Source organism: Streptomyces diversicolor, from assembly GCF_057537855.1.
This window is the reverse complement of sequence record NZ_BAAJXA010000040.1, coordinates 1-54743: the sequence shown is the minus strand read 5'-3', so window position 1 is coordinate 54743 and position 54743 is coordinate 1. Positions and strand designations below refer to the sequence as shown.

Genomic DNA, 54743 nt, shown 5'->3' with positions numbered 1-54743 from the left:
CCCGCGCCGGCCACCCGTACTCCATCACCGCGGCCGGCGGTGACATGGTCGGCGCCTCTCCGCTGATCTCCGGCCTGTTCCACGACGAGCCGACCATCGAGGCGCTCAACGGCCTGGACCTGGACGTCACCGCCGTGGGCAACCACGAGTTCGACGAGGGCGCCAAGGAACTGGCGCGGCTGCAGAACGGCGGCTGCCACCCGACGGACGGCTGCTACGACAAGAAGAAGAAGTTCACCGGCGCCGACTTTCCGTACCTCGCGGCCAACGTGCTGAACGAGAAGACGGACAAGCCGATCCTGAAGCCGTACTGGGTCTGGAAGAAGAAGGACGTCAAGGTCGGCTTCATCGGCGTCACCCTGGAGAACACCCCGGGCATCGTCTCCGCCGAGGGCGTCAAGGGCCTCAAGTTCAAGGACGAGGTCGAGACGATCAACAAGTACGCCAAGGAACTGCAGCGCCAGGGCGTCCAGTCGATCGTGGCCCTGATCCACGAGGGCGGCTTCCCGGCCTCGTCGAGCTACAACTACGACTGCGACTCCTCGGGCGCAGGCGCCGGCATCTCCGGCCCGATCGTGGACATCGCGAAGAACGTCACCCCGGCGGTCGACGCGCTGGTGACGGGCCACACCCACAACGCGTACGTCTGCACCATCGACGACCCGTCGGGCAAGCCGCGCATGGTCACCTCGGCCGCCTCCTTCGGCCGCCTCTACACGGACACCACGCTGACCTACGACCGGGTGACCGGTGACATCGCCCGTACGGCGGTGAAGTCGGCGAACCGCGTGGTCACGCGCACCGTGCCCAAGGCGCCGGACATGACGCGGCTGATCTCCAAGTGGAACACGCTGGCCGCGCCCATCGGCAACCGTCCGGTCGGCTACATCTCCGGCGACATCGCCAACACCGGTACCGAGTCCCCGATGGGCGACCTGATCGCGGACGCGCAGCTCGCCTACGGCCGGGAGCTGGACCCGAAGACCTCCCTGGCGCTGATGAACCCGGGCGGCGTGCGGGCCGGCCTGACGTACGCGGCCTCGGGCGCCGAGGGCGACGGCGTCGTCACCTATGCCGAGGGCTTCACCGTCCAGCCGTTCGCCAACACGGTGAACCTCCAGGACCTCACCGGCGCGCAGCTGATCCAGGTGCTGAAGGAGCAGGTGAGCGGCGCCAACGCCGCCGCGCCGAAGATCCTCCAGCCGTCGGCCGGGCTGACCTACACGCTGGACCTGACGAAGTCCGGCGCGGACCGCGTGGTCACCGACTCGATCCGGCTGAACGGCGCCGCGATCGACCCGGCCGCCACCTACCGGGTCGCCTCCAACAGCTTCCTCGCGGGCGGCGGCGACGGCTTCACCACGCTGGGCCAGGGCACCAACCCCCTGGTCGGCACGGACGACCTGACCGCCCTGGCGAACTACCTGACGGCCAACTCGTCGGCCGGCAACCCGATCGCGCCCCCCGCGGCGAACCGGATCACCATCGTGCGGTGATCCGCACAGCGGCCGCTTCCCGGCCCGGGCCCGGTACGTACTCCGGTACGTACCGGGCTCTTCTCGTTCCATAAAACCTGTGTGAGCCGCCGAATGGTTCCGCATTGCGTCTGAAAATTCATCTCAGTCTCAATTAACTCAGGTCTCACCGGAATTGGCATTCTTTGGCGCTCGACTCCCGTAATGTTTTCCATGTCGAAAGCGAAAGGCGCGGACGACATACGAAACAAGGAGAAGACATGAGCTTCCACAAGGTGACCCCCGCCAAGAAGACCCGCAAGCCCGCCCCGGCCGCGAAGAAGCCGGCGCCGAAGAAGCCCACCCCGAGGCGGCGTCCGGTCGGCGGCGAGCGCTGACCGAGAATTCACCCACGTAAATCACAGGGAATTCCCGGGAAGAGGGGAAAGGCCCGCCGCGAGGCGGGGTCATCGGGTCGAGCACACGCGCGCCGATGACCCCGCCTCGGCCGTGTCCGCAGCCGCTTCCCTGGTGCCATGCCCCCTGATGTGTAAGGGAGTTGACCATGAGAGAAGCCCGCCGGGCGTTTTGCCGCTTCTGGCCGCTGACCCGCGGTGACCGCAGCCGGCTGGCGCTGATCGTGGCCTGCGTGGTGATCTCCGCGCTCACCGAGACCGCCGCCGTCCTGCTCTTCGCCGACCTCACCGACCATGCCCTGCAGGCCGGTTCGCTGTCCGCGTTCTGGGGCCCGGCCGCCGCCTGGCTGGGCGTCGCCGCCCTCGGCGCGCTGGTCGGCTACCTCGGCAACTCGCTCGCCACCTGGACCGCCGACCGGTTCGTGCGACGGCTGCGCGCGCACGCCTTCCGGCATGTGCAGCGCCTGCCCCCGGACTTCTTCCAGCGGCACCGCCAGGGCGACCTGGTCGAGCGGCTCACCGGTGATGTCGAGGCCATCGAGCAACTGGTCGTCTCCGGAGTGATCGGCTCGATCGGGGCCGCCTTCTCCGCCGTCTTCTACACCGCCGCCGCGTTCTGGCTGCGCTGGGACCTGGCGCTGGCCACGTTCCTGCTCGCGCCCCTCTTCCTGCTCGCCGCCCGCCGCTTCGCCGGCCGCGTCAAGAAGGCGTCCCGGGACGAGCGGGCCGCCGACGGCGCGATCACCTCGGTGGTGACCGAGGCGCTGGGCAACATCGTGCTCACCCAGGCATACAACCGCCGCCGCGACGAGGAGGCACGGCTCGACGCCGAGGCCCGCGCCTGGCAGCGGGCCTGCGTGCGCGGGGCGCGGCTGAGCGAGCTGTACGAGCAGTTCGTCGAGGTCGTCGAGACGGTGTGCGTGCTCACGGTGATCGGGCTCGGTGTGTGGGAGATCTCCGCTGGGCGTATGACGCTGGGCCAACTGCTGGCCTTCGCCGCCTTCCTCGGCTACCTCTACCCGCCCGTGCGCGCCCTCGGCCGGCTCGGCCTCACCGTCACCGAGGCCGTGGCCGGCGCCGAACGCATCGGCGAGATCCTGGACGCCGAGCCCGCCGTCACCGACCCGGCCCGGCCGGTCACCGCCTGGCCGGTGCGCGGCCGGATCGACTTCGAAGGCGTCCGCTTCCGCTACCCGGACGCGCCCCGCACCGCCCTGCGGGACATCACGTTCGGCGCGGGCCCCGGAGAACTGGTCGTCGTCACCGGTGAGAGCGGCGCCGGCAAGTCGACCCTGACCGCGCTGCTGACCCGCTTCTACGACCCCTCGGCCGGCACGATCCGGCTGGACGGCGTGCCGCTGACCGACGTACCCCTCGACTTCCTGCGCGAGAACATCGCCCTGCTGCCGCAGCGGACGCCGGTCCTGAGCGGCACCGTCCGCGAGAACATCGCGTGCGGCCGGCCCGGCGCGAGCGACGCGGAGATCGAGCGGGCGGCCCGCGCCGCGGCGGCGCACGACTTCGTCGCGGCACTGCCCGACGGCTACGACACCCGTATCGCCCCCGGCACGGCCGCCCTGTCCGGCGGCCAGCTGCGGCGCCTGGCCATCGCCCGCGCGATGCTCCGGGCCGCCCCGGTCCTCGTGCTGGACGAGCCGACGGCCGGCCTGGACGCGGTGGCCGCCCGTCAGGTGGTGCGGCCCCTGCGCCGGCTGATGGCCGGCCGGACCACGATCATGATCACCCATGACCTGACGCTGGCCCCGGACGCCGACCGCATCCTCGTCGTGGACCGCGGCCGACTGGTGGAAACGGGCACCCACACCGAACTGCTCGCCCACGGCGGCGCGTACGCCCGACTGGCCGCCCCCCTGCCGAAGACGGTCCCCCCGCCCTCGACGCCCCACCCGGACGACACGCTGACCCTCCGGGGGTAGGCCGCGGCGCGGTTGTGGTCCCGGCTTGCGCCGCACGTTGTGGACGAGCCGCGGTCCGAAGGCGGTTCTACTGTCCCTGGCGCCCGGCCCGGATGACACGCTGACCCTCCGGGGGTAGGCCGCGGCGCGGGTGTGGTCCCGGCCTGCGCCGCACGTTGTGGGCGAGCCGCGGCTCGCCGCGGTTCTCCTGCGGGCGCCGCGGGCCCATGACGCGCACGTTCGGGGTGTCCGCCGCGGTCCTCTGCTGGAAGCAAGCCCGCACCACCGGCGGGTCGGCCCGCCGCGGGACACGGCGGCGGTCGGGTCACGGTGCCGGCGTCAGGTCCGGTGGGGCGGTCGGGGCGCCGGGCAGGCGGACCGTGGCCACCGTGCCGCCGCCCGCCGCGGGGGCCAGGGACACCTCGCCGCCCGACTGCTGGACCGTGCGGGCCACGATCGACAGGCCGAGGCCCGAACCCGGCAGTGCCCGCGCGCTCGGAGAGCGCCAGAACCGGTCGAAGACATGCGGTAGTTCCTCGACGGCGATGCCGGGACCGTGGTCCCGGACGGTGAGGACGCCCTTGGCCAGGGCCACGTCCACCGTGCCGCCGTCGGGGCTGAACTTCACCGCGTTGTCGAGGACGTTGACGATCGCCCGCTCCAGCGCGGATGGTTCGCCGCGGACGTACCACGGCGCCAGGTCGGCCGTGATCGTCAGCTCGGGGCCGCGCAGCCGGGCGCGGCGCAGCGCCGTCTCCACCGTGTCGTGGAACGCGATCACCTGGACCCGTTCGCCGCGCTGGCTCTCCGAACGGGACAGTTCCTGGAGGTCACCGATCAGCGACGCCAGCTCCGTCATCTGCGCCTTCACCGACGCCAGCAGCGCCTTGCGGTCGGCCGGTGGCAGGGGCCGGCCGGTCTCCTCGCTGCGGGTGAGCAGTTCCACGTTCGTGCGCAGCGAGGTGAGCGGCGTCCGCAGTTCATGACCGGCGTCCGCGATCAGCTGCTGCTGCAACTCGCGCGAGCTGGCCAGCGCGGACGTCATCGAGTTGAACGACCGGGACAGTCGGGCGATCTCGTCCTCGCTGTCGTCCACCACCGGGATGCGGATGGTCAGGTCCTCGGTGCGGGCGACGTGTTCCACCGCCTCGGTGAGCTTGTCGACCGGGCGCAGCCCGGCCCGGGCCACGGCGAGACCGGCGGCGCCGGCCCCGACGACCCCTATCCCGGAGACCAGCAGCAGCACCAGGGCCAGGTCCTTGAGCGTGTTCTCGGTGCCCTTGAGGGGGACGGCTGCCATGAGGGCCGCGTTGCTCTGGGAGATCGGGCTGCTGATGGTGAGGGGCGCGGTGAACACGCGTACGCGGTTGCCTTCCGCGTCGGTGCCGTTGTGGAAGACGCCCTTGGTGCCGTCGACGTCCGCGTTCTTGATCACGTCCTCGTCGGTCGGGGTGACCTTGATCCGCCCGATCGAGCTCTGGAAGAGACAGGGGGTGCCGTCCGAGGTGACCACCTGGGAGTACCCGAAGCCGTTGACGGCGATCGGGGTCTGTGTGCAGTTGGTGAGCGCGGTCCGGATGTTGTCGAGGTCCTGGGGGCGGCCCCTGACCATGGCCAACGCGGACTTCTGCAGGTCGTTGTCGAGCTGTTCGTACAGTTTCCCCTGCACGATGAACCAGCAGGTCACCGAGACCGCCGCGACCGCGAACGCCACCGCGGCCGCCACCAGCAGCGACAGGCGCGAGCGGATCGGCAGGGCCCGGAACCGGCGTACCAGCCGTGTCACTCGGCGCCGCCCTGGCGCAGCACGTATCCCACGCCGCGGACTGTGTGGACGAGCCGCGGCTCGCCGCCCGCCTCGGTCTTGCGGCGCAGGTACATGACGTAGACGTCCAGCGAGTTCGACGACGGCTCGAAGTCGAAGCCCCAGACCGCCTTCAGGATCTGCTCACGGGTGAGCACCTGGCGCGGATGGGCCATGAACATCTCCAGCAGCGTGAACTCGGTGCGGGTCAGTTCCACCTGCCGGGTGCCGCGGGTGACCTCGCGGGTCGCGAGGTTCATCCGCAGGTCGCCGAAGGTGAGGGCTTCGTCGTCCGGGGTGGCGCCGGCCATGGCCAACGAGGCGGCGTACGAGCTGCGCCGCAGCAGCGCGCGGATGCGGGCGAACAGCTCGTCCAGTTCGAACGGCTTGACCAGGTAGTCGTCGGCCCCGGCGTCCAGGCCGGTGACCCTGTCGCCGACGGTGTCGCGGGCCGTGAGCATCAGGATCGGTGTGGTCTCGCCCGCACCGCGGATGCGGCGGGCGGCCGTCAGGCCGTCCATGCGGGGCATCTGGATGTCCAGGACGACCAGGTCGGGCCGGTACGCGGCCGACTTCTCCAGCGCGTCGGCGCCGTCGACGGCGACCTCGGTGTCGTACCCCTCGAAGGCCAGGCTGCGCTGGAGCGCTTCGCGTACGGCGGGCTCGTCGTCGACGATCAGGATGCGCTGCGGTTCACGGTCGCCTTCGGCGGAGCTCATCGTCGGGGTTTCCTCGGGGGTGGGATGGGGGCCTGGGACGCCATTCAGCCTCGCATGTTTCCGACCGAACAGGTAAGCACGAGCCACCGACGCCGACGCCGGTGCCGCGGACCAGCGCCGGCAGGGAGGCCGCGGTGGGTGGGGGTGCCGGGGCCGGTGGCTCGGGTGACGGAGTCGGGGTTGTCCGGGTGAGGGTCTGGATCGGGGAGGCCGCCGTGGGCGGGGGTGTCCGGGCCGGTGGCTTGGGTGACGGAGTCGGGGTTGTGCGGGTGGGGGTCGGGACCGGGTTTCCGGCTGTGGGTGGAGCGCCGGGCTCGGGTCTCGGGCGCCGCGTCGCGGGCCCGGGACACCGGGCACCGGCCGCGCGGCCTCCGCCGCGGTGGCCTCGGTCGTGGGAGCCGTCGCCTCCAGCCGTACGGACTCGCCCCTGGGCGCGCCCGCCGAACCGGTCGGGACAAGCTCGGCCGGTCCGGGCTCAGGCACGGGCTCAGGCGTGGACGGCGGTCAGGCGCTTCAGGGGGACCTTGTGGCGGTGCGGGCGGGCGGCGGGCAGGCGCAGCCCCATCAGTTCGGGGGTGGCGACCTCCGTGGCCCGGGCCGGCGGCCGGGGCGCGTGGAGTTCGTACGCCACCTCAAGGGCCAGGGCGGTGCAGACCGGGGCGAGTCCTGCCATCGGGTGCGAAATCTGCTCGATCGTGTTGATCATGACGTGCTCCCTAGCTCTTCGTGCTGCCGAGCCCTTCGTGCTCCGGGCCCGTCGTGTTCTCGCGTGTGCGCTGCGCTCTCCGCCCCGCCCGCTCAGCCGGTGGCGCCGGCCCGCAGCTTGGCCAGGTCGGACTTGACGGTGTTGATGGGGATCGCGAAGCCGAGGCCGACGCTGCCCGCGTCCGAGGACGACGAGGAGTCGGTGGCCGAGTACATCGCGGAGTTGATGCCGATGATGTTGCCGCCCGCGTCGATCAGGGCACCGCCGGAGTTGCCGGGGTTGAGGGACGCGTCGGTCTGGATGGCCTTGTACGTGGTGGTGGAGGAGCCCGTGTCGCCGTTGAACTCCTGGCCGCCGAACTGGAACGGCCACCGGCCGTCGCCCCGGCCCTGCCCCTGGCTCTCGTCCGTGGAGACGGTCACGTCGCGGTTCAGGGCGGAGACGATGCCGCTGGTGACGGTGCCGGTCAGCCCCTCGGGGGAGCCGATCGCCACGACCGTGTCGCCGACCTGCACCCCGGAGGAGTCGCCGAGGGAGGCGGCCTTCAGACCGGAGGCGCCGCGCAGCTTGATCAGGGCGAGGTCCTTGGAGCTGTCGGTGCCCACGACGTCCGCCGTGTACTCCTTGCCCTCGCTGGTCCGCACCTTGATCGACGAGGCGCCGGAGACGACGTGGTTGTTGGTGATGATCTCGCCGTCGGAGGTGATGACCACGCCGGAGCCGGTGGACGAGCCGCCCGCGAGCGTCGCGTTGACCTCGACCACGCTCGGGCTGACCGCGGCGGCGATGGCGGCGACATCGCCCTTCTTGCTGGACGGCACCACCTGGGTGGCGGTGCTGCTGACCGGGGCGGAGTCCTTGCCGGTCAGCTCCTGGAAGGCGTACGCCGTGCCGCCGCCCACCGCAGCGGCGACGATCGCCACGGCGGCCAGCAACCCTATCGGCCCCCGGGCGCGCTTCTTGTGCGGGGAGTGCGCGGACTGCGGGGAGTGCGCGGACTGCGGCGCCTGCGGCGCACCGCCGTCGCCGCCCGGCGCGGTCGCGAGGAGAGCGGTTCCGCCGTCGTGCCCGCCGGCCCCGCCCCGACCGGCGTCGGCGGCGAGCGGCGCGGTGGCCGCGGCGGCCCCGCCGCCCGGCCACACGGTGGTGCCCGGCTCGACGGAGACCGGTTCCGCCGGCCGGTGGGCGGGCGGGGGCGGCCATTCCGGGTTCACGGGGGAGGAGGCGTGCTGCTGGGGGTACGCGCCCTGGTGGGCGTCACCCTGGGGGTTCTCGTACGCGCCGCTGCTGCGGAGGCTCTCGGTCATGCCATAGAGCTTTGCCCGCCACCATGAGAGGTTCCTGAGCGCTCCCTGAGAAGCCCGGCAGAACCTCGTTTGCCCGATATAAAGACGGTTCTCGCAGCGGGGCGGCGCCTCTCAGAAAGCCCTCATGGACGCCTGAGAAACCTCATACACAGCCGCAGGAGTGGCGCAGTACCAGTCGGGACGGGAAGGTCTTCAGCCGCTCCCGGCGTGAGCCGGCCACGCGGAGGCCGTCATCGAGGACGAGGTCCACGGCGGCCCGTGCCATAGCGGACCGGTCCGAGGCGACCGTGGTCAGCGGCGGGTCGGCCAGGGCCGCCTCCTTGATGTCGTCGAAGCCGGCCACGGCCAGCTCGCCCGGCACGTCGAGCCGCAGCTCCCGCGCGGCCCGCAGCACGCCGATCGCCTGGTCGTCGGTGGAGCAGAAGATCGCGGGCGGCCGGTCGGGGCCGGAAAGGATCTCCAGGGCGACCCGGTAGGCGTCATAGCGGTTGTACGGGGCTTCGAAGAGGCGGCCCTCGGTGGGGATGCCGGCCTCGTCCAGGGCGCGCCGCCAGCCCTCGACGTGGTCGGAGACCGGGTCGCCCACGGCAGGTGTGTCGGCCGTGCCGCCCACGCAGGCGACGTACTCGTACCCGTGCTCCAGCAGGTGGCGCACCGCGAGCTGGGCGCCGCCGAGGTCGTCGGTGACGACGGCGACGTCGTCGATGGCCTCGGGCCGTTCGTGCAGCAGCACCACCCGGGCGTCCCATGCCTCGATCTCGGCCGCGGCGAGGTCGTTGAGCGCGTGGGAGACGAGGATCAGACCGGAGACCCGCATCCCGAGGAAGGCCCGCAGATAGTGGACCTCGCGCTCGCCGATGTAGTCGGAATTGCCGACGAGCACCATTTTCCCGCGCTCGGAGGCGGCCTGCTCGACCGCGTGGGCCATCTCCCCGAAGAAGGGCTGGCGTGCGTCCGGCACGATCAGTCCTATGAGGTCGGTGCGCCGCGAGGCCATGGCCTGGGCCACCCGGTCGGGCCGGTACCCCAGTTCCTTGATCGCCGCGAGGACACGCTCGCGCGTGGCCGGGGCCACCGGCCGGGGTCCGTTGTTGATGACGTAGCTGACCACGGCGGTGGAAGTGCCCGCCAGCCGCGCCACGTCATCCCGAGTCACCTTGGCCACGCGCGGAGTCTACGCGGAGAGATCCGCGCTGGGCAGGGCTTATCGCGGCTTGCCTGTGCGCGAGCAACGCCCCACCCGTGCCGTGACTACGCCTCGGCCTTGACCTCGCTGCCGTCGAGCACGGCCGATGCGTCCGCATCCTCCGGCTTTGGCCGGGCCGCCTTGGCCTTCGCCTCGTCCGCGGCGCGGTCGCCCTTCTCAGGAGTAACGAATCGATAACCGACGTTCCGTACGGTTCCGATCAGCGACTCGTGCTCCGGACCAAGCTTGGCGCGCAGCCGTCGTACGTGCACGTCGACGGTCCGTGTGCCCCCGAAGTAGTCGTAGCCCCACACCTCCTGGAGCAGCTGGGCGCGGGTGAAGACGCGGCCCGGGTGCTGTGCGAGGTATTTCAGAAGCTCGAACTCCTTGAAGGTCAGGTCGAGGACCCGGCCCTTGAGCTTGGCGGAGTAGGTCGCCTCGTCGACCGACAGGTCGCCGTTGCGGATCTCCATCGGGGAGTCGTCGTTGACGATCTGCTGGCGGCCCATGGCCAGCCGGAGGCGTGCCTCCACCTCGGCGGGGCCGGCGGTGTCCAGGAGCACGTCGTCGATGCCCCAGTCGGCGGTGACGGCGGCGAGGCCGCCCTCGGTGACGACGAGGACGAGCGGACAGCCGGGGCCGGTGGAGCGCAGCAGCTGGCACAGGCTGCGCACCTGGGGGAGGTCGCGGCGGCCGTCGATCAGGATGACGTCGGCGCCCGGGGTGTCGACGAGGGCGGGTCCCTCCGCCGGGGCCACCCGCACGTTGTGCAGCAGCAGTCCGAGGGCGGGAAGCACCTCCGTCGACGGCTGGAGGGCGTTGGTCAGGAGCAGCAGAGAACTCATGTGTCTGGTTCCTCCTCGGTCCCTGCGAGGACGTGTGCGGCGGGAACTGCTCTGCGATCCCGAAGGCCCCGTACACCTGCGGTTTCCCGCTTCGTATACAACGCTTCCGAAAGCACAAAAGGACCCGGGGGCTACGCTGCCCGAGTCCTCTGCCCAGCAGAATAGCCGACATGAGCAACGGTCCGGCAGGTCATGTGGCACGCTCCATCATTCATCAGGGCTCCGGGACGGGCAGACGGGCACCTTTGCGGACGTTTCTGTGTACGGCCGACGGGGTTTTCCTCGATTCCGTATACGACCCGGGCGCGGTCGTATACGGCGCCTCCGCGCCACCCTCCCGTGACCTGGTGTTCGTCGTCGCCCACGGCTTCACCGGGGACGTGGACCGGCCGCATGTGCGCCGGGTCGCGGCGGCCCTCGCCCGCAGGGGCGCGGTCGTCACCTTCTCGTTCCGCGGCCACGGGGCGTCCGGCGGGCGTTCCACGGTCGGCGACCGGGAGGTGCTGGACCTGGCCGCCGCGGTGGAGTGGGCCCGCGCGCTCGGGCACGCGCGCGTGGTCACCGTGGGCTTCTCCATGGGCGGCTCTGTGGTGCTGCGGCACGCGGCGCTGCACCCGGGTGCCGACGCCGTGGTCGCGGTGAGCGCCCCGGCCCGCTGGTACTACCGGGGCACCGCGCCGATGCGCCGGGTGCACTGGCTGGTGACGCGCCCCGAGGGCCGACTGGTCGGCCGCTACGGGTTCCGCACCCGCATCCACCACCGCGACTGGGACCCGGTCCCGCTGTCCCCGGTGGAGGCGGTGCCGCGGATCGCGCCGACCCCGCTGCTGATCGTGCACGGCGACCGGGACGGCTACTTCCCGCTCGACCACCCCCGGATGCTGGCCGCCGCCTCCGGTGACCACGGGGAACTGTGGCTGGAACCCGGCATGGGTCACGCCGAGCACGCGGCCGACGAGGCCCTGCTGGCCCGGATCGGGGACTGGGCGGCCGTCCGGGCGGGCTAGCCTGGCGTGTTGAGACTACGTACTGATGTACACACGGACTTGAGGACGAGATGGCAAAGGTCACGGTGCGCTACTGGGCCGCCGCGAAGGCCGCGGCCGGGGTCGCCGAGGAGGCCCATGACGCGGCGACCCTCGCCGAGGCGCTGGCCGCGGTGCGCGCGCGGCATCCCGGCGAACTGCCGCGCGTGCTGCGGCGATGCTCGTTCCTGGTCGACGGCGACCCGGTGGGGACCCGTGAGCATGAGACGGTACGGCTGGCCGAGGGCGGCACGGTCGAGGTGCTCCCGCCATTCGCAGGAGGGTGAGCGATGACCCAGCAGCCGTATGACGGCGGTCCGTACGAGGGGTACGACCCCTACCGGCAGCAGCAGCCCCACCAGACCGGACACCAGGCCGGGCACCAGGCCGGGCAACAGGCCCCGCAGGCGTGGCCCGCCCACCAGGGCTACGACCAGTCCGGGTACGGGCAGTCCGGTCACAACCAGTCCGGCCAGTCCGGGTACGGGCAGTCCGGCCAGCCGGGGTACGGGCAGCCAGGTCATGACCAGTCCGGTCATCACCAGTCCGGTTATGACCAGTCCGGGTACGACCCGCAGCTCACCCAGCAGTGGCAGGGGCAGACCTGGGAGACCCAGGTGCACGCGCCGCTGCCGTCGGCCGAGGAGGCCGCGCCGACCGCGTACCTGCCGGCGCACGGCTACGCCGCCCAGGCCCCCGCGACCGCCCCCGCCGCGCCCCCTGCGCCCCACATGCCCCATGCGCCCCACGAGCCGCACGGGGCGTCCATGGCGCAGCAGGCGCCCGCTCAGGCCCCTCAGGCCCCGTCCGCCGTCCCGCGTACGGCAGGGCCCGCGTACGGCCCCGCCACCCTCGCCGGGAACGCCCGCGTCACCGACGCCCAGCGGGCCCGCCTGGAGGGCCGCTCCCCGATCATCGACCCGGGAATGCAGCCCGCGGCGCTCACCGCGCTGCTCGGCCTGCTGCTCGCCGGCACCGCGGCGGTCGGCTCGTACGCCCTGGTCGTGCCGCTGGTCGTGCTCCAGGCCGTGACCGCGGCGGGCTGGTTCCGGCTGAACGGCATGTGGCCCGCCCGGCAGGGCATCGCGCTCGCCTTCGCCGGCGCGCTCACCGCGGACGTGACGCTGCTGGTCGCGGGCCGTGAGCACGCGCCCGCCGCCATCCTCGGCCCGCTGGGCGTGTGGATCCTGCTCGCCCTGGTCCTGCAACTGCGCTCGCACGCCGACCCGGACGAGCGGATGTACGGGCTGATGGCGACGGTCGCCGCCACCGCGCTCGCGGTCATCGCGACGGGCTATCTGGGCGCCGACCCGCACACCGCGTCGGTCGGTGCCGCCGCGGTGGCCGTGGCGGTCCTGGCCCGCACGCTCCCGCTGCCCACCCCGGCCTCCATGGCCGTCTCGCTGCTCGCGGCGGCGGGCGCCGGCATCGCGGTCGGCCAGATGACCGGTCTCGGCGCGAAGGGCGCCCTGGTCGGCGCGGCGGCGGCCGTGTGCGCGCTCGTCGGACACCGCGTGGCCGCCTACGACTACCCGTCCCGGTTCGTGCACTTCACCGCGGGTGTGGCACTGCCGCTGTCGGCCGCGGCACCGGTGGTGTGGGTCCTCGGCCGGGCCCTGGGCTGAGAGCGCACGTCACAGGTGATCGACAAAACCCGGGGACCGGCCCCGCCGGGCGTTACCGTGACTGCGTTGTCGACTGCCTAGGTGGGGGACCCCATGCGCGCGTTGCGAATACTTCTGATCGTCGTCGTGATCCTCGGCGGTCTGTTCGTGATCGTCGACCGCGTCGCGGTCCACTTCGCGCAGGGCGAGGCGGCCGACAAGCTCAGGACGACGGAGAACCTGTCCGCCACCCCGGACGTGTCGATCAACGGCTTCCCCTTCCTCACCCAGCTGGCCGGCGGCTCGCTGGACGACGTCGAGGTCGGCATCAAGGACTACCAGGCCCCCACCGGCACCGACGGACAGAGCGTCCGCATCGACGACCTGAAGGCGCACATGAAGGGCGTCGAGTTCTCCGGCGACTTCAGCTCCGCCACCGCGGCCACCGCCGACGGCACCGCGACCATCGCCTACGACGAGCTGCTGAAGACCGCCAAGTCCGACACCACCGAGGTCGCCCCCGGTGTCACCGCCCGCGTGATCGGCCTCTCCGACGGCGGCAACGGCAAGATCAAGGTCTCGGTGGAGGCCACGGTCCTCGGCGCCAAGCTGCCCAACCCCGTCTCCGTGCTGAGCACGGTCACCGTCAAGGGCGACACGGTGCGGGTGCACGCCGACACCCTGCCGAAGTTCGGCGGTGCGAACCTCGCCGAGGAGCGGGTCCGGGAGATCACCGACTTCCAGCAGGCCATCGACCAGCTGCCCGGTGGCATCAAGCTGGACACGGTGCGGGCTGCGCCGGACGGCGTCGAGATCACGGTGCGGGGTTCGAACGTCCGGCTGGCCGGGTAGGACGGACAGCGCCGACCACCGCCACGAGGCACCACGGGCGGCCCCGGGGCGGCGCCGCGCGGCCCTCGGCGGCCGGCGGGCAGCCACCGAGCGTCCGACAGGCGAGACGTCCATGTCCGTAGCGCAGATGCCGTGCGCCCCACGGCGGCCCGCGGGGCGCGTGCCGGGCGGCCCGGCAGTCCTGTGATCCCACATCCCGGACGATCGCATCTCACCATGCGACACGCCGGTGACATGCCCGCCCGTCCGTCCCTACGATCGAGGCCATGAAGCGACAGGCGGACCTCACGAAGCGGCGGGCAGTAGACCTGTGCCGCGTCTCCGCCATGCTCTGTCGCCCCTTCTGAGCGGGAGCCCCGACTTCCGCGTTCTTCGACCGCCCAGCAGAGGGCACCCGTGCGCGCTCCCCCCGGGGAGTCCGCGCCCCACGCACTCGCACGCCCCGCCGCAACTGCCCCGGAGGAGAAAGAGCATGAGCCGCAGCGACGTCCTGGTCGACGCCGACTGGTTGCAGGAGCACCTCGACGACCCGAACATCGCCATCGTCGAGGTCGACGAGGACACGACCGCGTACGAGAAGAACCACATCAGGAACGCGATCCGCATCGACTGGACCAAGGACCTCCAGGACCCGGTCCGCCGTGACTTCATCGACCAGGAAGGCTTCGAGAAGCTTCTGTCGGCGAAGGGCATCGCCAACGACACACTGGTGATCCTCTACGGCGGCAACAACAACTGGTTCGCGTCCTACGCGTACTGGTACTTCAAGCTGTACGGCCACGAGAACGTCAAGCTCCTCGACGGCGGACGCAAGAAGTGGGAGCTGGACGCCCGCGAGCTGGTCGACGGCACCGAGGTGCCCGAGCGCGCCGCGACCGACTACAAGGCCAAGCCGCAGGACACGTCCATCCGCGCGTTCCGCGACGACGTCGTGGCCGCCATCGGCTCGTACAACCTCGTCGACGTCCGGTCCCCCGACGAGTTCTCGGGCAAGCTGCTCGCCCCGGCGCACCTGCCGCAGGAGCAGTCGCAGCGGCCCGGGCACGTCCCGTCCGCCAAGAACATCCCGTGGTCGAAGAACGCCAACGACGACGGCACCTTCAAGTCGGACGACGCGCTCAAGGAGCTGTACGCCGACGAGAACGTGGACCTCGCCAAGGACACCATCGCCTACTGCCGCATCGGTGAGCGCTCCGCGCTGACCTGGTTCGTGCTGCACGAGCTGCTGGGCGTCCAGAACGTCAAGAACTACGACGGCTCCTGGACCGAGTACGGCTCCCTGGTGGGCGTGCCGATCGAGCTGGGCGCCGGCAAGTAGGCAACCCGACCCGTCAAGACCTCAAGACCTCTGACCTCTGGAGAAGCAGTATGTGTGGAGCGAAGGCCGGCGGCCCGGACGCCTCGACGATCAAGCCCGGTGAGACCACGATCCAGGGGCAGGTGACCCGCGACGGCGAGCCGGTGACGGGCTACGTCCGGCTGCTGGACTCGACCGGCGAGTTCACCGCGGAGGTCCCGACCTCCGCCACCGGACAGTTCCGCTTCTACGCGGCCGAGGGCACCTGGACCGTCCGCGCCCTCGTGCCCGGCGGCACCGCCGACCGCACCGTCGTCGCCCAGCAGGGCGGCCTCGCGGAGGTCGCGATCGCGGTCTGAGCGAGCACGTACGGCCCAAGGGCCGCGCCCCACGGGCCCAACGCCCGGGCGCGGCCCTTTGGTCTGTCGGGACCTACCCTGGAGTTATGTACGCACGGCGGCGTCATCTGTACTTCGCCATGATGGGCGTGTGCATCGCGCTCTTCGTCCTGGCCTGGGGAGTCGTGCGCATCTGGTCCGTGCCGGCGGCCGTCGCCATGTGCGTGGTGGCCATGGTCATCCCGCCCGTCGCCGCGATGATCGCCAACCGGCGCGGCCCCGAGGACCGCTGGTGGGACGACCCGTCGGGCGACCCGGAGTCCGACGCGTGGTGGGACGAGCTGGACGGCAAGAAGCGCCACTGAGCGCTCCGCTGGACGTGCCGCTGCGGGGGCGTGGCCCGTCCGCGGCGCCGTCGTGGGCGCCCCTTGGGGGCGCTGGGGCGCTGTCTTTCCGGTGCGTTTCTCAGTAGACGAGTGCCTGGGTGTCGTCGCCCAGTGCCTCCTGCACGAAGACCTGCGCGCCCGCGATCCGTACGCCCTCGACGACGTCCTTCTCCGTGATCTCACGGCGGGCCGCGCACTGCGTGCACAGGGTGACCGTGCCGCCGGCCAGGACCGACTCCAGCAGATCGGGCAGCGGGGCGGCGTGCGGCAGCTCGAACTCGGCGGCCCGGCCCGGCAGCGCGAACCACGACGACTCGCCGGTCAGCCACAGGGAGACCTCGACCCCGCTGGCCACGGCCACCGCCGCGACCGTGAACGCCTGCGAGCAGCGTTCGGGGGCATCGGCCCCCGCCGTCACCTTGATCACGAGCTTCTTCGCCATGCCCGAATCGTAATCAACTTCCTTGCAACGGTGCGGGTTGCCCATGGGTCTCCTGTGCGCGCGATGTGAAAGGCGCGCTCAACGTTCTGAGAGGGATGTCGTGGAAGATCCCGAAAGACCGGGCGAGGAAGCGGCGTTCGCCGAAGCGGTGGTCGCCGAAGGTGCGGTCGCCGAAGTGGCCGAGCCGCAGATACCCCGCCCACCCCGCTCAACCCGCCGCGGCCGTACGAGGGCGCTGTTCGCCGCCGCGGCCGTGCTCGGCATCGTCGCCGGTGCCTGCGCCGGCTACCTCGTCCAGGCGGACCGCGAACCGACCGGACTGCCGCCGCTCTCCCAGCCCGTGGTCGGGCAGGCCGAGGGCACGGTCGAGCCGCTGTCGGCGGCACAGGACCGCCGCGTCAAGACCGACGGTGACCTGCGCAAGCTGCTGCTCTCCCGGCCCAAGGGGGCCGAGGACGGCTTCCTGCGGACGGACGACGGCTGGCTGGACCAGGCCGCGTACGCGGACCGGTACGGGAGTCCGGCCTACAAGTTCAACGACCTCACCAACAACGAGTTCCGACGCGCGGCCGGCACCTCCTGGCGGGAGGACGACACCCGCGCGGTCGAGATCTTCCTCGTGCAGTTCCGCCAGGAACAGAAGGCGGGCGCCTCGGAGCTGGCCTCCGACGGCCGCTACTGGGCGCTGGACGCGGACGACGTGCGCAGCTGGGCCGTTCCCGGCACCGGGGACGGGAGGGCGTACGTGCGCGACACACCTGACCGGAAGCCGGGTTATCCGCCGGTGTACAGAGCCGAGGCGTACGCCTGGCGTGGTGACATCGCCCTGGAGATCTTGATCAACGACACCAAGCCGATCCCCAAGGCGACGATCATGGATCTGGCCGAGAGGCAGATGGACGAGCTGTGAGCGAGCACCCCGAGAACCCCGAGCACCCAGAGCACCCAGAGCACCCAGAGAACCGCGAGAACCGCGAGAACCGCGAGAGCCGCGAGAGCCGCGAGAGCCCAGAGAACCGCGAGAACCCAGAGGACGCCGAGAACGCCCGTCGGGTCCGCCCCCGCCGTATTGCCGCCGTCGCCGGTTCCGTGCTCCTGGCGTGCGCGCTGATCGGCGGTGTCGGCTACACCGCGGTGACCGTGCGGGACGCCGACCGGGGCGCGGGCAGGCCCACCTGGCAGTTCCGGGCGGCGGACGAGGACGACGCGAAGAACGAGGCGAACGACAAGGAGACCGAGGGGGCCAAGAAGCCCGGGTCGGGGCTGAGCGCCATGTTGCTGCCGTACGGAACCGACGGCTACGCCCAGGGCCCGGACCTCGCGGAGTTCGGCCCGGACGTGGAGTTCAGCGGGGCGCAGGCCACCGCCCTGCGCAAGCAGTCCCTGAAGGAACTGCCCCGCACCATGCGCCGGAACGTGGAGAAGCTGGTCGACGAGCAGCACATCAAGGGCATGGCGATGCGCAGCTACGCCGTCCGACCGGATCGCGGCGCCGCCGACGAGACCCACGACTCCGTCACCGTCTCCGTCACGCTGCTGCGGCTGGAGAGCCGTTCCGCGGTGCGGCGGATGGCGATGTCCTTGAACCAGGCGCTCTCGGCCGCGGACCTCTTCCGCAAGAGCCCGGAGATCAAGGGCCACGAGGGCACCCGCTGCTATCTGACGCCCAAGGGCGACACCGGCGACCTCGGCGCGGGGTTCTGCACCGCCGACGTGGGAGACGTACTGGTCAGCGCCACCATCGACGGGCCGGACCCGATCGACGCGGACCTCACCGCCGATTTCTTCGCCGCCCAACTCGACCGCATCGACGACCCGGGACAGGCCGTATGACCGAGCAACCGCAGACGACGGTCGCCCCCGAGGCGACGCAGCCGACCGGCCAGACGTCCGGCGCCATCGCTCCCGCGCTCCCCGACCACCCGCCGGCCGCTCCGTCGCCGCGCAAGGACCGTCGCCTCCTGCGGGCCGTCCTGCGCTGGAGCGCCGCGGTCGCGGTCTTCGCGGCGGTGGGGGCCGGCACGGCGTACGGGATCACCCAGCTGGACCGCACGGACGTACCCGGGCTCGCCACCGAGTCGGACGGACGCTGGCCCTACCCGGAGATCAGCGCGGCACCGCTGCCGCCCGGCAGCCCCGGCCCGCTGGACCCCGAGAACGAGGCCGGCACCCACCACGCGGACCTGCGCGCGCTGCTGCTGCCCGCGCCGGACGGGGCGACGGACGACAAGGCGCTGCGCGGCACCGACGGCTGGCTGGCCACGAAGCGGTTCCTGACCGTGTTCGCGGAACGGGAGGACCGGGAGGAGGTCGGACAACTCCTCACCGACTCCGGGCTGCGGCACATCGCCGCCCGCGGCTGGACCACCGGCGACGGCACGCACACCGGTGTCTATCTGCTGCAGTTCGACACGGCACTGATGGCCGAGGACGTCCTGGGGGAGCTGGCCGACTACAGCACGCCCATCCACGCCGCCCGCGGTGCCGCCTCGGCGGAGACCGACGACGGCTATCCGACCGACGCCGGCATCGACGGGATCACGCGGTTCGCCTACGACGAGGTGAAGCCGTACGGCGCGGCCCATGTGCGGCAGGCGTACCTCGGCGCGGGCGATGTCGTGGCCCTGGTCGTGCAGTCCCGCAAGGGCAGGGCCGCGGCCGTGCCCTTCCAGCAGACGGTGACCCTGCAGAGCCAGCTGCTGGGCTGAACGGCCTGCGCGGGGCACGCGTGGAGGGTGGCAAGGAGGGCTGACGTAAGCTGAAGCCGCCCCGGCCCTGTATGCCACCCTCGCTCAAGGAGCACCCGTGGAAACGTTCTTCGAAGTCCTGCTGGTCCTGGTCTGCGTCGGCGTCCTGGCCTTCGCCGGGCTGGCCGTGAAGAAGCTGTACCAGGGCCAGCGCTGAGCCCGTACCCGAACCGATCCAGGAACCACCGCTCATGATCGAGATCCCGTCGGACCTTCACAAGGACCTGGTCCCCCTGGCCTTCCTGCTCGGCGACTGGGCCGGCGCGGGTGTGCACGACTTCCCCGGCTCCGAGAAGTGCAACTTCGGCCAGGAGGTCACCTTCGGCCACGACGGCCGGGACTTCCTGGAGTACCGCTCCCGCACCTGGGTGCTGGACAAGGACGGGAACAAGGTCCGCCCGCTGGAGTCGGAGTCCGGTTTCTGGCGGGTCGACGCCGACCGCAAGGTCGAGGTCACCATGACCCGTGACGACGGTGTCATCGAGATCTGGTACGGCGAGCTGGCCGCCAAGAAGCCGCAGATCGACCTGGTCACGGACGCGGTGGCGCGGACGGCCGGCGCCCGCCCCTACTCCGGTGGCAAGCGGCTGTACGGCTATGTGAACAGCGACCTGATGTGGGTCGGCGAGAAGCAGACCCCCGAGGTCGGGCTGCGCCCCTACATGTCCGCGCACCTGAAGAAGGTCGTCACCCCCGAGGAGGTCGAACGCTGGGCGAAAGCCCTCCCCGAAGACCTCCCGGACAACGGAATCACCTTCTTCAAGTAGCCCCCGCCGGGAAAGTCCCGCACCCTGGGGGCTTCCCCTTTGGACCTGCTCCAGGTGACGCGGTCGCGCCGCGCGGGCCGGGTGGCGCCGGCCGGCGACGGAGACGGCCCAGGTGTGGACGAAGGCGCGCAGCGGGGCGACCGCACCGATCGCGTCGTGTGTCCGGGTGGGGGCGGCGTGTAGCGGGTTGTGCCGCCCTAGACTGGGGGTGTGGTGAGCACCGACTGGAAGAGCGACCTCAGGCAGCGTGGCTACCGGCTGACGCCGCAGCGGCAACTCGTGCTCGAAGCCGTGGACACCCTGGAACACGCGACGCCCGACGACATCCTCGTGGAGGTGCGCAAGACCGCCTCCGGCGTCAACATCTCCACGGTCTACCGCACGCTGGAACTGCTCGAAGAGCTGGGCCTCGTCTCGCACGCCCACCTCGGTCACGGCGCCCCGACCTACCACCTCGCCGACCGCCACCACCACATACACCTGGTGTGCCGGGACTGCCAGAACGTCATCGAGGCGGACGTGTCGGTCGCCGCCGAGTTCACCGCCAAGCTGCGGGCGAACTTCGGCTTCGACACGGACATGAAGCACTTCGCGATCTTCGGCCGGTGCCGCGACTGCTCCCTCAAGTGTTCAACTACCAAGTCGTAGGCTTGTCGCATGAAGAGCCCCCTGCTGTCCCTGCCCGGCGCCGTCCCCGCCGAGGGCGCGGACGAAGGCGTCGCCGCCCACTACGGCGACCTGTTCCGCGAACAGCGCGCCCTCGCCGACGGCACCGGTTTCGTCGACCTCTCGCACCGTGGAGTGGTGACCGTCTCCGGTGCGGACCGGCTGAGCTGGCTGCACCTCCTGCTCACCCAGCACGTCAGCGAGCTGCCCGCGGGCGAGGCCACCGAGGCGCTGATCCTGTCCGCGCACGGCCACATCGAACACGCCCTGTACCTGGTGGACGACGGCGACACGGTCTGGGCCCACGTGGAGCCCGGCACCCAGGACGCGCTGATCGCGTACCTGGAATCGATGAAGTTCTTCTACCGGGTCGAGGTCGCCGACCGCACCGCCGACTTCGCCGTCGTCCACCTGCCCGCCGGTTCGATCGCCGAGGCCCCGGACGGCGTCGTCGTGCGCGAGACGGCGTACGGCCGTGACCTGTTCCTGCCGCGCGCGGACCTGGAGTCGTACGCCGAGAAGGCCGGCCCGCCCGCCGGGATCCTCGCCCACGAGGCGCTGCGCGTCGAACAGCACCGGCCGCGCCTCGGCTTCGAGACCGACCACCGCACCATCCCGCACGAACTGGGCTGGATCGGCTCCGCGGTCCATCTGCAAAAGGGCTGCTACCGCGGCCAGGAGACCGTCGCCCGGGTGCAGAACCTGGGCAAGCCGCCGCGCCGCCTGGTCTTCCTGCACCTCGACGGCAGCGAGGTGCACCTGCCGCCGCACGGCACCGGGATCCGACTCGCGGACGAGGACCCCGACGGCCGCAAGGTCGGGTTCATCACGACGTCCGTGCGCCACTACGAACTGGGGCCGGTCGCCCTCGCCCTGGTCAAGCGGAACGTGCCGGTGGACGCGCGGCTGATGGCCGGGGACACGGCGGCGGCCCAGGAGACCGTCGTCGAGCCCTGACAGGCCCTCTTGGGCTCCCTGAGACTCCCGGGACTCACATCTCCAGCAGCACGGTGAACGGGCCGTCGTTCGTCAGCGAGACCCGCATCTGCGCGCCGAACCGGCCCGTCGCCACCGTCGCGCCCAGGGCACGCAACCGGGCGACCACCTCGTCCACCAGCGGCTCGGCGACATCGCCGGGGGCCGCCGCGTTCCAGGTGGGCCGGCGTCCCTTGCGGGCGTCCCCGTACAGCGTGAACTGGCTGATGACCAGCAGCGGGGCGCCGGTGTCACTGCACGACCGCTCGTCGTGCAGCATGCGCAGCGACCAGAGCTTGCGGGCGAGCTGCGCCGCCTTCTCCTTGGTGTCCTCGTGGGTGACCCCGACCAGGACGCACAGGCCCTCGCCCTCGATCGCCCCGACCGTCTCGCCGTCCACGACGACACTCGCGCCGTCCACCCTCTGCACCACCGCACGCATGCCGACCATGATGCCGGGTGTTCCAGGACGGTCGGCGGGTGGGCCGAAAGGACCTGTCGGCGAGCCGATTTTTGCGCCTTAACCCCCCATCTGGGGCCGTTCGGGGGCAACTCGGCCGCAGAGCGGCCACTTGGGGTGGCACGATGCTCCCGTACGCCGGTCGAGGGGACGGTAGAGGCACATGAGCACACCGAGTACCGGACAGCCGCCCGGTGCGATCGCGGCCGCCCTGGCGGGCGGGCAGGAGACGCACCGGCCGCCCGTCCAGCGCAACGACAGCCCGACGCTGGACCCGGACGCTCCGGAGCACGACCTGACCCTGCTGAGCCTGCCCGAGCTGCGCGCCCTGCGCCGGGACGCCCAGCGCGACGAGGCGGACCTCAGTTACGTACGGCGGCTGCTCCAGGGGCGGATCGACATCCTGCGCGCGGAGCTGGCCCGGCGGGGGCCGGCGTCGGTCGCCGCGGCCGAGGCGGCCTCCGTGGTCGACCGCCTCCCAGAGATCCTTACCGACGCGCCTGCCCGGCAGCGTTCCTCGGCCCGCCATGTCACGGTGGGCACGCCGCACGGCGAGGAGTACCGGCGGCTGGCCGCGGACATGCTCGCCGAGGTCGAGTTGTCCGACCTCACGGCCCGCACGGACCAGGAACTCAGCACGGCGATGGGCCGGCTCGTCCGCTACGAACGGCAGGCGTCCCGCCGCCGCCACCACCTCCAGCGCACGGCGGACGACTGCGGCGCGGAAATCACCCGCCGCTACCGAGACGGCGAGGCCCAGGTGGACGACCTCCTCCTCTGACCCCGGGGCCTTCCACGGCCCCGAGGTGACGGGGTCCGGGGGGTTCGGGGCGGGCCCCGCGGGCTGCGTGGGGGTGGTGGGGCGGTTGCTTCCGGGTGGGGGTGGTCGTCCGGTGCCGGGGCCGCGCGGCGGGGCGCTTGCGTGGGGTGACGGGGTCCGGGGCGGAGCCCCGTGGGGGTGACTGTGTGGAGGGGCGAGTCGGGTGGGTGGGTGGGCGGAAAACGTCGAGACAGCGGAGCGCCCCGCACCTACCGTGACCCCATGACCGACGTCCGCCCCGTCACCGAGGCCGAGCTGCCCGACTGGCACCGCGCCCTGAACACCGGCTTCCTGCGCCCGCCCACCCCGACCCCCGAGCAACTGGAGGCGCGCCGCCCCCAGTTCGTCCCCGGCCGCCTCTTGGGCGCCTTCGACGGCGACCGCTGTGTCGCCACGTTCCGCTCCTTCACCCAGGAGATCACCGCGGTCGGCGGCGCCACCGTCCCCGCGGACGCGATCTCCAATGTGACCGTGTCCCCCACGCACCGCCGCCGCGGCCTGCTCACCCGCATGATGAGCCTGGACCTGGCCGCGGCGAAGGACCGCGGTGACGTCGTCGCGACGCTCATCGCCGCCGAGTACCCGATCTACGGCCGCTACGGCTTCGGCCCCGCGACCTGGACCACGGAGTGGACGGTCGACGTGCCCCGCGCCGGCCTCGACCCCCGCTGGTCGGGCCCGGCGGACGGCGCCCGTATCGACCTGGTGGACGCGGCCGAGGTCCGCAAGGCGGGCCCGGAGCTGCACGAGCGCGTACGCCGTGCCCGGCCCGGCGCGGTGAGCCGCGACGACCTGTGGTGGCAGGCCAACACGGGCGCCGTACGCTTCAACGACTGGACCGAGCCGTACTACGTCGCCTACCGCTCCGCCTCCGGCGACGTGCAGGGCCTGGTCTCGTACCAGGCCGACGACGTCTGGCACGGCAAGCAGCCGCAGAACACCGCCGATGTGAACTGGCTGATCGCCTCGACCCCGGCGGCCGAGCGCGCCCTGTGGCACTACCTGTGCTCGATCGACTGGATCACCAAGGTCAAGAGCGGCATGCGCGCACCGGACGACCTGCTTCCGCTGCTGCTGCCGGACCCGCGCGCGGCCCGGGTCACGACCCACGCGGACTGGCTGTGGGTGCGCGTCCTGGACGTGGTACGGGCGCTGGAGGCCCGTACGTACGCCGGCACCGGCACGCTGGTGCTGGAGGTCGTCGACCGGCAGGGCATCGCGGGCGGCCGTTTCCGGCTGGCCGCCTCGCCGGCCGGCGCGAGCTGCACACCGACCGACGACGACGCGGAACTGGTCCTGGACATAGCCGAGTTGGCCACGCTGTGGCTCGGTGACGAGTCGGCCGTGCGGCTGCTGGCGCTGGGCCGTGTCCGGGACGTACGAGAGGGCGCCGCCCAGATGGCCGACGCCCTGCTGCACACGCCCGGGCGACCGTGGTGCCCGGACCTCTTCTGACTCCTTCCTGCCGGCCGACCGTGTTTACCGTGTTTGTCTGTGTTCATCCGTAGCGAGCTTGTTCAGTTGTGACTGTGCTGTACGGCTGCTGGGCCGCGATCGTTCAGTTGTCGGTGTTCAGTTGTGGCTGTGCTCCGGCGGCGGCGGTTCGATACACGGTCGAGCCGGACCGACCAGGCTCCCGGCTCCCCTCCGGAAGGGAGCCCGGTCGGCCAACCACCGGGAAGTATGACCAGGTTGCCTAAGTTGGCTACCAACTTCACTGTACTTATCTCCGCTTGGAAGCGGCTCATAACCACCTTCCCATGAACTGCCGAAAGATGGCGGGAAGTTGTAGGGTTTCTTCGTGGACCCGGAACACGCCCCCGCCACTGAGCGGGAGAGGTCACAGCGGCCACAGAAGTCACACCACGAGGTGGCCGACGAGTTGCGCGCCAGGATCAAGTCAGGCGTGCTCCGCCCAGGCCAGCGCATGCCCACCCAGGCCAGGCTGGCCGACGAGTTCGGCGTGGAGCGCGGCGCTGTACGGCAGGCGTTGCGCATCCTGCAGTCGGAACGCCTGCTCACCAACGTCTCCAAGGGCGCACCCGCCACCGTGGCCCCCGACCTGGGCCTCGGCCGCGTCCCGGCCGGTCCCGCGGCCGCTCCGCAGCCCACCATGGTGGCCCTCGCGTCCCGGGTGGCGGCCGCCTTCGCGGCTCCGCACGTCGAGATCGACGCCCTGTGCCTGACCTCCGTATCGCTCACGCTGGCGATCGGCGAGCCGCTGCGTCAGATCCACGCCGGCCGATTGAAACCGGCCAAGGTCGACGTCCGCGTCCTGCTGCCCAGCCGGGACATCGACCTCGCCTTCCCGGCCCCGGTGGAGGCGTCGGCCGCGGGCCTGCTGCACCGCCGCTGGCTGGCCCAGCGCAATGCGCAGGGCCAGGTGTTGCAGCACAACCTGCTGGCGCTGCGCGCCACGCACGGCATCGACGTACATGTCACGTTCCGTGCGCTGCCGTTCACCCCGCCGGTGAAGCTGTACCTGCTCAACGGCGCGGAGGCGCTGTTCGCTTACTACACGCTGTCCCGGCGCGAGCGGGAGATCGAGCACGAGCATCTGGAGATGTACGACTCCGACGGCACCCGGTCGATGCTGTTCGGCTTCGAGCAGGGTGCCGGGCTGCGGGACACGACGTTCGTCGAGCAGTCCCATCTCTGGTTCAACGCGCTGTGGGAGACGATCAGTTCGGAGTTGCAGCTGTCGTCATAGGGCGGGACCGGCCAGCAGGACGGCGAGCAGCACCGCGCCGGCCGAGCTGACCGCCGGGCTCTTCGCCTTGACGCCTATGGTGAGCAGCAGCAGGCCGGCCATGCCGGTGGCACCGTACTTCCATTGCACGAGCTGTTCGAAGCCGACGACGAACACGGCGGAGATGAGAGCGAGGGCGGGCACGGTGGTTCCCCCTTCGGGTTGCCAGGAAGCAAAACTTCCGCCAATTCAGCCAACTCGGCCAAGTTGGCAACCAACTCTGCTTAGGTTGTCCCCACTTGGCTACTATCCATAAACAACTTCTTGGCAACTCCCGTTAGATGGATCGAAGTTGTAGCGTTTGGTCGTGACCCAGGAGAACGTGGCAGTGAACGGCAGCAACAGGCTCACTCCCCAGGAGATCGCGGACACCCTGCGGGAACGTATCCGCGTCGGAGAGCTGAAGGCCGGCGACCGGCTGCCCACCCAGGCCGAGCTGGCCGAGGAGTTCGGCGTGGAGCGCGGCGCCGTGCGCCAGGCGCTGCGCGTGCTCCAGGACGACGGCCTGCTCAGCAACGTCAGCAAGGGCAGCCCGCCGCGGGTCGCCGAGCCGGCGCCCGCGCGTGACGAGCCCCAGCCGACCATGGTCGGACTGGGCCCCCGGCTGGCGGAGGCGTTCTCGGCGCCCCGCGTGCGCGTCGACGCCGTCTGTCTCACCGCCGAGACCCTGATGCTGGCGATGAGCGAGCCCCTGCGCCAGATCCATGAGGGCCGCATCCGCCCGGAGAAGCTCGACGTACGCATCCTGCTGCCGTCCAGGGACATCAACCTGGCCTTCCCGGTCCCGGTCGAGGGGCGCGGCGAGGAGGACCCGGTCCACCAGCGCTGGCTGGCGATGCGCAATGCCCAGGGGCAGGTCCTGACGTACAACCTGCACTCGCTGCGCTCCACGCACGACGTCGACGTACACGTCACGTTCCGTGCGCTGCCGTTCACCCCGCCGGTGAAGCTGTACCTGCTCAACGGGGCGGAGGCGCTGATCGGCTACTACATGGTCGCGCGCCGCGAGGAGCCCACGGACAGCGGAACGCTGGAGATGTACGACACCCTGGGTTCCAAGTCCGTCCTGTTCTCCTTCGAGAAGCGGGCCGGGCAGCGGGACGCCGCGTTCGTGGAGCAATCGCAGAAGTGGTTCGACGCCCTCTGGGAAACCATCACCTCGGACCTGACACTCTCCTAGTGACTTCTGATACGACGCAGACCGAACCGGTGACATCCGGGACCGAAAATGACAGCGCGAGCGGGATCCAGCACGCCACCCTGGAGGCGACCGAGCAGCTGAGGGAGCTGATCGAGGGCGCCCGCGTCGTGCTCTGGGACTTCGACGGGCCGATCTGCCGGCTGTTCGCCGGACACACGGCGGAGCGCGTGGCGGTCGACCTCGTGGAGTGGCTGGAGGGACGCGGCCTGCACGGACTGCTCACGGCTCCGGAACGGCAGTCCCTGGATCCGCACGTCGTGCTGCGCGCCGTGGACCGCAGACACCCCGGCAGCGACCTGGTCGCCGAGCTTGAGGAGCGCCTGACCCAGGAGGAGCTGCGGGCCACGGCCACGGCGATGCCCACCGCATACGCCGACCCGCTGATCCGCACCTGGACGGCGGTCGGCTCCCGGCTCGCCATCGCCACCAACAACTCCCCGCGTGTGGTGCGTGAATACCTGCTGAGCCGCGGCCTCACCTCCTGTTTCGTCCCGCACGTCTACGGCCGTACCCAGGAACTCCAGCACCTGAAGCCGGACCCGCACTGCCTGAACCGGGCCCTGAGCACCATGGGCGCGGCTCCCTCGGCGGCCCTGATGATCGGCGACACCCCCTCGGACCTCGCCGCCGCGGACGCCGCCAAGGTTCCGTTCCTGGGCTACGCGCGTAACGACCGCAAGGAGAAGATCCTCCGTGACGCGGGCGCCACGGCCGTCGTGCACTCACTGTCGACGATCCTGGCCCTGGTGCGGGCTCAGGCCTGAGTCATCAGCAGGGTGAACACCACGGCGGTCCCGACCGCAAGACCCACCCGCTGTGCCCGTATGCCCACGCCCACCGTCATCAGCAGCAGCACGCCCACGAGCCCGAGCCTCGCCTGTGCCGCCATGCCGAGGAAGAGTTCGAGGAGCGCCCCGGTGACCTGAGGCAGAAGCATGCCCGCCACCCCCTATCCAGTTTCGGCGTCCCATCCATGATCAGTCCAATTGGACTGGTTGCCTGATGATGGTCTGCCCCAGTTGGCTGATTGCTTAACCAACCGGCCAATGCGTCGTTCTGAGGGGGGAATTGGTTTGTCAGTGGCCCGAAAGCGGTACGGTCGAGTCGTGGACGCGCAACACACCGGTGACAGCGGCGGAGGCCGGAAGTTCCAGCGGGTCTCCGACGAACTGCGGACCCGGATCACCGACGGCACCTATCCGCTGCGCTCCTTCCTGCCCTCCGAACGCGACCTCGCCGAGGAGTTCGACGTCTCCCGGGACACGGTCCAGCGGGCGCTGCGGGAACTGGCCAGCGAGAACTGGATCGCCTCCCGGCAGGGCAGCGGCTGGCGTGTGGCCAAGACCCAGCGCATACACTCCCCGACGCCCAGGGCAACCCGCACCAGCCGGGGCGTGACACTCGGCCCGCTCATCAGCGAGGCGTTCGAGCGGCCTGAAGTCACCCTGGACGTCTACACCTTGACGTCCGAGTCGCTGGACGCCCACATCCGGCTCCAGGTGGAGCGCATCCGCGGCGGCTTCATCCACCCGGAGCGCATCGCCCTGCGCATGCTGCTGCCCTCCGAAGGGCTGCGGCTGCCGTATCCACGGGTCAAGGACGACCCGGCCGACGAGCGCCCCAGAGTGCGCCTGACGGCCATCAGCCGCCGCCACACGGACTCGCTGCGCGGCCTGGTGAAGGACCTGTCCACCGAGGAGCTGGTGGACTCGGTCGACGTGCAGATCCGCCACGTACCGCTGGTCCCGGCCTTCAAGCTCTATCTGCTCAACGGCACCGAGGCGCTGCACGGCATGTACGACGTGATCGAACGTCAGATGGAGCTGGACACCGGCGAGGTGATCACCGCCCTGGACGTCCTCGGGCTCGGCGCCACCCTGACCCACCACGTCACGGACGCCGACCCGAACTCGTCGGGTTCGGTGTTCGTGGCCGGCATGCAGTCGTGGTTCGACTCGGTCTGGAACAAGCTCGCCGAATAGCGCCGCTGCCGGGGAGGGGCAGGCGGGTGCGCTACCATTCGCGCACCGCCGGACGACGGCTCCGTCGCCCAAGGGACGGCGAACCGATCCGTCCAGAACGACCCGAACGACCTGAACGTGCAGAGTGGCACCCCAACCACCCGTTGTGCGTACTCACATCTGACTCCGGTCGTGCCCGTCAGCACCCGCCATTACTGTGTGGCATACCTTTCGTCCCTCCTGCGAGTCACCCGGAGCGGCCAGTGGGCGCACCCCCTCTTCCCCATCGGCACTACGGGGAACGCGCCGGATCAGACGCCGTCGGCGTCTTCGTGGAGCGGGCCGCGGACCTGGGACAGGCGAGCAGCGGACACCACAACCAGAACTACGTCCTGCCGCTGGCCGACGACGTGGCCCGGCTGCTGGGCCGCGAGGTCGGCACCTCGGTGACCGTACGGATCCGCCGGGCCGACGCGCTGCCCGTGGTGATCAGGACCTGGCAGGACGAGGCGGAGATCCTTGACGCTCTGCGGGGCATCCTGCCGCACGTCCCGGAATGCCTCGCCAAGGGCGACGGCTACGCCATCCACAGCTACGTCGAGGGCATCCCCCTGTCCAGCGTGTGCGACAACGGCAAGCCCGTCGACACCCTGCTCATCAAGGCGCTGGCCGGCCTGCTCGCCCAGATGGCCCAGGTACGGCGGGAGGCGCTGCCGCCGCTGCCGGCCCTGTGGCCGCGCAACGACAAGGACAGCCAAGGCTTCCTGCAGACCCTGGCGCACCTGGCGGACCGGCAGATCAGGCAGCCCAATTGGCGGGCCTTCGGTGGGCTGCTCACCGCGCTGGGCATTCCCGAGGACGCCCTGATCCGGCTGGCCGAGCGGGTGCCCGCCATGGCCCGCAGGCCGTACAGCCTGCTCCACGCCGATCTGCACCGCGACAACCTGATCATGTCGTACAGCGGGCTCCCGCCCCTCATCTGCGTCGACTGGGAACTGGCCACCTACGGCGATCCGCTGCACGACCTCGCCACCCACCTCGTGCGCATGCAGTACCCGTCCCATCAGTGGGGCGAGGTGATCGACGCCTGGGCGGACGCCATGCGGCTGATCCGCCCCGCGGCCGTGAGCGGCCTGGGCAAGGACCTGCGCCACTACATCGCCTTCGAACGCGCGCAGTCCGTCTACCCGGACGTGATGCGGGCCGCCAACCGGCTCCAGGCCGCACCCGACCAGAAGAGCCTGGACGACGCGACCGCCGCGGTGCGCCGCGCCCTGGAGGCGGCGGCCGAACCGCTCAGGCTCCGCAACGTGCCGGACGAGCGGGAGATCGAGCGGATCCTGTTCCGCTGGCGTGCCGCCCGCAACGGCGGCCTCGGCCTGTCCGCGAAGGTCAGCGACTGGAACCCCGACCTGCGGGCGCCCGAGCACCCCGACTTCCCCCGTTCCGCCGTGCGCCCGGCCCTGTTCGCGGAGGGCGCCGCGCCGGCCAGCCGCGTCTTCAAGGGGACCGGCCACCTCAATTCCGTGGTGCGGGTGCCGGGCATCGGCTTCCCCGTCGTGGTACGGCGCAAGGTGGCCAACGTCTGCCGGCGCGAGCGCGGCTTCCTGAGCGAGCACGCCGTCCTGCGGGCCATCGAACTGTCCCGGGTCGGCGTGTCCGCACCCAAGTTCCTCGCCCTGGGAACCGGCTACCAGGGAGAAAGGTTCGCCATCCACACCTACGAAGGACCGCGCCGCACCGACCAGCCCCCCAACCACCCGGTGCACGGACTGCTGCCGCACGAGGCGGACCGGCTCGTGGACCAGCTCGGCGCCCTGACGCAGGTGAACTACAAGGCGCTCGACCCGGCCGCGGGCGAGGGCGGGTTCTACCACTGGCTGTGCGAACAACTCGTCCTGCTGGTGGGGGAGCTGCCCAAGGAGTCCCAGCAGCTCGCCCGGCTGCTCGGACTGCCCGACGCACCCCGGCTGCGGCAGATCCTGGCCCGGCACACCGTGAGCCACCGTGAGCCCGCCCTGCTGCACGGCGACCTGAACCCCTGGAACCTGGTCCGCCGCGAGGACGCGCTGGCGCTGACCCTCATCGACTGGGAGATGGCCGTCGTCGGCGACCCGCTCTACGACCTGGTCCGGCACATGCATCTCACCCCGACCCGGCCGGAGATCCGCGACCGCATGTTCCGCCGCTGGGAGGAGCGGCTGCCCGAGCGGCACACCGTCGACTGGCGGAGGGACTGGCGGGTGTACCGGTGGATCGAGATCGTACGGTCGGCGTACGTCGACCTCGACCGCCTGGTGACCGGCGCGAGCCTGGACGCGCCCAACGTCCGCCGGGCCGTGGACTCGTACGCCATGACGCTGGCCGCGGCGACCGGATCCCTCGGCCTGCCGACCCGCCCCACCGCGAACCCGTACCTGGCCCGCGCCCTGGCCTGACGGGGCCTCCCGGCCGGGGTGCGGCGCGAGGGGGCAGCCCTGCGGGCGGGCAGGGGCGCGGCGGAGCAGTGGTACGAACCGTCAGCGGTGTGACGGGCAGCGATGCGGCTCAGCAGTGACCATGGTCAGGCCACCGGGGTTTCGAGGAGCGGCAGCAACTGCTCCTCCTCGTAGGCCAGATGGGCCTCCAGCTCCTGGGTCAGGCGCAGCACCTCCGCGCGCGCGGCGGCCGGGTCACGCGTCGAGACCGCACGGCGCAACTCCCCGGCCAGCTCGGCGATCCGCTCGTGCTCACGGACCAGCCGTTCGCGCGCCGAAGCGAATCCGGGGTGCCGGGCGGCGAGTTGCGGGAACAGGGCGACGTCCTCGCCCTGGTGGTGGTTGTGCAGGCCCTGGCACAGGGTCAGACAGTTCACCCGCAGCTGCGCGCCCAGCGTGGACCCGTTCCCCCGGTCCAGCTCCGCCCGGATCAGGGCGAGTTCGCGCCGGAAGACGTCATGGATCAGCCGGATCGCCTCGCCCGGCGAGGCCGCGCTCACCTCCGGCGGGCCGGCCTTGGCGATCTCGTGCAGGGCGACCACCGGAATCACCCGGTCCGTCTTCTCCTGGTACTCCGCCCAGCCCGGGTCGGCCTCCACCGCCCGCGCGAAGGCCGCGTCCCGTTCCCCGCCGCGCAGGACGACCGCCTCCGCCTCGTAGGTGAACACCCCGCTCTCGACGGTCACCCGGGGGTGCGCGAGGAGATTGTGGTACCAGTCCGGGTGCCTGGGGGAGCCGCCCGCCGACGCGATCACCAGGACCCGGTCGCCGCCGTCCGGGAGGTAGCCGACCGGGGTGGTGTGCCGGGTGCCGGTGCGGGCGCCCGTCGTGGTGAGCAGGAGCATGCGGGCGCCTTCGAAAGGGCCGCTCAGGCGGCCGTGGTGGGCGCGGAACTCTTCGATGATCCGTTGGTTGACGTCATGGGGCACGCTGTGTTCTCTCTTTCTTCTCCGCGGTGGGTTTTCGTGGTGCAGAGAAGAAAACGGGCGGGCCCCTCGCCCTGCCCCGGGCCCCGTCGGCCGCGGGGACGTGCGGCCTCACTCAGAGGCCGGGCACCCAACTCGCTCACGGCCCAAGGCCGACCCGGCAGTCATGTCCCGGACGTTACCGCCTCTTCACCCACCTCCACCACCCCCTCACCCCTCGCCGACGCCGTGCGCCATGCCGCATCCTGGGCTCGATGCTTCTCTTCCTCGACATCGACGGGACGCTGCTCCCCTTCGGGGCGCCCGACCCGTATCCCGAGTACGAGCGGGACGCAAGCGTGGGTCGCCACGCGGCACCCCGCCCCCGTCCTCCTCTATCGCGTCGAGCACCGGTACGGCGTCACGGACGCGGACTTCGGCGCGCTGCGGGACTGGCTGAACACGACGGCGAGCTGAGACCGGTGCCCGGTGGTCAGGTCAGTGGAGGGTGAGGGGGGTTTCGGATGTCACTCGGGTCAGTTTCTCCGGATTGCGGACGTAGTAGAGGCCACTGATGCGGGCGCCCTCCACACGGATCGCGACGACGCCGTCGAACTCGCCGTCCACGCGCACGAGAAGCGCCGGGTTGCCGTTGACCACGGTGGCGTCGCCGGTGATCGTGACACCGGCCTTGCCGATGCGGCCGACGATGAAACGGGCCACCTTGCCGGCGCCGACGGTCGGCCGCAGCGCGGCCCTCTTGATGCCTCCGCCGTCGCTGACCATCACCACGTCGGGGGCCAGCACATCGAGGAGCCCCTGGAGATCGCCGGTTTCGAGCGCGCGCCGGAAGGCGTCAAGGGCCGCCCGGGCGGCGCTCGCGGAGACCGCCTGGCGGGGCCTGCGGGCGTCCACGTGCCGGCGGGCGCGGTGGGCGATCTGGTGGACGGCCGCGGGGCTCTTGTCGACGGCGGCCGCGATCTCGTCGTAGCCGACGCCGAAGGCCTCGCGCAGCACGAAGACGGCGCGCTCGGTCGGCGACAGCGTTTCGAGGACGAGCATCAGCGCCATCGACAGGTTCTCGGCCAGCTCGACGTCCTCCGCCACGTCCGGCGCGGTGAGCAGCGGCTCGGGCAGCCAGGGGCCGACGTACGCCTCCTTGCGGCGCTTCAGGGCGCGCAGCCGGTTGAGCGACTGCCGGGTGGTGATCCGGACCAGATAGGCGCGCCGGTCGCGCACCTGATCCAGGTCGGCCCCGACCCAGCGCAGCCAGGTCTCCTGGAGGACGTCCTCCGCGTCGGCCGCCGACCCGAGCATTTCGTAGGCGACGGTGAAGAGCAGGTTGCGGTGCGCGAGGAAGGCCGCGGTCGCCGGATCGACGTCCCGGCCGCCCGCCTCGGGTCCGCCCACGTCGGGTCCGCCCACCTCCGGTCCGTCCTCCCGCTCGGCCCGGTCGTCCACCTCCGGTCCGTTCTCCTGCTCGGCCCGCCCCGGTCGCCGAGGGCCGTCAAGCGGTGCGTGCACTGCAAGGTCCTTTCTCGTGGGTGATGTCCTCGCCGGCCGTTCGCCCGGTCCGCGACCGGGGCAGGGGTGGCGGCACCCATGGCGAGGGTGCCGCCGCCCGCACACCGTCCCGTGCCGTCCGCGCACGGCCCACCGGACCGGCCGTCGGCGCGTGCCGTGCCTAGGCCGCTCGTTCAGGGGTGGCCGGGGCCTGGGAGCGCTTGGCCCGCAGCCGCTGTGCGCGCTTGTCGTCCTTGGCCCACCAGGTGCGCACACCGGGCTTGCGCGCCTCGTACGCCAGTTGCCACACGATGCTCCTGCACACGACCTCCTTGAGCTTCGCGCCCGGGCGTCCGCCGAGGTGCAGCCCGATCGCGGTGTCGTCCCTGTGGGCGAACTGGAAGACACCGGCGCGGCGCCCCAGGCTGATGCACTGGCCGGCGAACCCCACGCTGACGGGCGCGGGCCGCCTGCCCGCGATCCGGCTGAGCACCGTCTCGGCGGCCTGCGGGCCCAACTGGATCGCCGACTGGCAGCCCATCCGGAACGGCAGGTCCGACGGCGCCGCCGAGTCACCGGCCGCGACGATGCGGATGTCGTCCACGCTCGTCAGTGTCTCGTCCGTGAGGAGGCGGCCGTCGGCATCGGTGCTCAGCCCGCTGCGCGCGGCCAGGTCCGGCACGCCGAACCCGGCGGTCCAGACGGTCACCGCGCTCGGCACCGTACGGCCGTCGTCGAGCCGCACGGCATCCCGTGTCACCGCCGTCACCTTCGTGTCGGGGCCGTCGAGCACGGTCACCCCGAGCCGGGCCAGCCGCCCGGCGACCGAGCGCCGGCCCCGGGGGTGCAGATAGGGGCCGAGCGGTCCGCCGCAGACCAGGGTCACGGTGCGGCCCTCCTCCGCCAGTTCGGCGGCGGTCTCGATGCCGCTCGGACCGGCTCCGACCACCGTCACCGCGGCCGTTGGGGGCGTCGCGTCGAGCGCCGTCCGCAGTCGCCGCGCCTCCTCAAGGCCGGCCACCGGATGGGCGAACTCGGCCGCTCCGGGCACGCGCGGGGCGGCGCTGCCGCTGCCCACCGCGTAGACCAGGTAGTCGTAGCCGTACGTACGGCCGGCCGCCGATGTCACGCTGCGCTCGGCCGCGTCGATCTGGGTCACCGTGTCGACCACCAGCCGGACGCCGCCGGCCAGGACCTTCCGGTAGTCGGCCACCGCGTCGTGGGTCCCGCTCACCAGTTGGTGCAGCCGGACCCGTTCGACGAAGTCCGGGCGCGGGTTGATCAGCGTCACCGTCACGTCGTCGCGCTGCGTCAGGCGACTGGCCGCCATGACACCGGCGTATCCGCCGCCGATCACGATCACTTCGGTGTTCCCCACCATGACGTCTCCTCCGTCCCTCGAACCACGCCCCCAAGACACCGCCCGACGACTCCCCCTGACAGCAAGTGACCCACATCACTCCAGAGCGGCCAGCTCGTCCTGCGCGAGGTCCGTGTCCCGTCAGAGTGTGTGGTGTGGCCTCGATCGGGTGCGCGATGTCGCGGCGTCGGCGGAGGAACCACGGCTGGGTCGCGACGCGCAGAGGGTTTCGTCGGGGAAGCCGGCGTACGAACTCGGCGTGGAAGCCCAGGTGGCCTTCTCGTTGCCGGACATGGCCAGGCGGCGCCAGTGGATACCCGTTGGCATGGTGCGGACCCGACCTGCTGTGCTTGCGGTGAGGCGGAACGAACACGCCCTCCCCGTCCCGCGCATCCGCAGCCAGCCGCCGGCGTGCGCGGAAGTCCACTGATCGGCTCGGAGGTCTCATGCCCCTGAAGATGGAATTGGTCGCGATAACACTCGATTGCCCTGATCCGCTGGCTCTGGCGGCGTTCTACCAGCAGGCCACCGGCTATGAACCGCACCCGAAGTCGGACGCCGAGTTCGCCGGTCTCAACCGTGAGGACGGACTCTTCATCGGATTCCAGCGGGTCGAGGACTACCGGCCTCCGAGCTGGCCGGACCAGATCGTTCCCCAGCAACTGCACATCTGCTTCAAGGTCGCGGAGAGCCTGGACGAGGCCGAGGCCCGGCTGCTGGAGCTGGGCGCGGGCAAGCCGGATCACCAGCCGCACGGGGACAAGGCGCGGGTCCTCACCGATCCCGCCGGCCATCCCTTCTGCATCCTCACGCGCTGATCACCGGGTCAGCGGGCTGAAGCGAACAGGCCGACGGCCGGACACCTGGTCGGTGGGTGTGGGTGGTGTGGTGGGGTGCACTTTTGCAAGCGGGTGCTTGCAATTGTTAGCGGGAGTGGGGCAAGGTGGACGTATGGCATCGCTCAACGTCGGCAACCTCGGGGAGTACCTGCGCGAGCAGCGCCGCAACGCGCGGCTCTCGCTCCGGCAGCTCGCCGACGCCGCCGGCGTGTCCAATCCGTATCTGAGCCAGATCGAGCGCGGGCTGCGCAAGCCGAGCGCGGAGGTGTTGCAGCAGGTCGCCAAGGCCCTGCGGATCTCCGCGGAGACGCTGTACGTCCGCGCCGGAATCCTCGACGCCGAGCGGGACCGCGACGAGGTGGAGACGCGCGCCGTCATCCTCGCCGACCCCACCCTCGACGAACGGCAGAAGCAGGTGCTGCTGCAGATCTACGAGTCCTTCCGCAAGGAGAACGGATTCCGGGGCGAAGGCGGCGCCACCGACGGCGGCGCAGGAGCCGGCCGCGGTGCGGTGGACGCGCGGGCGGGTGCCGACGGGAGCGACGGACGCGAAGACCCGCACGGTGACATCGCCGTGCGGGACACCCGCACGGACGACGGCAGTGACGCCGACCCGCAGCGGACGGCCGGTTGAGCCGGACCAGGGCACCGGCCGCCCCGCCGCGGGACCACACAACCCTCAGCCGAACGTGAATCCGGGAGGACCATCACCATGGCCATCACCGACGATCTGCGCAAGACCCTCAGCGATCCGACCCCGCTGTACTTCGCCGCCGGCACCGCGGACCTGGCCCTCCAGCAGGCCAAGAAGGTCCCCGGCCTGGTGGAGCAGCTGCGCAGCGAGGCCCCGGCCCGTATCGAGGCCGTGCGCAACACCGACCCGAAGGCCGTGCAGGAGCGGGCCGCCCTGCGGGCCAAGGAAGCGCAGGAAACCCTCCAGAGCAAGGCCAGGGAAGCCCAGGTGAGCCTTCAGGCCAAGGTCAACGAGCTCTTCGGCACCCTCGACGGCGACCTGAAGAAGCTCGGCAGCACCCTCGACGCCGATCTGAAGAAGCTCGGCGAGTCCGCTCAGGACCTCGCCCTGCGCGGCGTCGGCGTCGCCGCCGAGTACGCCGTCAAGGCCCGCGAGACCTACGAGAAGGTCGCCGAGCACGGCGAGCAGGCGGTGCGGACCTGGCGCGGCGAGGCCGCTGAGGAGATCGAGGACCTGGCCGTCGCCGTCGAGCCGGAGCCGCAGCGGGTGACGGTCAAGGCCGAGCCGAAGCCCGCCGCGGCCCAGGCCGCGCCCGCGCCCGCGCCGGCGAGGAAGCCGGTGGCGAAGAAGGCCCCGGCCGAGAAGGCGCCCGCGGAGCGGACCCCGGCCCCGAAGACGTCTCCGGCCCAGAAGGCGTCCCCGGCCCAGCGGGCCACCGCCCCGGTCGACAAGCCGTCCCCGGCCCAGAAGACCTCCCCGGCCCAGAAGCCGGCGGTCAAGAAGAGCACGCCGCCGGCCAAGTAAGGGGCGTTCTCGCGCACGGGCCGGGCACCCTTGGGGTGTCCGGCCCGTTGTACGGGTACGGTTGCCGCGTAGGAGTCGGGAAAGAACGGGCGGTGGGCGACATGCTGATGTTGGGCTTCGCGGGGTTCCTGGGGCTGCTGAAGATCGTCCTGATGGCCCTGGCCGCGTTCGGGCTGTTCGACGCGGCGTTCCGCCGTGAGGACGCCTTCCGCGCGGCCGACAAGCAGAACAAGGTGTTCTGGCTGATCATCCTCGCCATCGCGCTGGTGGTGAGCTACCTGTTCTCGATCCTGTCGTTCCTGCCGGTCATCGGCGTGATCGCGAGCATCGTCTACATCGTGGATGTGCGGCCCGCGCTCAAGCAGGTGTCGGGCGGCAGCGGCTGGGGCCGCCGCCGCGGCGGAAGCAGCAGCGACGGTCCGTACGGCCCGTACAACGGCGGCCGCTGACCATCGCGTCCCGACGCGCCCCGGCCGCCGGGGCTACGACCGCCGGGTCCTGCGGCTGACCCGCCCGCGCCATGACCGCCGCCCACCACGGTCCTGGGTGCCTGTACGGGTGTGCTGCGTACGACGGCGGCGACCAGGCGACACCGAGGTGGTCGGCGTACGGGCGACGCCACGCCGGCTACGGCGGGAACCGGCACATCGCCACGCCGGGCACGGAGGCCACGCCGGGCACGGAGGCCACGTAGGGGCACGCGCCGCCCGGGAGCGGCGTCGTCACGGCTGTGGGGTTCGGTCCAGCAGGAGTACCGCCACGTCGTCCGTCAGTTCTCCGCCGTTGAGGTCGCGGACCTCGTGGACCGCGGCCCGCAGCAGGTTCTCGCCGCGCAGGCCCTCGGCGAACTGGCGGCGGATCATGCTCACCATCCCGTCCTGCCCGAGGCGTTCCCCGCCCTTTCCGATCCGGCCCTCGATCAGACCGTCGGTGTAGAGCATCAGGCTCCACTCCGCACCCAGCTCCACCTGCATGCGCGGCCAGCGGGCGCCGGGGAGCAGGCCGAGCGCGGGGCCGTTGTTGTCGTACGGCAGCAGCCGAGCCGGGCAGTCCGGGCGGGCGAGCAGCGGGGAGGGGTGGCCGGCCAGGCACAGGCCCGCCCAGCGGCCGTCGGGGGAGATGTCCACCGTGCACAGCGTCGCGAAGATCTCCTCGTCCGAGCGCTCGTGCTCCAGCACCTGCTGGAGCGTGCCGAGCAGTTCGTCGCCGCACAGTCCGGCCAGCGTCAGCGCCCGCCACGCTATGCGCAGCTCCACGCCGAGCGCGGCCTCGTCGGGGCCGTGGCCGCTGACGTCGCCGATCATGGCGTGCACCGTGCCGTCGGGCGTGCGTACGGTGTCGTAGAAGTCACCGCCGAGCAGCGCGCGCGAGCGGCCGGGGCGGTAGCGGGCGGCGAAGCGCAGCGACGAGCCCTCCAGCAGGGGCGTCGGCAGCAGGCCGCGCTCCAGACGGCGGTTCTCCTGGGCGCGCAGCCGCCCCTCGGCGAGCCGCCGCTCGGCCGATTCGGAACGCTTGCGCTCCACCGCGTAGCGGATGGCCCGGCTCAGCAGCCGGCCGTCCAGTTCGTCCCGGAAGAGGTAGTCCTGGGCGCCCACGCGCACCGCCTCGGCGCCGCGCTCGGCGTCGTTGGACGCGGTCAGGGCGAGGACGGCGTGCCGGGGTGCGAGTTCCAGGACGTGCTTGAGCACGGCCAACTCGTCGTCACCGTCACCGTCGCCGGACCGGCCGGGCGCCGGGAGCGCGAGGTCCAGCAGGATGCAGTGGACGTCGTCGGTGAGCAGCCGTCCGGCCTCGGTGAGGTTGCGGGCGGTGCGCACGCGGATCGGCTTGCCGGCCGAGTCCAGCAGTTCGGGCACGATCGGCGAACCGGCCGGATCGTCCTCGATCAGCAGCAGGGTCAGGGTGGCGCCGGCCGAGGCCGGGGCGCCGGCTTCCCTTCGGTGGGCCTCTTCCTTGAGGGGGCCGCCGACGGCCGACCCGGCCTGCGCCTGACCACTCTCCGCGGCCGGGATGGCTCTCTGCCGCGGTACGGGTACGGGCATGGTGTTGGGTTCCTTCCCTCCCCCCGAGGGCACGGCGGGGCGAGGGACCTCGACCCACCCGACGGGGACCATAGCGGTACTGGCCGCCGCAACGGAATGGTGTGAGCCGCGTCGCTCCGCCTCAGGCCACTGTCATATGCCGCGTTCCGTACCGCAGTTGGACACGGTGGGCCTCCCGGCGGAATGACGAAGCTCACGTCCCACCGAGGTTTGCCCAACCGGGACGCGTGCGCTGCATCACATGCCCCGCCCCCCGCCCCCTCGATGCCAGGGGCCCTCGCCCTCCGCTCACGCGCCCGACGCCCGTCCCACCGACCCCGCGCGCCGACGCCCGCCGCACCCCGCCTGCGCGCCCGTCGCACCGGGTCCGCGCGCCCGGCGCCCGTCGCACCTGGGCTCACGCGCCCGACGCCCGCCGCACCCCGCTTACGTGCTCGGCATCCCCTTGCTCCCGTTTACGCGCCCGGGGCGCCATGCGGGCCTACGCGCACGAAGTCCCCCGCGCCCGGCTTACGTGCCCGACGCCTTCCGCGCCCCGCTCGCGCGCCCGGGGCTCTCGCCCCTCCGCTGACGCGATAGGTGCCCGCCGCGCCCGGCTTACGCGCCCGGGCCCCGCGCGCCCCGCTCGCGCGCCCGGGGTCCTCGCCCTCCGCTCACGCGATCGGCGTCCGCCGCGCCCGACTTACGCGTCAGCGGGGCCCCTCGCGCCCCGCTGACGCGGCCGGTGTTCCTTGTCCCCGCTTACGTGCCCGAGGCATCCGCGTCCGGGCGTACCACGCCCAGGATGGGCATGGAGCCGGCGCCCGCGATCGTCACGGTTCGTCCGGGGCGGGGGGCGTGGACGATCGCGCCGTCGCCCACGTACATCCCGACGTGGCTGGCGTCGTCGAAGTAGATGATGAGGTCGCCGGGGCGCATGTCCGCGACCTCGATGTGCCGGAGCTGCTTCCACTGCTCCTGCGAGGTGCGCGGGACGGGCCGGCCGGCCGCCGCCCATGCCTGGGACGTCAGGCCCGAGCAGTCGAATGTGTCCGGACCCTCCGCGCCCCACTCGTACGGCTTGCCGATCTGGGCCGAGGCGAACGCGACGGCCTTCTTGCCCTGCGCGGACGCCTTGCCGGTGATCTCCGTGAGTATCCCGGTGTCCAGCCAGGCGGTCTGCGCCCGGTACGCGGCCTGCCGCTCCAGCTCGGCCAGCCGCTTCTTCTCCTGCTTCTCCAGCTGGGATTCCAGCTTCTCCGCGGCGGCGATCTGCCGCTTGATCTTCTTCTTGGCGGCGGCCTTCGCCTTGCGGCCCGCCTCCAGTTTCTCCCACTGGGCGGAGGCGTCCTTCGCGTACTGCTCCAAGTCATGCTGCGTACGGGTCATTTCGCCGAGCAGACCCTTGGTGGCCCGCTGGCCCTGGAGCACCCGCCCCGCGCCGTTCAGGAACTGCTGCGGGTCGTCGCTCAGCATCAGCCGGGCCTCCGGCGGCAGCCCCCCGGTGCGGTACTGGGCGCGCGCCGCGGCACCCGCGCGGTCCTTCAAGTCGTCCAGTCTGCGCTGGCCTTGGACGATCTTCCGGGCCAGCTCGACGATCTCGGTGGACTGCTCCTTCGCCTTCTCCTCGGCCGCGTTGTAGGCGTCGGTGGCCACCGCCGCGTCGTGGTAGAGCCGGTCGAGCCTCTTGCGGACGGCCTCCAGGTCCCTGTTGGGCGGAAGGCTCGGGGCGTTCGACGGCGAGGCGGTGGCGGACGGCGTCGGCGAGGGGTTCGCGAGCGCCGTGCCGGGCGTCGCCAGCACGGTGATCGCGCAGACCACGACCACTGCCGTCGTGGTCAGGCCGCGCTTGCCCGTTTCCATACCATGCACCCCAAACTGATTTACCGTCAGTAACTTGTGCGCAGGGGGGATCGTGCCATGTCGCGGCGTAAAGCGACAGAGGGGTACTTGGCGAGTCCTGCCCTCTTTCCCGCTCGATCACGACGATCTCCCGTCTTTGTGACGAACGACTCACGTAGATCGTTCCTCACCCCGCATAGTGCCGCGCACCTTCGCTCGCACCGGGTCACGGCACGCGGAACGGGGGCAGCTCGGTGCGGCGTTGACGCCCTTTCGATAGCCGACGGCCGACGAATATCAGCTGTTCATACCGGCCCCCCGCCACCCGCCAGGCCCCCTGGCTCTGGAGGTGTCGCTGCCCGCCTCGCCTGGTCTCGGGCGTCAACGCGCCCTGCTGCCGCGCCCCCTGATCCAGGCCGCCGATCCGGCCCGGTGCGCTGATACCCGTATGGTCCCCAACACCGGTGCATCTGCGCCCGGTTGGCCCGTAGTGCCGTCGCCGGCTTGGGCACCTGGCGCCGTCCCCCTACCCCCGAGGGGCCAACGCGCTCCACTTCACCGTTACTTCGCCCTGTCGCCAGCGCGGTGGTGAGTCCGTGACCGGCCAGTCGGTCGTCAGGTCCCGTATCGCTCGGATCCACCGCTGCCGGGCGCCATAGGCGGCGTAGGGCGCGGCGGCGGCCCAGGCGCGGTCGAAGTCGCGCAGGAAGGCGTGCACCGGCTCGCCGGGCACATTGCGGTGGATGAGCGCCTTCGGGAGGCGTTCGGCGAGGTCGGACGGGCGCTCAAGGGAGCCGAGCCGGGTCGCGAAGGTGACCGTCCGCGGGCCGTCCGGGCCGAGCGCCACCCACACGTGCCGCCGCCCGATCTCGTCGCAGGTGCCCTCGACGAGCAGCCCGCCGCGGGAGCGGCCGTCGGCCGGGGCGAGCCGCGCGCACAGCCGCGTCCAGACGTCGGCCACTTCGGCCTCGTCGTACTGGCGCAGCACGTTGGCGGCCCGGATGAGGTGCGGGCGCCGGGGCACGGGGACCTCGAAGCCGCCGTGCCGGAAGCGCAGCCCGGCGCGCTCGTACGGCTTGGCCGCCGCGACCCGGGCCGGTTCGATCTCGACGCCGACCACCTGCGTGCGGGGCGCGACGGCGCGCAGCCGGCCAAGCAGTTCGACGGTGGTCCAGGGCGCGGCCCCGTAGCCGAGGTCGACGGCCACCGGGTCGGCGGCGCGCCGCAGTTCGGCGCCGTGCGTGGCGGCGATCCAACGGTCCATGCGGCGCAGGCGGTTCGGGTTGGTGGTCCCGCGTGTCACCGTCCCCACGACGGGGCCGCCCCCGTTCGGGCGAAGCCGAGAGCGGGGGAGGGCGGCGGCGCGGGCTGTCATGCGTACGAGGGTAAGCGCGCCCGCGGATAGCCACGCATTCCGGTATCGAACGGTTCAGCGATCACGGGTAATGGTTGGGTAAAGCCTGCGATCGGGAAGATGATCGGGAAATGGAGCAGCCCCCTCCGCTGTTGCACCACCTTGAAGGGCGCACCACGTCCTGCGAACGGCATGCCCGCGACGAGGAGGAACGCCACGTGAGCCAGTACGTCAGCAGGCTCGGGCGTCGCTCACCGGCCACGCCCCCGCGGCTGCGACTGCACCGCAGACCCCGCCGCGTGGCCATGCTCTCCGTGCACACCTCACCGCTCCACCAGCCCGGCACCGGCGACGCCGGCGGCATGAACGTCTACATCGTGGAGCTGGCGCAGCGCCTCGCCGCGATCAACATCGAGGTGGAGATCTTCACCCGGGCCACCGCGGGCGGCCTCGCGCCGACGGTCCAGCTCGCCCCCGGCGTACTCGTCCGGCACGTCGACGCGGGCCCCTACGAGGGCCTGGCGAAGGAAGACCTCCCGGCCCAGCTGTGCGCCTTCACCCACGGCGTGATGCAGGCGTGGGCGGGCCACCGCCCCGGCCACTACGACCTGGTCCACTCCCACTACTGGCTCTCCGGCCACGTCGGCTGGCTGGCCGCCCAGCGCTGGGGCGTGCCCCTGGTGCACGCCATGCACACCATGGCCAAGGTCAAGAACGCCAACCTGGCCGAGGGCGACACCCCGGAGCCCGCCGCCCGGGTCATCGGCGAGACGCAGATCGTCACCGCCGCCGACCGGCTGATCGCCAACACGGCCGAGGAGGCGGGTGAACTCGCGCGGCACTACGCCGCCGACCCGGCGAGGGTCGCCGTGGTCCACCCGGGCGTGAACCTGGAGCGCTTCCTTCCGGCCGACGGCCGCGCCGCCGCCCGCGCCCGCCTCGGCCTGCCGCAGGACGCCCTGGTGCCGCTGTTCGCGGGCCGCATACAGCCCCTGAAGGCCCCCGACGTGCTGCTGCGCGCCGTGGCCGTCCTCCTCGACGAGTGCCCCCGGCTGCGGTCGCGGATCGTCGTGCCGGTGGTCGGCGGGCCCAGCGGCAGCGGCCTCGCCAAGCCCGAGGGGCTGCAGAAACTCGCCGCCAGGCTCGGCATCGCCGATGTCGTGCGGTTCCGTCCGCCCGTCGGCCAGGAGCGGCTTGCCGACTGGTTCCGGGCCGCCTCGGTGCTGGTCGTGCCGTCGTACAGCGAGTCCTTCGGGCTGGTCGCGATAGAGGCGCAGGCGGCCGGTACGCCCGTGCTCGCGGCCTCGGTCGGCGGGCTCCCGGTGGCGGTGCGCGACGGCGAGACCGGTTTCCTGGTGCGGGGCCACGACCCGGCCGACTACGCGCGCGTGCTGCGCCGTTTCGCCGAGGACCCGGCGCTGTCCGCCCGCATGGGCGCCGCCGCGGCCCGGCACGCGCAGTGCTTCGGCTGGGACACCGCGGCCGCCGCCACCGCCGACGTCTACACGGCCGCGACCCAGGCGTACCGCCGTCGCGTACGCTCGCCCCATGGGTGAGGCTTCACAGCAGCGGGCGGCGCAGGTCATCGAGGGCGCACTGAAGGACGCCGAACTGGAGTGGGAGAGCCCCGAGTCGGGCACCTACGTGGTCAAGCTCCCCGGCACCCGCAAGCTGTCGACGACGGTCTCCCTCATCGTCGGCCGCCACTCCCTGTCGCTCAACGCGTTCGTGATCCGCCACCCCGACGAGAACGAGGCGGCCGTCCACCGCTGGCTCCTGGAGCGCAACCTCAGGCTGTACGGCGTGAGTTACGCCGTCGACCCGCTCGGCGACATCTACGTCACCGCCCGGCTGCCGCTGTCCTGCGTCACCGCCGAGGAGACCGACCGCCTGCTCGGCCAGGTCCTGGAGGCCGCGGACGGCAGCTTCAACACGCTTTTGGAACTCGGCTTCGCCTCCGCGATCCGCAAGGAGTACGCCTGGCGGGTGTCCCGGGGCGAGTCGACCCGGAACCTGGACGCGTTCGCCCACCTCACGCAACGCCCGACCGACTGACCCCGACGGGCGGACCGCAGGACTCTGGTTCTCTGCCGCAGGTCGTCGTACGCCCGCGCGGCCCGTACGACGCTCAGCGCGCGCTGAGGCGGTAGCGCCCCGGGGTGACGCCCACCAGCCGCTTGAAGTGCCGGGTCAGATGGGCCTGGTCGTAGAACCCGGTCACCGAGGCCACCTCGCCCGCCGCCCGCCCGTCGAGCAGCAGTCGGCGCGCCCGCTCGACCCGGCGTGACATCAGGTACTGGTGCGGCGCGATCCCGTAGGCGGAGCTGAACGCCCGTACCAGATGCGCCGGATGGGCGTACAGCAGCCGCGCCGCCTCCTCAAGGCCGATGCCGTGCGCGATCCGCTCGTCCAGCAGCTCCCGCAGGGAACGGGCCAGCGCGGGATCCCGCCGGGCCGGCGCCGCCCCGAGCCGGGGCCGCAGATGGGCCCGCAGCCGTTCCTCGACGAGCGTCAGCCGGCTCTCCGCCTCCAACTCGTCGCCCGGCCGCGCGAGCGCGCCGTGCACCTGTCCGACGCGCCGGCGCAGCAGCGGATCGCGCAGGTCGGGGCCGTCGACCGCGGGGCCGATCAGATCGTCGCCGAGCCGCGAGGCGTCGAGGTAGAGGACGCGCTTGCGGAAGCCGTGCGGGGTGGCGGGGGAGCCGTTGTGCGGGACGTGCGGCGGCAGCAGCGAGACCGTGTCGTGCGGGGTGCCGTGCTCATGCCGGTCCAGGTCGTAGCGGACGGCGCCGTCGTCGACGATCAGCAGCGTCCATGCCTGGTGGACGTGCATCGGGTACGCGTACTCGGTGAAACGCGCATGGAAGACCTCCACGACACCCGGGACCCGCGGGCGCCAGGCGGAGACTTCCGGACGCACGGCCATGCAAAGAACGTACAAGACGCCGTCGTGGGCCGCCGGGCAGTCTCACTGCATGAGCACGCAGAGCCCGGAACCCGTCCGTTTCGACACAAAGATCGCCGTACTGCTCCGCGCCGACCTGGAGCCCTGGCAGCGCCTGAACGTCACCGCGTTCCTGGTCAGCGGCCTCGGCGCGCAGGCGCCCGAGGTGATCGGGGAGCCCTACGAGGACGCGGACGGCGTGCGCTACCTGCCCATGTTCCGCCAGCCGGTCCTGGTCTTCGAGGGCACCAAGGAGACGCTGACCAACGCCCACGGCCGGGCCCTGACCCGCGCGCTGCCCCGGGCCGTGTTCACCTCGGACCTGTTCGGCACGGGCAACGACCGGGACAACCGCGCGGCCGTCAGGGCGGTGCCCACGGCGGAACTGGACCTCGTGGGGCTCTCGGTGTACGGGCCGCGCAACGCGGTCGACAAGGTGCTCAAGGGTGCCCGCATGCATCCGTGACGGCGCCGAAGGGGGGTGCGCTTGTGAAGGTGCCGAAGGGGCACGCGTGAACCCGTGTGCGGAAGGGGCGTGCGGGCACACGTGAAGGGTGCTGAATGGGCGGGCCAGGCACCGTGAAGGCTGAAGGGGCGTGCACCCGTGAGGGTGGTGAAGCGGTGTGCAGGCGCCCGGGAAAGTGCTGAAGGCGCGGGCCGGCGCTCGTGGCGCACGCCGGCCCGGTTTCCGGATCAGACCGCGCGGACCGGATCAGGCGGCGCGGACCTCGGATTCGCTGCCGTTGGGCGCGGGGGAGGGCGGCGCGGGCTGTTCGGCGGGCAGCCGCCGCATCAGCAGCCCGTACCCGAGTGCCGCGGCCGTACCGACGAGGGCGCACATCCCCCACAGCCACTCCGCGCCGAAGCGGTCGATGACCAGGCCGGACATCAGGGGCGCGACCAGCGCCGCGACGGACCACGACAGCGTGTACATGCCCTGGTAGCGACCGCGTCCGTGCACCGGCGACAGGCGCACCACCAGACCCGTCTGGGTGGGCGCGTTCACGATCTCGGCCAGCGTCCACACGCACACGGTGAGCGCGAACACACCGACCGACCCGGCGAACGCGGTGAGCCCGAAGCCGTACCCGGCGATCAGCGAGGAGACCACGAGCAGCCGCCGCGGGTCCCGGTGCTCGATGAAGCGGGTCACGGGGATCTGCAGGGCGACGATCAGCACGCCGTTGACGGCGATCGCCATGCCGTAGTCGGCGGGCGAGAACCCGGCCGAGCCCATCGCCACCGGCAGTCCGACCGAGCCCTGCTGGAAGACTACCGCGACCAGGAAGGACAGCCCGACGACGGCCATGAACCGCCCGTCGCGCAGCACGGTCCGCAGACTCACCTCGTCCGTGCGGCCCCGGCCGCCCCGCTCGCCGGCCTTCTCGCCGGCCCGGACCGGCCGCGACTCGGGCAGCTTGACGAACACGACGACCGCGCAGACGGCCGTCATCGCCGCCTCGATCAGGAAGCCGGCCAGATAACTGACCTCGGCGATGAAGCCCGCACCCATGGAGGAGACGGCGAAGCCCAGGTTGATGGCCCAGTAGTTCAGGGAGAACGCCCGGACCCGGTCCTCGGGCCTGACGATGTCCGCCATCATCGCCTGCACGGCGGGCCGCGAGGCGTTGGAGGCCATGCCGACGAGGAAGGCGACGGCGGCGATGGCGGCGGGGTCGCGCATGAACCCGAGCAGCGCCACCGAGGCGGCGGTGGCCGACTGCGCGATGAGCAGCGTCGGCCGCCGCCCCAGCCGGTCGGCCATCACGCCGCCGCCGAGGGAGGAGACCACCCCGCCCAGCCCGTGCAGCGAGGCGACCAGACCCGCGTACGACGCGCTGTACCCCTCGTGCACAGTCAGGTAGAGCGCCATGTACGTGGCGACGAAGCCACCGAGCCGGTTGACGAGGGTGCTGGTCCACAGCCACCAGAACTCCCGGGGCAGCCCGGACACGGTCTGCCGGGCGGCGCGTCTGAGTGCGGCGACGGACATGGACGGACCCCCCGATGTAAGCGGCTAAAGCATTGATCGCAACTTACGAGAGCGCCGCCGATGAGGGCCACTCAATTAACAGATGCCGTCAACCGTCCGGCTTCCGGGCGCTTCCGCGGGGGGCCGAATGCGTGGATTACGCTCTAAGGCATGGCCGACGCACCGTACAAGCTGATCCTGCTCCGCCACGGCGAGAGCGAGTGGAACGCGAAGAACCTGTTCACCGGTTGGGTGGACGTCAATCTCAACGAGAAGGGCGAGAAGGAGGCGATCCGCGGCGGTGAGCTGCTCAAGGACGCCGGCCTGCTGCCCGACGTGGTCCACACGTCCCTCCAGAAGCGCGCGATCCGCACCGCGCAGCTCGCGCTGGAGGCCGCCGACCGCCACTGGATCCCGGTCCACCGCTCCTGGCGCCTGAACGAGCGCCACTACGGCGCGCTCCAGGGCAAGGACAAGGCGCAGACGCTCGCCGAGTTCGGCGAGGAGCAGTTCATGCTGTGGCGCCGCTCGTACGACACCCCGCCGCCCCCGCTGGCGGACGGCGCGGAGTTCTCCCAGTCGGACGACCCGCGCTACGCGTCCATCCCGCCGGAGCTGCGGCCGAAGACGGAGTGCCTGAAGGACGTCGTCGTCCGCATGCTCCCCTACTGGTACGACGGCATCGTCCCGGACCTGCTCGCCGGCCGCACGGTCCTGGTCGCCGCCCACGGCAACAGCCTGCGCGCCCTGGTCAAGCACCTGGACGGCATCTCGGACGCCGACATCGCGGGCCTGAACATCCCCACGGGCATCCCCCTGTCCTACGACCTGGACGAAAACTTCAAGCCCCTCACCCCCGGCGGCACCTACCTCGACCCAGCCGCAGCGGCAGCAGCCATCGAGGCAGTAAAGAACCAGGGCAAGAAGAAGTAACGCGAGCCAGAAAAGCCCCCTGCCTGCGGTTTTCCCGCGCGCAGGGGGTTATTTGTTGCACCTGGGCCGTCGCTGGGCCGTGAAAGGAATCCGGGGCCGCTGTCAAGCCTCCCCATGGGCCTCAGTGGTGGGCTACGTGACCGGTATGCTGATGCCACCTCACCTAAACCTCCCTCGAACTCGATGTGGCGGCACGCGAGTTCCAGACTCCGGCCCGAGAAGCGGGTCGGTTGGAGGAGGAGGGAGGTGGTAGAGGTGAGTCTTGAGAAGGACAAGCCTCGCAAGTGGTCCGGTGCCGAGAAGTGGCAGGTCTGGCTTGCGGGGGTCGGCCTACTCGTGGCCATCGCTACTGGCGTGATGCAGTTCGCTCGATGAGCGAGTCACGCGCGAGTACGGTCGGGATCGGGCGCTGTACGCACAGCGAGCCCGGTCTGCTCTCACGCGACCGGGCTCGCTGACTGCGCGAGGGCCTGGATCTGGTTGCCGCCGGATCCGGGTCCTCGGTCGTTCTGCACTCTGCTAGCTGCTGAGAAGCGATCTAGAGCCAAGTAGAGCTATCTGTAATCTCTCACGCACTGCTAATTCAATCAACTTTGTGAGCCTACGCGTGCTCTAGATCTCTCGTCTCTACTTGAACATCCACCCCGAACTGTTCGCCAGTGACTACCAGGAACAGTTGTATCTCTGATCGTTGCGGAATGGTCATCCCCGCTGATCGAAGACGGCAGTCACTGCCTTACGGGTGCGCTCCTGACTGGACGGCATGAGGTGCGCGTACACGCGGAGCGTCAGGCCGGGGTCCGAGTGGCCGAGGTACTCGGCGAGGGCCTTGATGTTCTCCCCGGCGTCCAGGAGCACCGAGGCGTAGAAGTGGCGGAGGGCATGCATGCCGTTCTCTCGTGACTCGGCATACGACTCGCCAGGCTTCCGCTCAGGGATCACCCCGGCGCTCGCGAGAGCACGCTTCCACACCTCCTCGTTGAGCGACGTACGCCAGACGTGCCCGCCACGCGGCCCGGTGAAGATCAGCCGCTTGGTCACCGGAGGTCCGTCGGCCACCTTCCACGGCAAGGTGATCTCGACCGGCGGGAACCGCTTCATGTGGGCCCGCAGTGCATCAGCGACCGGCGCGGGAAGCGGTACGTCTCGCAGCTTGCCGCCCTTGGGCGGAGCGAACACCGCCTTGCTCCGACTCAGTTTGAGCTGCTGGACGACGTGAAGTGTGTCCGATTCGAAGTCGATGGCGTCAACGGCGACGCCGAGGATCTCGCCTTGGCGGAGCCCGCAGCCGCCGCCCAGGTCTACCATGGCTTGGAAGCGCTCGGGCATGCCGGCCCGGACGGCGAAGAGCCGTTCCGTTGTCCAGGGGGCGACCCGCTTTGTGTCGACCGTGGGCGGCCGGACCGAGCGGGCTGCGCACGGGTTGCGCGGAAGGTGTCCGTCGTCCACCGCCGCACTCAGAGCGGCACGAACGTTGGAGTAGATCGTGCGGGCGTACGAGCCCCGGACACCGTTCTCCTGGAGCTTCCGCACCCAGTCGCGGATATGGGCGGGCTGGAAGGAGCCGAGCGGACGCGATCCCAGATGAGGGAAGGCGTGCAGGCGGAGTTGCGACTCCATCGAGGCCTGTGTGTTGGGGTCCGCCCCCTGCGTCTCCACCCAGGTTTCTGCGTACCGCTGGAAGGTGATACGTGCCGCGCGCGGGTCGATGTACTGCCCGCGCGCCATGTCCGCCTCGATGTGGGCGAGCCACTGTTCGGCGAGTCGCTTTTGCCGGTCGGGGAAGCTCTTGGACTTCTCCGTGCCGTCCGGACCGACGTACCGGGCCCGGTAGCGCAGGCCGGTGCCGTAGCGCTCGGTCTTGACCTTGCGGTTCCTGCCGTCCTGTCCGGCCTCGGTTCTGTACCAGCGATCTTGGATGTGTCCGGCCATCAGGCAGCCGCCCCCTCACGCTGCGAGTCCACCCAGGCCCGAACGTCGGCCGGATCGAAGCGCAGGTGCCGACCTACACGGAAGCCAGGAGGCCCAGTGCGCTTGCGGCGCCACTGGTAGACCGTCTCGACGCTGGGCAGCTCGAACATCTCCACCAGGTCCTCGGGGGTCAGATACCGCGCGGGCAGGGCGCGCGGTTCGGTGGCCACGTCGGCGAGGGCGAGGGGTCGGCTAGCCACGGGTGGGTTCTCCTTCCGTTCCGGGGGTTGGTTCGAGGGATGCGGACAGCCAGGCTTCGGCGTCGGAGAGGCCAGTGCCGGCGAAGACCCAGTGCGCGAGGACGTACGTCGTCTCGGGCGCGTTGTCGGGTGCTGTGGCTGCTGCTGCCGCTTGTGCTCGGCGCCATTCGGCGCGGGCGTTGCGGAGGGCGCCGAAGGTGGTGGAGTAGCGGCGGGATTTGGTGGAGAAGTGGCCGCGGAAGCCGAGCATGTGGGCCCAGGCGCGCAGACGGAGGTGTTCGAGGTCTTTGCGGACGCCGAGGGTCCAGGCGGTTCGGATGAGGCGGCGGGCGTGGTCGCTGATGTCGAGTTGGGCGAGTTCGGCGGCGAACTTCAGCGGGCGGTCGAGGGCGCCCGTGGCTGTCTCGGCGCCCTTGGTGGCGTACTTGGCGATGTAGGCCGCTACGGCCCGTTCGGTGAGTTCCTGGCCGTCGTTGAAGTCGGCGGATCGGATGGTGCGGACGTCGAGTTGACGGCCGAAGGTGAAGGTGTGGGTGCGACCGTCGAGGGTCGGCCCGTCGACGCGGACCTTGGAGGCAGCGGCGTCGATGGCGTCGGTGAGCAGTTCAGCGGTGGCCCAGGGCGGGGGGGCGGGGTGTCGCCGCCTGTCGGGCCGTCGAGGCGGATGACCGCGTGGAAGTGGACGGCACCGCGCTTCTGGTACTCGGCGACCTTGGCGAAGGAGCCGCGGGCGTGGTCGCGTAGACGGCGCTGTGACAGTCCCGCGCGCTTGGCGACCTCCCGGCGGAGGTAGATCGAGAAGCGGCGCCAGAGGGCGCCCGCGTGGGCGTTCCAGAGGACGGCAGCGTTGTAGTCATAGGTGTCGGGGTCGAGCGGGGTGCCGAGGGCGTCGTCGTCCTGGTCGTGGTGGGTGCCGCAGCGGCAAGGGCGGCCGTCGGTGCGGCGGTTGTGGACCGGGCCGAAGCCGGGTGCAGTGAAGGTGGCGAAGACGCGGGGGTGGGTGGCGACGTGTTCGGGGGTGCCCTTGCCGCCGCGGAGTCCGGCGGTGATGAGGTGGAAGGTGTCGCGGCGGTAGACCTCGGCGCAGGCGGGGCAGCGGGTGGTTCGGCGGTTGTTGCAGCGGACGAGGAGTTGGCCGGCGGGCAGGTCGGTGTAGTTGAGGTGCTGGAGGATGCGGCCGATCTCGCCCGTCGTGGTGTCGACGTCGTATTCGGTGCGGTGGCCGTCGAGGCGGATCGGGTTGGTGCAGCCGCCGAGGCCGGAGAGCTGACGGAGGATACCGGGCAGGGCGCCGCCTACGGCGAGGTTGGTGAGTTCGCGCAGCGGGGGCGAGGTAGTGCGGGTGAAGATGGCTGTCTCCTTCTGACTGGAACGGTCAGGAGCGATGGGCCCCGGGGCGGCCGGATGCTCGGCGGTGTCGTGGCCGCCCCAGGGGTCGGGCAGAGGGATCAGCGCCGGTTGTGGTCGCGCAGCAGGGAGCGCAGGACCACGGCGGCGATGGCCACGGAGATGGCCGAGACGGCGACGGCGGCCAGGAGCGCGGTGAGGACCACGCCACCCGTGAGCACGGCGACGACGGCGCCGGTACTGACGGACACGGCCGGAAGCGCGGAGCGCCGGACGGGGGCCGGGTCGGTCGGGGTGTGGGTGTGCGCGGGCGGCGGGGTGGGATTGTCGGGGTACTTGGGCAGGAACACGGCCAGGTTCTCCTTATCTACTCGTCTAGTCATGTGAGCCGTTTATGACGTCCACGCCGGAGCGCGTACCGGTCTCGATGGCGGGGGCCAGGAAGGTGTGGGAGAGCCAGAAGCCGAAGAGGGCGACCAGGACGACGACCCAGGCGCGGACGCCCAGGAACCTGACGGCGCCCCAGGCGAAGAAGCCGAGTACGACGGCCAGCGGCAGACTGACGGTCACGGTTTTCGGGGTCCCTTCAGCGGACGGGGCAGCGGTGGGTGCGGGCGGCGAGTTCGGCGGCGGCGCGGCTGTCGTAGTCGGCGGAGAAGCCGCAGCGCGGGGCGGTGCAGGCGGCGGTGTGCTTCTCGCGGCCCCGGGCGTCGTAGGCGGTGCCGACCTGCACGGGGCCGATGCGGATCACGTTGCGGAAGCGGCGGTTGGCGGTCATGGTCAGTCCTCCTGTCGCAGGCTGGAGCCGGGGAATTCGGTCAGGATCCGGGCAGCTTCGGCAGCGTCCGACATGCGTTCGGCGGCCTCTTCGGCGAGGAGCCGGGCCAGTGTCGGGCGCCCGGTGTCGGCCATCTGGCGAGCTGCGTCGAGGTAGTCGGCGGCTGTGTTGAAGCAGAAGAGCGGCATGGTTCCTCCTGTTCAAGCGAGTTGGGCGGCGATGGCTTCGGCCATGGGCGCCGGGACGCCGAGGCGAGCGCGGAGGGTTGGGGTGTCGATCGCGGTACCGGTGCGGGTGTGGTGTTCGGCGGCGATCTTCCGGGCGTGGTTGACCAGGGCGGCCGGGACTGGGACGGGCGGGTGTTCCGGCAGCGCCTCGATGGCGGGTTGGACAGGTGGTGGGGCGGGGGTGGCTTCGGGCTCGTGCTCCTGGTCCTCGATGACGTCGGCGCTGATCTCGTCGGTGGCGGCTTTCGGCGCTGAGTGGGCGAGGAGGGTGCCGCCGAGGAAGGCGACGGCGGGCCATCCGGCGACGAGGATTCGCAGCCAGGCGGGGACGTCGTCCAGGTCGAGGAGGCCGGCGGTGGCGATGTTCGCGCCGAGGGATGCGACGAGGGCGATGACGAACCAGCACCAGGCCGCCGCTTTGGCCGTCTCGGAGCGGAGTCGACGCCATGCGGCGACGAGCAGCAGGTCAACGCTGATCGGGTAGGCCCAGGCTTTCCACCCGTCCTGTCCGGCCGCCATGGCTACGTCATGGAGGTGGGCGAAGGACAGCGCGGCAGCAATGAGCGCCTGGACCAACACCGCGTCGACACGGCCGAGGTGGACGCGCACGGTCCGGCTCCTTTCGGTTTCGGGCATGGGAGGGGTAGGGACTTGGCGTGAGGCGGTCACGCCGACCGATGTGAGGGAGGGACGACGGTCAGTCGGTCACGGGACGCGGCTGGACGGCCGGGGCCGGAGCTTCGACCGGGTGTGCGGGCACGTCGGGTCGGAAGAGCTTGAGTGAAGGCAGGTTGGGCACCAGGTGCGCCGCCTCCCGGCAGGTCTTGGCGGCATCGCCGAGGGAGAGGTACGGGGTGCGGATGCGGGACCAGCCGCCGGAGGTGTCGCCCGCGACGGCGAGGCCCGGCATCTCAGGAGCGATGGCACAGGCGGCGTAGACGGCTTCGGGGGCGATGTCGCCGAGGGCCATCTTGGCGGAGGCTTCGTCGTTGACGCGGTGGCAGACTCGGCCGGTGAGCTGGGCCCGGAGCATGGTGGCGCCCTTGCCGAGTTCGGCGCCGAAGCGCTGCCCGCAGACTTCCAGGTAGATGCCGGCCGCGCGGCCGAGTTGGGCGAGGCGGATGAGCTGGGTGACCATCTCGTCCCGCCGTTCCTCGTCCTTGCGGGTGGCGGTGAGGAAGAGTTCGGCCACCTCGTCGACGAACAGGACGATGGGCACGGGGCGTTCGCTCTCAGGCAGGCCCCAGACGTCGGAGGTGATCTCCTCGTCCGGGGTGCTGGGCGCGACGCCCTGCCTTTCCTTGATCAGGTCGTAGCGGTCCTCCATTTCCTTGACGAGGACGGGCAGGAGTTCGGCGGCTTCGTCCGGGTCGGTGGCGAGTGCCGAGAGCCGGGCTGCGAACGGCGCCAGTTCCACGCCCCGCTTGCAGTCGATACCGACGAGGGCGACGGGCTGAGAGGCGAGTCCGGCAATGAGGTGCCGGAGGTACATGGACTTACCCGACAGCGTGGCGCCGAGGGTGAGTTGGTGAGGAACGGTTCGGTAGTCGCGCACGAAGGGCATGGCATCCTCGCGCAGCGCCACGGGCACCTTGAGGAATCCACCGCCGGTCTTGCGGGGCATGCGTACCTGCCGCAGGACGTCGTAGCCGACGAGCCGCAGTTCCACGACACCCGGCTTGACCGTCGTGACGTAGACGGCGTGGACACCCCAGGCGTGCCGCAGCCGTTCGGCCGAGGCGGCGACGTCGGCGGGTTCCTGCCCCGGAGGGAGCCGGAGGCGAAGCCGCAGCCCGGTTGAGGTGGGACGCAGGATGCCCCGGTGGGGCGGGACCGCCCGGACCTCCCGCCGGGTGGTGGCCTTGACGGCGAGAATGCGCAGCCGGGAGGGCGCGACGGTCAGGCCGCAGGCTTCCATGACGGAGCCGT

Annotated in this window: 57 protein-coding genes and 1 pseudogene (1 of these 58 running past the window's edge); 31 read left to right on the top strand and 27 right to left on the bottom strand. The window is 71.4% G+C overall.

Going from position 1 to position 54743, the window contains the following annotated elements; all coding sequences use genetic code 11:
- Positions 1 to 1496: the 3' portion of a bifunctional metallophosphatase/5'-nucleotidase gene (locus tag AC27LF_RS35425; RefSeq protein ID WP_479660391.1), read on the top strand. It extends 319 nt beyond the left edge of the window; only the last 1496 of its 1815 coding nucleotides appear in the window; the start codon falls outside the window, past its left edge; its stop codon occupies positions 1494 to 1496.
- A 523-nt stretch (positions 1497 to 2019) separates the two neighbouring features.
- A complete protein-coding gene (locus tag AC27LF_RS35420; RefSeq protein WP_479660390.1) occupies positions 2020 to 3807 on the top strand; it encodes an ABC transporter ATP-binding protein in 1788 nt (595 codons plus the stop codon).
- A gap of 304 nt (positions 3808 to 4111) precedes the next feature.
- On the opposite strand, the gene AC27LF_RS35415 is transcribed toward AC27LF_RS35420, so the two are convergent.
- The 6 genes from AC27LF_RS35415 to AC27LF_RS35390 form a co-directional block, all read right to left on the bottom strand.
- Positions 4112 to 5572 carry a sensor histidine kinase gene (locus AC27LF_RS35415; protein ID WP_479660389.1) on the bottom strand — a complete coding sequence of 487 codons (1461 nt, stop codon included), beginning with the start codon at positions 5570 to 5572 and terminating at the stop codon, positions 4112 to 4114.
- Entirely contained in the window at positions 5569 to 6309 is a 741-nt protein-coding gene (locus tag AC27LF_RS35410) for a response regulator transcription factor (protein WP_479660388.1), read from the bottom strand. Before AC27LF_RS35410 ends, AC27LF_RS35415 begins: the two co-directional genes overlap by 4 nt.
- Before the next feature lie 487 nt (positions 6310 to 6796).
- A complete protein-coding gene (locus tag AC27LF_RS35405) occupies positions 6797 to 7015 on the bottom strand; it encodes a hypothetical protein (RefSeq protein ID WP_479660387.1) in 219 nt (72 codons plus the stop codon).
- Between the two features lie 92 nt (positions 7016 to 7107).
- Positions 7108 to 8322 carry a S1C family serine protease gene (locus tag AC27LF_RS35400; protein WP_479660386.1) on the bottom strand — a complete coding sequence of 405 codons (1215 nt, stop codon included), beginning with the start codon at positions 8320 to 8322 and terminating at the stop codon, positions 7108 to 7110.
- 142 nt (positions 8323 to 8464) lie between these two features.
- Complete coding sequence (locus tag AC27LF_RS35395; protein ID WP_479660385.1) at positions 8465 to 9487, bottom strand: LacI family DNA-binding transcriptional regulator; 1023 nt, start codon at positions 9485 to 9487, stop codon at positions 8465 to 8467.
- 86 nt (positions 9488 to 9573) lie between these two features.
- Entirely contained in the window at positions 9574 to 10353 is a 780-nt protein-coding gene (locus AC27LF_RS35390; RefSeq protein WP_404034038.1) for a winged helix-turn-helix transcriptional regulator, read from the bottom strand.
- 170 nt (positions 10354 to 10523) lie between these two features.
- Between AC27LF_RS35390 and AC27LF_RS35385 the strand changes: the two genes are divergently transcribed.
- The 8 genes from AC27LF_RS35385 (at position 10524) to AC27LF_RS35350 (ending at position 15834) form a co-directional block, all read left to right on the top strand.
- On the top strand, positions 10524 to 11360 hold the full coding sequence (locus tag AC27LF_RS35385; protein WP_479660384.1) for an alpha/beta hydrolase: 837 nt from the start codon (positions 10524 to 10526) through the stop codon (positions 11358 to 11360).
- Positions 11361 to 11410: 50 nt separating this feature from the next.
- On the top strand, positions 11411 to 11665 hold the full coding sequence (locus AC27LF_RS35380; protein WP_404034042.1) for a MoaD/ThiS family protein: 255 nt from the start codon (positions 11411 to 11413) through the stop codon (positions 11663 to 11665).
- 3 nt (positions 11666 to 11668) lie between these two features.
- A complete protein-coding gene (locus AC27LF_RS35375; RefSeq protein WP_479660383.1) occupies positions 11669 to 13003 on the top strand; it encodes a hypothetical protein in 1335 nt (444 codons plus the stop codon).
- Positions 13004 to 13096: 93 nt separating this feature from the next.
- The gene (locus AC27LF_RS35370) at positions 13097 to 13834 is read left to right on the top strand and encodes an LmeA family phospholipid-binding protein (RefSeq protein ID WP_479660382.1); all 738 of its coding nucleotides are present in this window, start codon (positions 13097 to 13099) and stop codon (positions 13832 to 13834) included.
- A gap of 266 nt (positions 13835 to 14100) precedes the next feature.
- Positions 14101 to 14181: a putative leader peptide gene (locus tag AC27LF_RS35365; protein ID WP_362163317.1), complete on the top strand. Its 81-nt coding sequence runs from the start codon at positions 14101 to 14103 to the stop codon at positions 14179 to 14181.
- Positions 14182 to 14306: 125 nt separating this feature from the next.
- Entirely contained in the window at positions 14307 to 15152 is an 846-nt protein-coding gene (locus AC27LF_RS35360) for a sulfurtransferase (RefSeq protein ID WP_479660381.1), read from the top strand.
- A gap of 50 nt (positions 15153 to 15202) precedes the next feature.
- A complete protein-coding gene (locus AC27LF_RS35355; RefSeq protein WP_004986406.1) occupies positions 15203 to 15490 on the top strand; it encodes a DUF1416 domain-containing protein in 288 nt (95 codons plus the stop codon).
- A gap of 86 nt (positions 15491 to 15576) precedes the next feature.
- Entirely contained in the window at positions 15577 to 15834 is a 258-nt protein-coding gene (locus tag AC27LF_RS35350) for a DUF3099 domain-containing protein (protein WP_404034050.1), read from the top strand.
- 100 nt (positions 15835 to 15934) lie between these two features.
- On the opposite strand, the gene AC27LF_RS35345 is transcribed toward AC27LF_RS35350, so the two are convergent.
- On the bottom strand, positions 15935 to 16297 hold the full coding sequence (locus AC27LF_RS35345; RefSeq protein ID WP_479660380.1) for a DsrE family protein: 363 nt from the start codon (positions 16295 to 16297) through the stop codon (positions 15935 to 15937).
- A 100-nt stretch (positions 16298 to 16397) separates the two neighbouring features.
- Between AC27LF_RS35345 and AC27LF_RS35340 the strand changes: the two genes are divergently transcribed.
- From AC27LF_RS35340 to ygfZ, 6 genes are all read left to right on the top strand, one after another.
- Positions 16398 to 17207, top strand: a complete 810-nt coding sequence (locus AC27LF_RS35340; RefSeq protein ID WP_479660379.1) for a hypothetical protein — start codon at positions 16398 to 16400, stop codon at positions 17205 to 17207.
- Positions 17204 to 18130, top strand: coding sequence for a hypothetical protein (locus AC27LF_RS35335; RefSeq protein WP_479660378.1), 927 nt, complete (start codon positions 17204 to 17206; stop codon positions 18128 to 18130). Before AC27LF_RS35340 ends, AC27LF_RS35335 begins: the two co-directional genes overlap by 4 nt.
- Complete coding sequence (locus tag AC27LF_RS35330; RefSeq protein WP_479660377.1) at positions 18127 to 19005, top strand: hypothetical protein; 879 nt, start codon at positions 18127 to 18129, stop codon at positions 19003 to 19005. The genes AC27LF_RS35335 and AC27LF_RS35330 overlap by 4 nt, the downstream gene beginning before the upstream one ends.
- 230 nt (positions 19006 to 19235) lie before the next feature.
- Complete coding sequence (locus AC27LF_RS35325) at positions 19236 to 19811, top strand: heme-binding beta-barrel domain-containing protein (RefSeq protein ID WP_479660376.1); 576 nt, start codon at positions 19236 to 19238, stop codon at positions 19809 to 19811.
- 210 nt (positions 19812 to 20021) lie between these two features.
- Positions 20022 to 20459, top strand: a complete 438-nt coding sequence (locus AC27LF_RS35320) for a Fur family transcriptional regulator (RefSeq protein WP_479660375.1) — start codon at positions 20022 to 20024, stop codon at positions 20457 to 20459.
- 9 nt (positions 20460 to 20468) lie between these two features.
- Entirely contained in the window at positions 20469 to 21434 is a 966-nt protein-coding gene (gene ygfZ, locus AC27LF_RS35315; RefSeq protein WP_479660374.1) for a CAF17-like 4Fe-4S cluster assembly/insertion protein YgfZ, read from the top strand.
- Positions 21435 to 21468: 34 nt separating this feature from the next.
- Here the strand turns inward: ygfZ and dtd are convergent, their stop codons facing one another.
- Positions 21469 to 21894 carry a D-aminoacyl-tRNA deacylase gene (dtd, locus tag AC27LF_RS35310; RefSeq protein WP_479660373.1) on the bottom strand — a complete coding sequence of 142 codons (426 nt, stop codon included), beginning with the start codon at positions 21892 to 21894 and terminating at the stop codon, positions 21469 to 21471.
- 181 nt (positions 21895 to 22075) lie between these two features.
- Between dtd and AC27LF_RS35305 the strand changes: the two genes are divergently transcribed.
- The 3 genes from AC27LF_RS35305 to AC27LF_RS35295 all read left to right on the top strand — a co-directional run bounded on the left by AC27LF_RS35305 (position 22076) and on the right by AC27LF_RS35295 (position 25442).
- Positions 22076 to 22693 carry an RsiG family protein gene (locus tag AC27LF_RS35305; RefSeq protein ID WP_479660372.1) on the top strand — a complete coding sequence of 206 codons (618 nt, stop codon included), beginning with the start codon at positions 22076 to 22078 and terminating at the stop codon, positions 22691 to 22693.
- Positions 22694 to 22954: 261 nt separating this feature from the next.
- Positions 22955 to 24187 (top strand): GNAT family N-acetyltransferase, encoded by a 1233-nt coding sequence (locus tag AC27LF_RS35300; RefSeq protein WP_479660371.1) that lies wholly within the window; start codon positions 22955 to 22957, stop codon positions 24185 to 24187.
- Positions 24188 to 24533: 346 nt separating this feature from the next.
- The gene (locus AC27LF_RS35295) at positions 24534 to 25442 is read left to right on the top strand and encodes a GntR family transcriptional regulator (protein ID WP_479660370.1); all 909 of its coding nucleotides are present in this window, start codon (positions 24534 to 24536) and stop codon (positions 25440 to 25442) included.
- Here AC27LF_RS35295 and AC27LF_RS35290 read toward each other — a convergent pair.
- On the bottom strand, positions 25437 to 25625 hold the full coding sequence (locus tag AC27LF_RS35290; RefSeq protein ID WP_479660369.1) for a hypothetical protein: 189 nt from the start codon (positions 25623 to 25625) through the stop codon (positions 25437 to 25439). The genes AC27LF_RS35295 and AC27LF_RS35290 overlap by 6 nt on opposite strands.
- 157 nt (positions 25626 to 25782) lie before the next feature.
- On the opposite strand from AC27LF_RS35290, the gene AC27LF_RS35285 reads away from it, so the two are divergent.
- Both AC27LF_RS35285 and AC27LF_RS35280 read left to right on the top strand, forming a co-directional pair.
- Positions 25783 to 26661 carry a GntR family transcriptional regulator gene (locus AC27LF_RS35285; protein ID WP_479660368.1) on the top strand — a complete coding sequence of 293 codons (879 nt, stop codon included), beginning with the start codon at positions 25783 to 25785 and terminating at the stop codon, positions 26659 to 26661.
- On the top strand, positions 26610 to 27446 hold the full coding sequence (locus AC27LF_RS35280) for an HAD family hydrolase (protein WP_479660367.1): 837 nt from the start codon (positions 26610 to 26612) through the stop codon (positions 27444 to 27446). The genes AC27LF_RS35285 and AC27LF_RS35280 overlap by 52 nt, the downstream gene beginning before the upstream one ends.
- Here AC27LF_RS35280 and AC27LF_RS35275 read toward each other — a convergent pair.
- The gene (locus AC27LF_RS35275; RefSeq protein ID WP_479660366.1) at positions 27437 to 27619 is read right to left on the bottom strand and encodes a hypothetical protein; all 183 of its coding nucleotides are present in this window, start codon (positions 27617 to 27619) and stop codon (positions 27437 to 27439) included. The two genes, AC27LF_RS35280 and AC27LF_RS35275, sit on opposite strands and share 10 nt — an antisense overlap.
- Positions 27620 to 27788: 169 nt before the next feature.
- On the opposite strand from AC27LF_RS35275, the gene AC27LF_RS35270 reads away from it, so the two are divergent.
- Together AC27LF_RS35270 and AC27LF_RS35265 are read left to right on the top strand one after the other, a co-directional pair.
- Positions 27789 to 28664: a GntR family transcriptional regulator gene (locus AC27LF_RS35270; protein WP_479660365.1), complete on the top strand. Its 876-nt coding sequence runs from the start codon at positions 27789 to 27791 to the stop codon at positions 28662 to 28664.
- Between the two features lie 242 nt (positions 28665 to 28906).
- On the top strand, positions 28907 to 31081 hold the full coding sequence (locus tag AC27LF_RS35265) for a phosphotransferase (RefSeq protein ID WP_479660364.1): 2175 nt from the start codon (positions 28907 to 28909) through the stop codon (positions 31079 to 31081).
- Positions 31082 to 31206: 125 nt separating this feature from the next.
- Here AC27LF_RS35265 and AC27LF_RS35260 read toward each other — a convergent pair whose 3' ends face one another.
- The 3 genes from AC27LF_RS35260 to AC27LF_RS35250 form a co-directional block, all read right to left on the bottom strand.
- The gene (locus AC27LF_RS35260) at positions 31207 to 32049 is read right to left on the bottom strand and encodes a nitroreductase/quinone reductase family protein (protein WP_479660363.1); all 843 of its coding nucleotides are present in this window, start codon (positions 32047 to 32049) and stop codon (positions 31207 to 31209) included.
- Positions 32050 to 32523: 474 nt separating this feature from the next.
- Complete coding sequence (locus tag AC27LF_RS35255) at positions 32524 to 33450, bottom strand: RNA polymerase sigma-70 factor (protein ID WP_479660418.1); 927 nt, start codon at positions 33448 to 33450, stop codon at positions 32524 to 32526.
- Between the two features lie 259 nt (positions 33451 to 33709).
- The gene (locus AC27LF_RS35250) at positions 33710 to 34909 is read right to left on the bottom strand and encodes an NAD(P)/FAD-dependent oxidoreductase (protein ID WP_479660362.1); all 1200 of its coding nucleotides are present in this window, start codon (positions 34907 to 34909) and stop codon (positions 33710 to 33712) included.
- A gap of 425 nt (positions 34910 to 35334) precedes the next feature.
- Here AC27LF_RS35250 and AC27LF_RS35245 point away from each other — a divergent pair, with 425 nt between their 5' ends.
- From AC27LF_RS35245 to AC27LF_RS35230, 4 genes are all read left to right on the top strand, one after another.
- Complete coding sequence (locus tag AC27LF_RS35245; protein WP_479660361.1) at positions 35335 to 35706, top strand: VOC family protein; 372 nt, start codon at positions 35335 to 35337, stop codon at positions 35704 to 35706.
- A gap of 133 nt (positions 35707 to 35839) precedes the next feature.
- Positions 35840 to 36361: a helix-turn-helix domain-containing protein gene (locus AC27LF_RS35240; protein WP_479660360.1), complete on the top strand. Its 522-nt coding sequence runs from the start codon at positions 35840 to 35842 to the stop codon at positions 36359 to 36361.
- 78 nt (positions 36362 to 36439) lie between these two features.
- The gene (locus tag AC27LF_RS35235; protein WP_479660359.1) at positions 36440 to 37225 is read left to right on the top strand and encodes an ATP synthase subunit B family protein; all 786 of its coding nucleotides are present in this window, start codon (positions 36440 to 36442) and stop codon (positions 37223 to 37225) included.
- Positions 37226 to 37326: 101 nt separating this feature from the next.
- Entirely contained in the window at positions 37327 to 37674 is a 348-nt protein-coding gene (locus tag AC27LF_RS35230; RefSeq protein WP_351734894.1) for a DUF2516 family protein, read from the top strand.
- Positions 37675 to 37947: 273 nt separating this feature from the next.
- Here the strand turns inward: AC27LF_RS35230 and AC27LF_RS35225 are convergent, their stop codons facing one another.
- From AC27LF_RS35225 to AC27LF_RS35215, 3 genes are all read right to left on the bottom strand, one after another.
- Entirely contained in the window at positions 37948 to 39267 is a 1320-nt protein-coding gene (locus AC27LF_RS35225; RefSeq protein ID WP_479660358.1) for a PP2C family protein-serine/threonine phosphatase, read from the bottom strand.
- A 741-nt stretch (positions 39268 to 40008) separates the two neighbouring features.
- Positions 40009 to 41109 (bottom strand): C40 family peptidase, encoded by a 1101-nt coding sequence (locus AC27LF_RS35220; protein WP_479660357.1) that lies wholly within the window; start codon positions 41107 to 41109, stop codon positions 40009 to 40011.
- A gap of 505 nt (positions 41110 to 41614) precedes the next feature.
- On the bottom strand, positions 41615 to 42463 hold the full coding sequence (locus tag AC27LF_RS35215; RefSeq protein WP_479660356.1) for a class I SAM-dependent methyltransferase: 849 nt from the start codon (positions 42461 to 42463) through the stop codon (positions 41615 to 41617).
- Between the two features lie 197 nt (positions 42464 to 42660).
- On the opposite strand from AC27LF_RS35215, the gene mshA reads away from it, so the two are divergent.
- On the top strand, positions 42661 to 43998 hold the full coding sequence (gene mshA / locus AC27LF_RS35210) for a D-inositol-3-phosphate glycosyltransferase (RefSeq protein ID WP_479660417.1): 1338 nt from the start codon (positions 42661 to 42663) through the stop codon (positions 43996 to 43998).
- The gene (locus AC27LF_RS35205; protein WP_404034119.1) at positions 43991 to 44497 is read left to right on the top strand and encodes a type III secretion system chaperone family protein; all 507 of its coding nucleotides are present in this window, start codon (positions 43991 to 43993) and stop codon (positions 44495 to 44497) included. Before mshA ends, AC27LF_RS35205 begins: the two co-directional genes overlap by 8 nt.
- A 73-nt stretch (positions 44498 to 44570) precedes the next feature.
- Here AC27LF_RS35205 and AC27LF_RS35200 read toward each other — a convergent pair whose 3' ends face one another.
- Positions 44571 to 45368: a helix-turn-helix transcriptional regulator gene (locus AC27LF_RS35200; RefSeq protein ID WP_479660355.1), complete on the bottom strand. Its 798-nt coding sequence runs from the start codon at positions 45366 to 45368 to the stop codon at positions 44571 to 44573.
- Between the two features lie 49 nt (positions 45369 to 45417).
- Here AC27LF_RS35200 and AC27LF_RS35195 point away from each other — a divergent pair, with 49 nt between their 5' ends.
- Positions 45418 to 45852 (top strand): DUF2000 family protein, encoded by a 435-nt coding sequence (locus AC27LF_RS35195; RefSeq protein WP_479660354.1) that lies wholly within the window; start codon positions 45418 to 45420, stop codon positions 45850 to 45852.
- Between the two features lie 246 nt (positions 45853 to 46098).
- On the opposite strand, the gene AC27LF_RS35190 is transcribed toward AC27LF_RS35195, so the two are convergent.
- Positions 46099 to 47379 (bottom strand): MDR family MFS transporter, encoded by a 1281-nt coding sequence (locus tag AC27LF_RS35190; RefSeq protein WP_479660353.1) that lies wholly within the window; start codon positions 47377 to 47379, stop codon positions 46099 to 46101.
- A 150-nt stretch (positions 47380 to 47529) separates the two neighbouring features.
- Between AC27LF_RS35190 and AC27LF_RS35185 the strand changes: the two genes are divergently transcribed.
- Complete coding sequence (locus AC27LF_RS35185; protein WP_479660352.1) at positions 47530 to 48291, top strand: phosphoglyceromutase; 762 nt, start codon at positions 47530 to 47532, stop codon at positions 48289 to 48291.
- Positions 48292 to 48993: 702 nt separating this feature from the next.
- Here AC27LF_RS35185 and AC27LF_RS35180 read toward each other — a convergent pair.
- The 9 genes and pseudogenes from AC27LF_RS35180 to AC27LF_RS35140 form a co-directional block, all read right to left on the bottom strand.
- Positions 48994 to 50223, bottom strand: a complete 1230-nt coding sequence (locus AC27LF_RS35180; protein ID WP_479660351.1) for a tyrosine-type recombinase/integrase — start codon at positions 50221 to 50223, stop codon at positions 48994 to 48996.
- Entirely contained in the window at positions 50223 to 50462 is a 240-nt protein-coding gene (locus AC27LF_RS35175; protein ID WP_479660350.1) for a helix-turn-helix domain-containing protein, read from the bottom strand. The genes AC27LF_RS35180 and AC27LF_RS35175 overlap by 1 nt, the downstream gene beginning before the upstream one ends.
- A pseudogene (locus AC27LF_RS35170) lies at positions 50455 to 51698 on the bottom strand (replication initiator). The gene AC27LF_RS35175 and the pseudogene AC27LF_RS35170 overlap by 8 nt, the downstream one beginning before the upstream one ends.
- A 212-nt stretch (positions 51699 to 51910) precedes the next feature.
- Positions 51911 to 52159 (bottom strand): SpdD protein, encoded by a 249-nt coding sequence (locus AC27LF_RS35165; protein WP_479660416.1) that lies wholly within the window; start codon positions 52157 to 52159, stop codon positions 51911 to 51913.
- A 25-nt stretch (positions 52160 to 52184) separates the two neighbouring features.
- Positions 52185 to 52379 (bottom strand): hypothetical protein, encoded by a 195-nt coding sequence (locus AC27LF_RS35160; protein WP_479660349.1) that lies wholly within the window; start codon positions 52377 to 52379, stop codon positions 52185 to 52187.
- A gap of 16 nt (positions 52380 to 52395) precedes the next feature.
- Positions 52396 to 52587: a mobile element transfer protein gene (locus AC27LF_RS35155; RefSeq protein ID WP_383085181.1), complete on the bottom strand. Its 192-nt coding sequence runs from the start codon at positions 52585 to 52587 to the stop codon at positions 52396 to 52398.
- A gap of 2 nt (positions 52588 to 52589) precedes the next feature.
- Complete coding sequence (locus tag AC27LF_RS35150) at positions 52590 to 52775, bottom strand: hypothetical protein (protein WP_479660348.1); 186 nt, start codon at positions 52773 to 52775, stop codon at positions 52590 to 52592.
- 12 nt (positions 52776 to 52787) lie between these two features.
- Entirely contained in the window at positions 52788 to 53423 is a 636-nt protein-coding gene (locus AC27LF_RS35145; RefSeq protein WP_479660347.1) for a DUF2637 domain-containing protein, read from the bottom strand.
- 88 nt (positions 53424 to 53511) lie between these two features.
- On the bottom strand, positions 53512 to 54743 hold a 1232-nt coding region (locus AC27LF_RS35140), incomplete at its 5' end, for an FtsK/SpoIIIE domain-containing protein (RefSeq protein ID WP_479660346.1).

Excerpts from the sequence above, each read along its gene's own strand:
- AC27LF_RS35420 (WP_479660390.1), top strand. The coding sequence starts at position 2,020 with ATGAGAGAAGCCCGCCGGGCGTTTTGCCGCTTCTGGCCGCTGACCCGC.
- AC27LF_RS35410 (WP_479660388.1), bottom strand. The coding sequence starts at position 6,309 with ATGAGCTCCGCCGAAGGCGACCGTGAACCGCAGCGCATCCTGATCGTC.
- AC27LF_RS35405 (WP_479660387.1), bottom strand. The coding sequence starts at position 7,015 with ATGATCAACACGATCGAGCAGATTTCGCACCCGATGGCAGGACTCGCC.
- AC27LF_RS35400 (WP_479660386.1), bottom strand. The coding sequence starts at position 8,322 with ATGACCGAGAGCCTCCGCAGCAGCGGCGCGTACGAGAACCCCCAGGGT.
- AC27LF_RS35390 (WP_404034038.1), bottom strand. The coding sequence starts at position 10,353 with ATGAGTTCTCTGCTGCTCCTGACCAACGCCCTCCAGCCGTCGACGGAG.
- AC27LF_RS35385 (WP_479660384.1), top strand. The coding sequence starts at position 10,524 with ATGAGCAACGGTCCGGCAGGTCATGTGGCACGCTCCATCATTCATCAG.
- AC27LF_RS35380 (WP_404034042.1), top strand. The coding sequence starts at position 11,411 with ATGGCAAAGGTCACGGTGCGCTACTGGGCCGCCGCGAAGGCCGCGGCC.
- AC27LF_RS35375 (WP_479660383.1), top strand. The coding sequence starts at position 11,669 with ATGACCCAGCAGCCGTATGACGGCGGTCCGTACGAGGGGTACGACCCC.
- AC27LF_RS35370 (WP_479660382.1), top strand. The coding sequence starts at position 13,097 with ATGCGCGCGTTGCGAATACTTCTGATCGTCGTCGTGATCCTCGGCGGT.
- AC27LF_RS35365 (WP_362163317.1), top strand. The coding sequence starts at position 14,101 with ATGAAGCGACAGGCGGACCTCACGAAGCGGCGGGCAGTAGACCTGTGC.
- AC27LF_RS35360 (WP_479660381.1), top strand. The coding sequence starts at position 14,307 with ATGAGCCGCAGCGACGTCCTGGTCGACGCCGACTGGTTGCAGGAGCAC.
- AC27LF_RS35355 (WP_004986406.1), top strand. The coding sequence starts at position 15,203 with ATGTGTGGAGCGAAGGCCGGCGGCCCGGACGCCTCGACGATCAAGCCC.
- AC27LF_RS35350 (WP_404034050.1), top strand. The coding sequence starts at position 15,577 with ATGTACGCACGGCGGCGTCATCTGTACTTCGCCATGATGGGCGTGTGC.
- AC27LF_RS35345 (WP_479660380.1), bottom strand. The coding sequence starts at position 16,297 with ATGGCGAAGAAGCTCGTGATCAAGGTGACGGCGGGGGCCGATGCCCCC.
- AC27LF_RS35330 (WP_479660377.1), top strand. The coding sequence starts at position 18,127 with ATGACCGAGCAACCGCAGACGACGGTCGCCCCCGAGGCGACGCAGCCG.
- AC27LF_RS35325 (WP_479660376.1), top strand. The coding sequence starts at position 19,236 with ATGATCGAGATCCCGTCGGACCTTCACAAGGACCTGGTCCCCCTGGCC.
- ygfZ (WP_479660374.1), top strand. The coding sequence starts at position 20,469 with ATGAAGAGCCCCCTGCTGTCCCTGCCCGGCGCCGTCCCCGCCGAGGGC.
- dtd (WP_479660373.1), bottom strand. The coding sequence starts at position 21,894 with ATGCGTGCGGTGGTGCAGAGGGTGGACGGCGCGAGTGTCGTCGTGGAC.
- AC27LF_RS35305 (WP_479660372.1), top strand. The coding sequence starts at position 22,076 with ATGAGCACACCGAGTACCGGACAGCCGCCCGGTGCGATCGCGGCCGCC.
- AC27LF_RS35300 (WP_479660371.1), top strand. The coding sequence starts at position 22,955 with ATGACCGACGTCCGCCCCGTCACCGAGGCCGAGCTGCCCGACTGGCAC.
- AC27LF_RS35275 (WP_479660366.1), bottom strand. The coding sequence starts at position 27,619 with ATGCTTCTGCCTCAGGTCACCGGGGCGCTCCTCGAACTCTTCCTCGGC.
- AC27LF_RS35250 (WP_479660362.1), bottom strand. The coding sequence starts at position 34,909 with ATGGTGGGGAACACCGAAGTGATCGTGATCGGCGGCGGATACGCCGGT.
- AC27LF_RS35245 (WP_479660361.1), top strand. The coding sequence starts at position 35,335 with ATGCCCCTGAAGATGGAATTGGTCGCGATAACACTCGATTGCCCTGAT.
- AC27LF_RS35240 (WP_479660360.1), top strand. The coding sequence starts at position 35,840 with ATGGCATCGCTCAACGTCGGCAACCTCGGGGAGTACCTGCGCGAGCAG.
- AC27LF_RS35235 (WP_479660359.1), top strand. The coding sequence starts at position 36,440 with ATGGCCATCACCGACGATCTGCGCAAGACCCTCAGCGATCCGACCCCG.
- AC27LF_RS35230 (WP_351734894.1), top strand. The coding sequence starts at position 37,327 with ATGCTGATGTTGGGCTTCGCGGGGTTCCTGGGGCTGCTGAAGATCGTC.
- AC27LF_RS35225 (WP_479660358.1), bottom strand. The coding sequence starts at position 39,267 with ATGCCCGTACCCGTACCGCGGCAGAGAGCCATCCCGGCCGCGGAGAGT.
- AC27LF_RS35220 (WP_479660357.1), bottom strand. The coding sequence starts at position 41,109 with ATGGAAACGGGCAAGCGCGGCCTGACCACGACGGCAGTGGTCGTGGTC.
- AC27LF_RS35215 (WP_479660356.1), bottom strand. The coding sequence starts at position 42,463 with ATGACAGCCCGCGCCGCCGCCCTCCCCCGCTCTCGGCTTCGCCCGAAC.
- AC27LF_RS35205 (WP_404034119.1), top strand. The coding sequence starts at position 43,991 with ATGGGTGAGGCTTCACAGCAGCGGGCGGCGCAGGTCATCGAGGGCGCA.
- AC27LF_RS35200 (WP_479660355.1), bottom strand. The coding sequence starts at position 45,368 with ATGGCCGTGCGTCCGGAAGTCTCCGCCTGGCGCCCGCGGGTCCCGGGT.
- AC27LF_RS35195 (WP_479660354.1), top strand. The coding sequence starts at position 45,418 with ATGAGCACGCAGAGCCCGGAACCCGTCCGTTTCGACACAAAGATCGCC.
- AC27LF_RS35190 (WP_479660353.1), bottom strand. The coding sequence starts at position 47,379 with ATGTCCGTCGCCGCACTCAGACGCGCCGCCCGGCAGACCGTGTCCGGG.
- AC27LF_RS35185 (WP_479660352.1), top strand. The coding sequence starts at position 47,530 with ATGGCCGACGCACCGTACAAGCTGATCCTGCTCCGCCACGGCGAGAGC.
- AC27LF_RS35180 (WP_479660351.1), bottom strand. The coding sequence starts at position 50,223 with ATGGCCGGACACATCCAAGATCGCTGGTACAGAACCGAGGCCGGACAG.
- AC27LF_RS35155 (WP_383085181.1), bottom strand. The coding sequence starts at position 52,587 with ATGACCGCCAACCGCCGCTTCCGCAACGTGATCCGCATCGGCCCCGTG.
- AC27LF_RS35150 (WP_479660348.1), bottom strand. The coding sequence starts at position 52,775 with ATGCCGCTCTTCTGCTTCAACACAGCCGCCGACTACCTCGACGCAGCT.